This is a genomic window from Dawidia soli (genome assembly GCF_018598185.1).
Taxonomy (GTDB): domain Bacteria; phylum Bacteroidota; class Bacteroidia; order Cytophagales; family Cyclobacteriaceae; genus Ohtaekwangia; species Ohtaekwangia soli.
Genome location: NZ_JAHESC010000002.1, coordinates 1 through 57,671, shown reverse-complemented (window position 1 = coordinate 57,671; position 57,671 = coordinate 1). Strand labels below are relative to the sequence as shown.

Annotated in this window: 49 protein-coding genes and 2 tRNA genes (1 of these 51 running past the window's edge); 26 read left to right on the top strand and 25 right to left on the bottom strand. The window is 51.5% G+C overall.

What is annotated here, in order from left to right; genetic code table 11:
- The 3 genes from KK078_RS01590 to KK078_RS01580 form a co-directional block, all read left to right on the top strand.
- Positions 1 to 1,437 carry the 3' portion of a patatin-like phospholipase family protein gene (locus KK078_RS01590; RefSeq protein WP_254088480.1) on the top strand. The gene continues 867 nt to the left of window position 1, outside the view, so only the last 1,437 of its 2,304 coding nucleotides appear in the window; the start codon falls outside the window, past its left edge; the stop codon is at positions 1,435 to 1,437.
- A gap of 80 nt (positions 1,438 to 1,517) precedes the next feature.
- Positions 1,518 to 3,551 (top strand): OmpA family protein, encoded by a 2,034-nt coding sequence (locus KK078_RS01585; protein ID WP_254088479.1) that lies wholly within the window; start codon positions 1,518 to 1,520, stop codon positions 3,549 to 3,551.
- Positions 3,552 to 3,561: 10 nt separating this feature from the next.
- On the top strand, positions 3,562 to 4,269 hold the full coding sequence (locus KK078_RS01580) for an OmpA family protein (protein ID WP_254088478.1): 708 nt from the start codon (positions 3,562 to 3,564) through the stop codon (positions 4,267 to 4,269).
- Positions 4,270 to 4,280: 11 nt separating this feature from the next.
- On the opposite strand, the gene KK078_RS01575 is transcribed toward KK078_RS01580, so the two are convergent.
- The 3 genes from KK078_RS01575 to KK078_RS01565 all read right to left on the bottom strand — a co-directional run bounded on the left by KK078_RS01575 (position 4,281) and on the right by KK078_RS01565 (position 9,212).
- On the bottom strand, positions 4,281 to 5,114 hold the full coding sequence (locus KK078_RS01575) for a hypothetical protein (RefSeq protein ID WP_254088477.1): 834 nt from the start codon (positions 5,112 to 5,114) through the stop codon (positions 4,281 to 4,283).
- A 235-nt stretch (positions 5,115 to 5,349) separates the two neighbouring features.
- Complete coding sequence (locus tag KK078_RS01570) at positions 5,350 to 7,263, bottom strand: DUF3857 domain-containing transglutaminase family protein (protein WP_254088476.1); 1,914 nt, start codon at positions 7,261 to 7,263, stop codon at positions 5,350 to 5,352.
- Positions 7,264 to 7,268: 5 nt separating this feature from the next.
- Positions 7,269 to 9,212, bottom strand: coding sequence for a DUF3857 domain-containing protein (locus KK078_RS01565; protein ID WP_254088475.1), 1,944 nt, complete (start codon positions 9,210 to 9,212; stop codon positions 7,269 to 7,271).
- Between the two features lie 110 nt (positions 9,213 to 9,322).
- Between KK078_RS01565 and radA the strand changes: the two genes are divergently transcribed.
- A complete protein-coding gene (gene radA / locus KK078_RS01560; protein WP_254088474.1) occupies positions 9,323 to 10,696 on the top strand; it encodes a DNA repair protein RadA in 1,374 nt (457 codons plus the stop codon).
- 17 nt (positions 10,697 to 10,713) lie between these two features.
- Positions 10,714 to 11,619 (top strand): UbiA family prenyltransferase, encoded by a 906-nt coding sequence (locus tag KK078_RS01555; RefSeq protein ID WP_254088473.1) that lies wholly within the window; start codon positions 10,714 to 10,716, stop codon positions 11,617 to 11,619.
- Positions 11,620 to 11,623: 4 nt separating this feature from the next.
- On the opposite strand, the gene KK078_RS01550 is transcribed toward KK078_RS01555, so the two are convergent.
- A complete protein-coding gene (locus KK078_RS01550) occupies positions 11,624 to 12,646 on the bottom strand; it encodes a sugar phosphate isomerase/epimerase family protein (RefSeq protein ID WP_394370541.1) in 1,023 nt (340 codons plus the stop codon).
- A 63-nt stretch (positions 12,647 to 12,709) separates the two neighbouring features.
- On the bottom strand, positions 12,710 to 13,831 hold the full coding sequence (locus KK078_RS01545; RefSeq protein ID WP_254088472.1) for an NAD(P)/FAD-dependent oxidoreductase: 1,122 nt from the start codon (positions 13,829 to 13,831) through the stop codon (positions 12,710 to 12,712).
- 120 nt (positions 13,832 to 13,951) lie between these two features.
- On the opposite strand from KK078_RS01545, the gene KK078_RS01540 reads away from it, so the two are divergent.
- Positions 13,952 to 14,416: a hypothetical protein gene (locus KK078_RS01540; RefSeq protein WP_254088471.1), complete on the top strand. Its 465-nt coding sequence runs from the start codon at positions 13,952 to 13,954 to the stop codon at positions 14,414 to 14,416.
- A gap of 28 nt (positions 14,417 to 14,444) precedes the next feature.
- Here KK078_RS01540 and KK078_RS01535 read toward each other — a convergent pair whose 3' ends face one another.
- The 3 genes from KK078_RS01535 to KK078_RS30355 are packed head-to-tail and all read right to left on the bottom strand — an operon-like array spanning position 14,445 to position 16,424.
- Positions 14,445 to 15,677 (bottom strand): aspartyl protease family protein, encoded by a 1,233-nt coding sequence (locus KK078_RS01535; RefSeq protein WP_254088470.1) that lies wholly within the window; start codon positions 15,675 to 15,677, stop codon positions 14,445 to 14,447.
- A 54-nt stretch (positions 15,678 to 15,731) separates the two neighbouring features.
- The gene (locus tag KK078_RS01530) at positions 15,732 to 16,274 is read right to left on the bottom strand and encodes an LOG family protein (RefSeq protein ID WP_254088469.1); all 543 of its coding nucleotides are present in this window, start codon (positions 16,272 to 16,274) and stop codon (positions 15,732 to 15,734) included.
- A 27-nt stretch (positions 16,275 to 16,301) separates the two neighbouring features.
- On the bottom strand, positions 16,302 to 16,424 hold the full coding sequence (locus tag KK078_RS30355) for a hypothetical protein (RefSeq protein WP_262898565.1): 123 nt from the start codon (positions 16,422 to 16,424) through the stop codon (positions 16,302 to 16,304).
- Between the two features lie 113 nt (positions 16,425 to 16,537).
- On the opposite strand from KK078_RS30355, the gene KK078_RS01525 reads away from it, so the two are divergent.
- Entirely contained in the window at positions 16,538 to 17,092 is a 555-nt protein-coding gene (locus KK078_RS01525; protein ID WP_254088468.1) for a DUF2911 domain-containing protein, read from the top strand.
- 15 nt (positions 17,093 to 17,107) lie between these two features.
- Here KK078_RS01525 and KK078_RS01520 read toward each other — a convergent pair whose 3' ends face one another.
- Complete coding sequence (locus tag KK078_RS01520; protein ID WP_254088467.1) at positions 17,108 to 18,694, bottom strand: hypothetical protein; 1,587 nt, start codon at positions 18,692 to 18,694, stop codon at positions 17,108 to 17,110.
- Positions 18,695 to 18,866: 172 nt separating this feature from the next.
- On the opposite strand from KK078_RS01520, the gene KK078_RS01515 reads away from it, so the two are divergent.
- Together KK078_RS01515 and KK078_RS01510 are read left to right on the top strand one after the other, a co-directional pair.
- Positions 18,867 to 19,610: a 1-(5-phosphoribosyl)-5-[(5-phosphoribosylamino)methylideneamino]imidazole-4-carboxamide isomerase gene (locus KK078_RS01515; protein ID WP_254088466.1), complete on the top strand. Its 744-nt coding sequence runs from the start codon at positions 18,867 to 18,869 to the stop codon at positions 19,608 to 19,610.
- Positions 19,611 to 19,635: 25 nt separating this feature from the next.
- Positions 19,636 to 20,799, top strand: coding sequence for an AIR synthase related protein (locus tag KK078_RS01510; protein ID WP_254088465.1), 1,164 nt, complete (start codon positions 19,636 to 19,638; stop codon positions 20,797 to 20,799).
- A 505-nt stretch (positions 20,800 to 21,304) separates the two neighbouring features.
- Here KK078_RS01510 and KK078_RS01505 read toward each other — a convergent pair.
- Positions 21,305 to 21,973 (bottom strand): DedA family protein, encoded by a 669-nt coding sequence (locus KK078_RS01505; protein ID WP_254088464.1) that lies wholly within the window; start codon positions 21,971 to 21,973, stop codon positions 21,305 to 21,307.
- Between the two features lie 268 nt (positions 21,974 to 22,241).
- On the opposite strand from KK078_RS01505, the gene KK078_RS01500 reads away from it, so the two are divergent.
- The 4 genes from KK078_RS01500 to KK078_RS01485 all read left to right on the top strand — a co-directional run bounded on the left by KK078_RS01500 (position 22,242) and on the right by KK078_RS01485 (position 25,868).
- Positions 22,242 to 23,528, top strand: a complete 1,287-nt coding sequence (locus tag KK078_RS01500; RefSeq protein WP_254088463.1) for a flavin monoamine oxidase family protein — start codon at positions 22,242 to 22,244, stop codon at positions 23,526 to 23,528.
- Between the two features lie 81 nt (positions 23,529 to 23,609).
- Positions 23,610 to 24,167: an RNA polymerase sigma-70 factor gene (locus tag KK078_RS01495; protein WP_254088462.1), complete on the top strand. Its 558-nt coding sequence runs from the start codon at positions 23,610 to 23,612 to the stop codon at positions 24,165 to 24,167.
- A gap of 236 nt (positions 24,168 to 24,403) precedes the next feature.
- The gene (locus tag KK078_RS01490; protein ID WP_254088461.1) at positions 24,404 to 25,501 is read left to right on the top strand and encodes a FecR domain-containing protein; all 1,098 of its coding nucleotides are present in this window, start codon (positions 24,404 to 24,406) and stop codon (positions 25,499 to 25,501) included.
- 1 nt (position 25,502) lies between these two features.
- Complete coding sequence (locus KK078_RS01485; protein ID WP_254088460.1) at positions 25,503 to 25,868, top strand: hypothetical protein; 366 nt, start codon at positions 25,503 to 25,505, stop codon at positions 25,866 to 25,868.
- 511 nt (positions 25,869 to 26,379) lie between these two features.
- Here KK078_RS01485 and KK078_RS01480 read toward each other — a convergent pair.
- The 11 genes from KK078_RS01480 to KK078_RS01430 all read right to left on the bottom strand — a co-directional run bounded on the left by KK078_RS01480 (position 26,380) and on the right by KK078_RS01430 (position 38,550).
- A complete protein-coding gene (locus KK078_RS01480; RefSeq protein ID WP_254088459.1) occupies positions 26,380 to 26,760 on the bottom strand; it encodes a Panacea domain-containing protein in 381 nt (126 codons plus the stop codon).
- A 248-nt stretch (positions 26,761 to 27,008) separates the two neighbouring features.
- Positions 27,009 to 27,491: a YdeI/OmpD-associated family protein gene (locus KK078_RS01475; protein WP_254088458.1), complete on the bottom strand. Its 483-nt coding sequence runs from the start codon at positions 27,489 to 27,491 to the stop codon at positions 27,009 to 27,011.
- A 93-nt stretch (positions 27,492 to 27,584) separates the two neighbouring features.
- Positions 27,585 to 29,612 (bottom strand): ATP-dependent metallopeptidase FtsH/Yme1/Tma family protein, encoded by a 2,028-nt coding sequence (locus KK078_RS01470; protein ID WP_254088457.1) that lies wholly within the window; start codon positions 29,610 to 29,612, stop codon positions 27,585 to 27,587.
- A 479-nt stretch (positions 29,613 to 30,091) separates the two neighbouring features.
- On the bottom strand, positions 30,092 to 30,544 hold the full coding sequence (locus KK078_RS01465; protein WP_254088456.1) for a hypothetical protein: 453 nt from the start codon (positions 30,542 to 30,544) through the stop codon (positions 30,092 to 30,094).
- Positions 30,545 to 30,602: 58 nt separating this feature from the next.
- Positions 30,603 to 31,955 (bottom strand): exosortase N, encoded by a 1,353-nt coding sequence (gene xrtN / locus KK078_RS01460; protein WP_254088455.1) that lies wholly within the window; start codon positions 31,953 to 31,955, stop codon positions 30,603 to 30,605.
- The gene (locus KK078_RS01455; RefSeq protein WP_254088454.1) at positions 31,952 to 34,552 is read right to left on the bottom strand and encodes an XrtN system VIT domain-containing protein; all 2,601 of its coding nucleotides are present in this window, start codon (positions 34,550 to 34,552) and stop codon (positions 31,952 to 31,954) included. The genes xrtN and KK078_RS01455 overlap by 4 nt, the downstream gene beginning before the upstream one ends.
- Before the next feature lie 164 nt (positions 34,553 to 34,716).
- Positions 34,717 to 35,856 carry a hypothetical protein gene (locus tag KK078_RS01450; RefSeq protein WP_254088453.1) on the bottom strand — a complete coding sequence of 380 codons (1,140 nt, stop codon included), beginning with the start codon at positions 35,854 to 35,856 and terminating at the stop codon, positions 34,717 to 34,719.
- Between the two features lie 356 nt (positions 35,857 to 36,212).
- Complete coding sequence (locus KK078_RS01445; protein ID WP_254088452.1) at positions 36,213 to 36,995, bottom strand: phytanoyl-CoA dioxygenase family protein; 783 nt, start codon at positions 36,993 to 36,995, stop codon at positions 36,213 to 36,215.
- 260 nt (positions 36,996 to 37,255) lie between these two features.
- A tRNA-Leu gene (locus KK078_RS01440) sits at positions 37,256 to 37,341 on the bottom strand.
- A gap of 108 nt (positions 37,342 to 37,449) precedes the next feature.
- Positions 37,450 to 37,522 (bottom strand) — tRNA-Gly (locus KK078_RS01435).
- 89 nt (positions 37,523 to 37,611) lie between these two features.
- Positions 37,612 to 38,550 carry an acyl-CoA desaturase gene (locus tag KK078_RS01430; RefSeq protein WP_254088451.1) on the bottom strand — a complete coding sequence of 313 codons (939 nt, stop codon included), beginning with the start codon at positions 38,548 to 38,550 and terminating at the stop codon, positions 37,612 to 37,614.
- Positions 38,551 to 38,814: 264 nt separating this feature from the next.
- On the opposite strand from KK078_RS01430, the gene KK078_RS01425 reads away from it, so the two are divergent.
- Positions 38,815 to 39,429 carry a sigma-70 family RNA polymerase sigma factor gene (locus KK078_RS01425; RefSeq protein ID WP_254088450.1) on the top strand — a complete coding sequence of 205 codons (615 nt, stop codon included), beginning with the start codon at positions 38,815 to 38,817 and terminating at the stop codon, positions 39,427 to 39,429.
- Positions 39,430 to 39,491: 62 nt separating this feature from the next.
- Here the strand turns inward: KK078_RS01425 and recG are convergent, their stop codons facing one another.
- Positions 39,492 to 41,585 carry an ATP-dependent DNA helicase RecG gene (recG, locus tag KK078_RS01420; RefSeq protein WP_254088449.1) on the bottom strand — a complete coding sequence of 698 codons (2,094 nt, stop codon included), beginning with the start codon at positions 41,583 to 41,585 and terminating at the stop codon, positions 39,492 to 39,494.
- Positions 41,586 to 41,748: 163 nt separating this feature from the next.
- Here recG and KK078_RS01415 point away from each other — a divergent pair, with 163 nt between their 5' ends.
- Positions 41,749 to 42,036 (top strand): hypothetical protein, encoded by a 288-nt coding sequence (locus KK078_RS01415; protein ID WP_254088448.1) that lies wholly within the window; start codon positions 41,749 to 41,751, stop codon positions 42,034 to 42,036.
- Positions 42,037 to 42,039: 3 nt separating this feature from the next.
- Here the strand turns inward: KK078_RS01415 and KK078_RS01410 are convergent, their stop codons facing one another.
- Complete coding sequence (locus KK078_RS01410; RefSeq protein ID WP_254088447.1) at positions 42,040 to 42,978, bottom strand: NAD(P)H-dependent flavin oxidoreductase; 939 nt, start codon at positions 42,976 to 42,978, stop codon at positions 42,040 to 42,042.
- A gap of 369 nt (positions 42,979 to 43,347) precedes the next feature.
- Between KK078_RS01410 and KK078_RS01405 the strand changes: the two genes are divergently transcribed.
- Both KK078_RS01405 and KK078_RS01400 read left to right on the top strand, forming a co-directional pair.
- Positions 43,348 to 43,818 carry a TlpA family protein disulfide reductase gene (locus KK078_RS01405; protein ID WP_254088446.1) on the top strand — a complete coding sequence of 157 codons (471 nt, stop codon included), beginning with the start codon at positions 43,348 to 43,350 and terminating at the stop codon, positions 43,816 to 43,818.
- 40 nt (positions 43,819 to 43,858) lie between these two features.
- Entirely contained in the window at positions 43,859 to 44,473 is a 615-nt protein-coding gene (locus KK078_RS01400; protein ID WP_254088445.1) for a thioredoxin family protein, read from the top strand.
- A gap of 79 nt (positions 44,474 to 44,552) precedes the next feature.
- Here the strand turns inward: KK078_RS01400 and KK078_RS01395 are convergent, their stop codons facing one another.
- On the bottom strand, positions 44,553 to 45,251 hold the full coding sequence (locus KK078_RS01395; protein WP_254088444.1) for a ComF family protein: 699 nt from the start codon (positions 45,249 to 45,251) through the stop codon (positions 44,553 to 44,555).
- A gap of 64 nt (positions 45,252 to 45,315) precedes the next feature.
- On the opposite strand from KK078_RS01395, the gene KK078_RS01390 reads away from it, so the two are divergent.
- The 9 genes from KK078_RS01390 (at position 45,316) to KK078_RS01350 (ending at position 57,236) form a co-directional block, all read left to right on the top strand.
- Positions 45,316 to 45,657, top strand: coding sequence for a carboxymuconolactone decarboxylase family protein (locus KK078_RS01390; RefSeq protein ID WP_254088443.1), 342 nt, complete (start codon positions 45,316 to 45,318; stop codon positions 45,655 to 45,657).
- The gene (locus tag KK078_RS01385) at positions 45,650 to 46,021 is read left to right on the top strand and encodes a hypothetical protein (protein WP_254088442.1); all 372 of its coding nucleotides are present in this window, start codon (positions 45,650 to 45,652) and stop codon (positions 46,019 to 46,021) included. The genes KK078_RS01390 and KK078_RS01385 overlap by 8 nt, the downstream gene beginning before the upstream one ends.
- An 88-nt stretch (positions 46,022 to 46,109) precedes the next feature.
- A complete protein-coding gene (locus tag KK078_RS01380; protein WP_254088441.1) occupies positions 46,110 to 49,538 on the top strand; it encodes a DUF4175 family protein in 3,429 nt (1,142 codons plus the stop codon).
- Between the two features lie 16 nt (positions 49,539 to 49,554).
- A complete protein-coding gene (locus tag KK078_RS01375; protein ID WP_254088440.1) occupies positions 49,555 to 49,959 on the top strand; it encodes an ATP-binding protein in 405 nt (134 codons plus the stop codon).
- The gene (ybeY, locus tag KK078_RS01370; protein WP_254088439.1) at positions 49,959 to 50,384 is read left to right on the top strand and encodes an rRNA maturation RNase YbeY; all 426 of its coding nucleotides are present in this window, start codon (positions 49,959 to 49,961) and stop codon (positions 50,382 to 50,384) included. The genes KK078_RS01375 and ybeY overlap by 1 nt, the downstream gene beginning before the upstream one ends.
- A 252-nt stretch (positions 50,385 to 50,636) precedes the next feature.
- Positions 50,637 to 52,499, top strand: coding sequence for a tRNA uridine-5-carboxymethylaminomethyl(34) synthesis enzyme MnmG (gene mnmG, locus KK078_RS01365; protein WP_254088674.1), 1,863 nt, complete (start codon positions 50,637 to 50,639; stop codon positions 52,497 to 52,499).
- Complete coding sequence (locus KK078_RS01360; RefSeq protein ID WP_254088438.1) at positions 52,496 to 53,380, top strand: class I SAM-dependent methyltransferase; 885 nt, start codon at positions 52,496 to 52,498, stop codon at positions 53,378 to 53,380. Before mnmG ends, KK078_RS01360 begins: the two co-directional genes overlap by 4 nt.
- On the top strand, positions 53,377 to 55,077 hold the full coding sequence (locus KK078_RS01355; protein WP_254088437.1) for an Ig-like domain-containing protein: 1,701 nt from the start codon (positions 53,377 to 53,379) through the stop codon (positions 55,075 to 55,077). Before KK078_RS01360 ends, KK078_RS01355 begins: the two co-directional genes overlap by 4 nt.
- Before the next feature lie 344 nt (positions 55,078 to 55,421).
- Positions 55,422 to 57,236 carry a tetratricopeptide repeat protein gene (locus KK078_RS01350; protein WP_254088436.1) on the top strand — a complete coding sequence of 605 codons (1,815 nt, stop codon included), beginning with the start codon at positions 55,422 to 55,424 and terminating at the stop codon, positions 57,234 to 57,236.
- Here the strand turns inward: KK078_RS01350 and KK078_RS01345 are convergent.
- Positions 57,231 to 57,671: MOSC domain-containing protein (locus tag KK078_RS01345; RefSeq protein WP_254088435.1), on the bottom strand; the 441-nt coding region annotated here is incomplete at its 5' end. The genes KK078_RS01350 and KK078_RS01345 overlap by 6 nt on opposite strands.

Genomic DNA, 57,671 nt, shown 5'->3' with positions numbered 1-57,671 from the left:
AGCCTGATCGATAGCGGCTACCGGCAAACCCTGCGGCAACTGGAAGAGATCAAAGGCAAGATCGCCCGCCGCGTACCGTGCGATACGGTGGCGGCAAAGCGCAACGCCTTTAACGACAAAAACCCGCCCATGCTGTTTGATGGACTGGTGTTTAAAAGTTATAATTCCAAGCGCCGGAAATACATCCGCCGCCTCTTTAACATGCGGCTGGGCGAAGAACGGCTTTATCCCTACAGCGATGTCAAACGCGGATACTTCCGGCTCGTAGCCGAGGATTTTTTCTCCAACGCACACCCCACCATCCTGTATGACAGCACGCGACGAACGTTCTCCTTGCAGCTTTCACGTCGGCCGCAGCATAACTTCCAGGTAGATTTCGGTGGCGTCATTGCCTCGCGCGACATCAGCAATGTATTCGTAGGGCTTAACTTCTATCACTTCAGCAACACGCTGCAGCATTATTACCTGTCTTTCCAAACCGGCAGCTTCTATAAATCGGGCGTCGCCAAAGTGCGCATAGACTTTCCCACGCCGCTCTTTCTCGAACCGTACGTGGGTTTCGACAGCTGGGACTACTTTGAGAACAATGACCTGTTTGAAGAGTTTTCGCGCAACCATCCCACGGTGCTGACGCGTATCAACCGCAAGATCGGCTTTAATCTCGGCGTACCCGTGCACGAGCAGTTCCGGGGCAGCCTTCACATCGAGTCGTTCAACAACGACGACCGCTATATCAACGGCGACTCCTTCATCAGCACCGACACCCTCGACGACCTCCACATCCGCGGCTTCAAAACAGGCTTTAATTTTTCGGCCAGCAGCCTGAACCGAAAACAATATGCCTCCCAGGGCAAAGCCTACTCCCTTACAGGCGACTACTTTCAGGTATCGGCCACACACACCCCGGGCAACACCTCGATCTTGTCGCGGGAATCCAAACAACGGCATAACTGGTTCCGCATCCGCGGCAGCGCCGAACAGTTCTTTCGCCTCAGCCGTACGTTCACGCTGGGGTATGCTGCCGAAGGTGTATTCTCGAACCAGCCCTTCTTTCAGAATTACTTCGGCACGATCATCAATACACCCGCCTTCACACCACTGCAGGACAGCCGCACCCTGGTGTTACAGAACTTCCGGTCGCCAAACTATGTGGCCGCCGGCGGCCGCGCCGTGCTGGCGTTGCACCCCAAGATCGACTACCGGTTGGAAGGCTACGTCTTTAAGCCATTCGACTACCTCGAAGAAAACGCCCGACAAGAGGCACACATCAGCCGGGACATCGAATCGATCTTTCTGGCCGCCGCGACAAGCATCGTATACCACGCACCCATCGGACCCATCAGCCTCAGCCTGAACTATTACGACGACGACGAGAATCAGCTGGGAGCATTATTCCACATCGGCTTCCTGCTGTATAACAAACACTCCCTCGAATAACATACGAATAATCCCGCGACGTTTACCGTGTTCACAATTTTAACTAAGTTTATCTTTTGAATTTTTAACTGTGTTCCTGCATGAAAAGACTCTTACTGACTACCCTTTTGCTCACCGGCTTTTCCCTGCTGTCAAAAGCCCAGGTTGTACAATGGGCCTCCTCCGTTATAGAGTTTTCATCTGAGCTTACACCCATTCAGTATTCGGCCAAGCAAGCACTCGGCAAGCCGAACGTATTACCGGCCGGCGGCCAAAGCCCCAACGCCTGGGCACCTGACAAACCCAAACGCAAAGAGTTTCTCAAGCTGGGTTTTGCCAACCCCCTCAGCATCCGGCAGATTGCCATTGCCGAGTCGCATAACCCCAGCGCTATCTACCGCGTGCTCGCCTACGATCCCGCCGGAAAAGAATACGTTATTAATACACTTAACCCCATGGCCATCCCGCTCAAGGGACGGATGCTGAACATCTTTGTCGAGCAAACACCCTATAAGGTAGCAGCCGTCAAGATCGAATTTGACGGTGCGGCGTTGCCCGACTATTTCAGCATCGATGCCGTGGCGATCTCCGACTCCAACTATCCCATCATTGCCGACATTCCGCAGATGCAAATGCTGGCCTCCGGTATCCTCATCGAAGCCCTCGACAAAAACGTCAACAGCGAATACAAAGAATTGAACCCACTGCTGTCGCCCGATGGTAAGACCCTTTACTTCAGCCGCAGCAACCACCCCGAGAACATCGGCGGCGTAAACGACAAAGAAGACATCTGGTATTCCGAACTGGACTCTACCGGCCGCTGGCAACTCGCCAAGAACATGGGCCCCCAGTTCAACAACAAAGGCCCCAACTTTGTCAACACCATTCGCTCGATCACCCCCGACGGCAAAGCCGCCATCATGGTGCTCGGCAACCGCTACGACAACCAGGGCAAGATGTCGGCCGGAGTATCCATCACATCAAACGTAAGCGGCGTGTGGAGCGCACCGAAAGTGCTCAACATCAGGAACGACTATAACTTTAACGAGAAGGCCAATTACTTCCTGGCCGACAACCGCAAAACGCTGCTCATGTCGGTTCAGCGCTCCGACTCACACGGCGACCGCGACCTGTACGTCACCTTCATGAGTGCCGACAGCGCGTGGAGCGAACCCCTCAACCTCGGCGACGTGGTAAACACCGCCGCCGAAGAGTCGGGCCCCTTCCTCGCCTCTGACGACAAAACATTATACTTTTCATCAAAAGGTTTCAGCGGCTACGGCGGCAACGACATTTACGTTTCCCGCCGCCTGGACGATACTTGGACAAACTGGTCAGAGCCCGAGAACCTGGGCCCCGAGATCAACTCACCCCTCGAAGACCTGTTCTTTAACATCCCGTCCTCCAGCGACTACGCATACTACTCCCGCGGCGTGACCGAGACCAACACAGATATCTTCCGCGTGAAGCTGCCGATCGTAAAAAGCCCCGAGCCGTGGATCACCGTACGCGGCAAAGTGATCGACAAAACAACCGGCAAGCCCGTAGGAGCAAAGATCATTTACGAAGAACTGCCCAGCGGCAGAGAGCTGGGCGTAGCCCAATCAAATCCTCAAACGGGTGAATACGAAATTCGCCTGCCCGCAGGCCGGCTTTACGGCATTCGAACCGAGGCAGAAGGGAAGATCTCCGAAAGCCAGAACCTCGACCTGCGCGGTATTACGGCCGACAAAGTGATCGATCATAAAGACTTCGACCTGAGCCCGCTCCTGGTAACTTCGCCAACGCCCGAAGCAGTGATCGTGTTGAACAACGTCTTCTTTGATTTTGACAAGGCAACGCTTAAACCCGAGTCATATCCGGAATTGAACCGTCTCGTAACATTCCTGAACAACAACGCAGGCGTACACGTACAGATCGCGGGTCATACCGATTCGGTCGGCCCGGAGCCCTATAATTTAGACCTTTCCAAACGCCGCGCCAACAGCGTAGCGGAATACCTCTACGACAAAGGCATTACGAAAGAAAAGGTAAAGACTGTATTCTTTGGTGAGACCAAACCGGTCGACACCAATGCGACCAAAGAAGGAAGAAAGAAAAACCGTCGCGTAGAATTTAAGATCGTGAACCTCTAATGGACACATCATGGCATCCTTGCACATAAAACTCTTCCTGATCGTTTACTGTATCGCGATCATGACCTTCGGTCAGACGGCCGACAGCGTCATCCGGGCGGAGGGGAAGATCTATAATGCCGAGACAAAGGAGCCCGTCAACGCCCGCATCTCGTATCAAAGCCTGCCCTACGGCAGCCGGCTGGGAACACTGAACGGCACCAGCTTCTCGTTTCCGATGTTCGACAACGAGAAGTATGCTGTTACCGTAGAGGCTCCCGGCTTTGCCATCGCTAAATATATGCTCGACCCTGCGCAGGTCAACGCTGATCGGAAAGTACTGCAAGACGTGCCGCTCATCCCGGGCAACGGCGCCGCCGCCAAACATTCTGTAGGCCAGGTTATGCGCTTGAACAACCTTATCTTCCAGGTGGGTAAATCCAGGATAGACCCCGAATCATATCCCGAACTGGACCTGGTGGTGAACATGATGAAAGAGAATACGGCAATGATCATCCAGCTGGAAGGCCACACCGACTACCAGGGCAATGCCAACGACAACATGCGCCTGTCCCAACTGCGCGTAGCGGCCGTAAAGAATTATATCGTATCGAAGAAGATCGCCAAGAGCCGCATCAAGACAAAAGCCTTTGGTGGAACACAACCCCTGTCGCGCGATGACACACCCGAAGCCCACCGCCTCAACCGGCGTGTAGAGCTGCGGATATTAGAGAACTGAACGAGGGATTCCTAATGCACGGAAGCGTGCGCAACTACGTCCACCTGGCGCTTGCGAATAGCCTGCAGCTTACGGACGTAGTTTTCTTTTATTGCCTTGTCCAGGTTGCTTTCCAGCACCGACAACAGTACGATCCGCGAAAACTCCTCCACCCGCGCCGAGTGATATAATGTCACCGCTTTGTCCAGGTTCGAGATCGTGCGGACCAGTTCTTGCTTGTTATACGCCACAACAGCGTAGTTGTAATACAAAAGGCCTAACACCTGGTCGAGCGTTACTTCGTTGTAGAGGTCGAAGTTGAAGTCGTAGTAGCTTTTGCTGGCCACCGGCCGTTGTAAGATGTTCTCGCGGTAAGTCGCTATGCGCTTCTGGATCTCGGTATCATTGTCGACAAAACCGTTTGCCGGGTCCGTGGCTTCCAGCAGAACAGAGCCCTGCTGGGTTTCGGCAATCACGAAGATGTGATAGTTGGTTTCGATAATGCGGTACTCGATGTTGAAGTGATTCAGCAACAACGCATACAGGGCCGTGCCCGTCAGGCAATTGTAGGTGCCGTCATTCAACAGATCAGAAAATGAACAATACGAGGTGTAATGTCTGAGATACTTCTGGTGGGTTTTCGTAAAAAGGTAGCTCACAAAAGACTTCTCACGCTTAAAATTTTCGCGCTTGGATTCCAGCTTGCCGATAAAGGCAGGAAGTTCAGCAGGCGACGTGATTACCTGTTGGTCGGCGGCACTATAAAGGTTTACATAGTGCATCACATCTTTTTGCCCCGGCGCGACTCCGGGCCCCTGGGCGAGTGCCAATACCGGCACGAAGAAAAACAACACAAATCCCCTCATATTACGCCAGTGTTAAATCTCTGTTAACAAATTTAACAGAATAGTAACACTATGCAAGCAGTCGTTAGGTCGGGCGTAAGGTTTATCCGCGCATTACAAATTCTTCCGGGGCAATAGAAAAACTGCCTAATAACGCTGAATTAGCTGTTTCGTTTAGAAAAAGACCTGGAACACAAAAAAAATGCAGCCCTCCCGACGGGAAGGCTGCATTACAGATCCGAGGGATAAAGAAATATCAGGTTTTAGATAGTAACACTATCTTAACATTGTCGGCCTTGTTAACGCCTTTATAAAAGTCTGCAAACTCCTTATAGGACTCCGCCGGAAACTGTCCTTTCACCTGTTTCAACCGGCGCACGTACAGCAGGCCCTTGTCATCCAGGATGCAACGGGACTCATACTCACCAAAACGGGACGTGATCTTGACTGGCTCGGGCAGGAACTCCGGGTAGACCCCATCCGGCAAATGATACCGTATCGTATCGAGATCCGTAAAGCCCGATTCCAAAACCACCGGCATCTTACGCGCATCCACCTTCTCGGCCACAAACGTTGAGCGGTTCATCAGGTTGGGCGTGAGGAAAATGCGTTTGCCATTGACGGAAGCAAAACGACTCAGGCGAAGATCCAGTAATACTTGTGCAGACGGCATTTTATCCTTGTGATTCACCAGTGAAAAAGAATTCACGTCAAAGCTCGGTATGGCCGTGTGGTTCTGAACCCATTTACGCTGATCGTCATATTGCAGGTTTACCGCAGCATGTACATAGTTGGTCTCATACTGAAGCCCGCGATACGTAGTAGTTACTTTAGCCTGGGCATCACCCGTAGCCGCCACATATACATCGGCCGTGCGCGACTGGACGTTCTGATCTGCCGGGTACCGTTTGGTGTTGACCACCTTCGCCCCCTTGTCGGTAATAACAAGAGCTTTACGGTCGCCGGTAAATGTACCGATATAGCCAAACGGATTGGTCTGGCTCGTGCACTCCAACCACAGCGTATCACCCTTGTTCGGTACCGATACGATCGCATGGTTGAATTGAGAGCTGGGAAAATCCGTATCCATCGGCGATGCGTCATCACCCGCGCGGATCAACACGTAGTGCGCCGGAATCCCCACCTCCTTCAGCATCGACACCATGTAGTTGGACAAAGCCTTACAATCACCATACCCCGTCTGATCCACAACCGACGCCTCAAACGGCTGGAAGCCGCCGATGCCCAGCTGAATACTGACGTATCGCGTTTTGCTTTGCATATACTCGTACAGGATCTTGATCTTCTCCTCGTCGGTTTTAGCCTGCGCGGTCAGTGCACGGATCTTTTGCTTGGTAGCCTCCGGCAGCACGTTACGCCCACTGTTCAGTGTGCCGATCCACTGCCCGAACTGATCCCACGTATCCATCGTGCCAACATACCCTTCGTACTCGAACTGCGTCGGCGCGCCGTCAATGTGCGGCAGCACATATTGCAGGTCCGGTCCCATGGGGTCCAGCTTGATGGGCAGGATGTTCTCGAACGTCCACGAGAGAGATTCCAGTCCGTCAGCCGGTTGTGACACCGGCTTCACATCGATATTGTAGCTCCGGTACCGCGGCGCCAGCTCTTTCGGAAATACATACTTGCAGACACTGTGCTGCACCGAGACGTTCTCACGGGTGACAACATAAAAGTCTGGTATGAAGAAGAGATATCTAAACTCGATGTCGTACTCGAACTCCACCGTATAGGGATATGTGCTTTGCGAAAGATCGATCCGCTTGATGCGGTTGTCGTTGTACAGGCTGTAACCATCGTACGCACTTTGATCATAGATCTCGCTGGACTTCAGTCGCTTGATCAGCATACCTTCGGCATCGTACACCGCCGCCTTTAACGACGTCACCTTGCTAAGCTTATCATAGCCGACCGTCTCCTGTGCAAAGCGCTTACCGTTTGCATTAAAGATAGTAATGGCCTGGTAAACGTGATAGGTCGCCCGGCTCTTGGAGTGGATCGTAAACACCATCTGGTCTTCCCGCATCACTACGTGCACATCCTTCCGCAACGCCTCGGGGATTGCACTCACCGGAAACTTCGGGCTATCCTTCGCCACCGACGACATCCACAAAAGCACGCCGCAAATAACCGCTGAAATTCTCTTCATATAGATTACAGTTTCTTCAACACGATCTGCTCTGCCTGCTTCGCCACAATTTGATTGTAGAATTCGCGCAGGTTAGGATATTCGTCCATCACAAACATGCTTTTGTTGATCTGTAACATGCTTACAATGTTCACCATGTTGCCCGTTTGAGACACGCTGTAGGTATACCGGCCGGCGTTGTTCGGCAACATCATCACCTTGGGCTTGGGTAGCTCCTCCACGGCATATCCGTCGGGTATGGTCAGGCGGCACAGATACGTTTTTTCCTCCGGTTTGCCAAAGTCAACGGGGTACTCGCGCGTCTCCAACTTGAAAACATTCTCCTTGGTCTGACCCACCACAAACGGATTCATATAGATCATGCCGCCGGCCACCGTAACGTGCTCGTTGATCAGAAGAGCATGAACCTGGTTTACACTTTGCGTGATCTCTGTCTGGTTCTGAAATTCACTGCTCTCGATATCCCACGCCTTGTCGGCCAGAAAGCCTTTCATGTATTCCTGTTCGCCCTTGGCAAAATAGGCCTGACGGAACTCGCGGGCGGCATATCCCTCGTGGGTATATTTTACTTTGCCTTTTAATTCGCCGGTGGGGTTAAGCACCAGTTCGGTGTTGATCACCGTGCGCGCTTTGGCGTTGGGCTTGAGGTCGATCCAACCGTGTTTTGTTTTGGAGATCACCAGGCCCCTGCCGTTCAAACAGCGCTCCGGCAAAATGCCCATGGGCAGGAACCGGTCGGTAGCATCCAGCAACAACGTTTTGTCGCCCAGGGTAACGATACAGATCGCATAGTTAAACTGACTCGACATCGGGTACTGCTCGCGCACAAAGCCGTGGTCACGCGTGCTCAGCAATACCATGTCTACCGGTATATCTATCTTTTCAAGCATCGAGGCGAGTGCCACGTTAATGTCGGCAGCCGTTCCTTTTTTATTCTCAAAAATAGTCTTGAGGTTATCCGCGTAGATATCCTTGGTGCCATTCCACTCCAATGACTTTTGCACATAAGCAAAAATAGCCGCCACCTTCTGTTGCGGGTCCGTCATGCCCGTGGTAAGCTCTTCCGCTTTCTTTTTCAAAAAGCCCGAACCCGTTACAGTCTTGCCAAAACCTTCGCTTTCCAACAGGTTCGTGTTAAGCTTCTGCCAGGTACCCATGATCTCCCGCACAGGCTGACCGGGAATCGTGATGTGCGAAAGCGCCAGGTTTATTTTAGAAACGTAGTCGTTCTTGCAGGTTATGAATGGCTCGTCTTTAAAGGCCGGAACATCCTTCATCACCCAGTGGTGAGCATCGATGCGGAAGTCCGTACTGTTCTTGGGCTTTACCTCGTATATCGCCGGGGGCAGATAACCCTGCATATATTTCTGGAAGGCGAAATACTCGGGGAACAACGCCCAATATTCGCTCCAGCGAACCGGCACGTCGTATTGAAACTGCCAATCGGGAAAGTTGGTGAAGAACTCCGACACCAGCGTGTAGGAATACTCCAGCACCGAGCCCTCTTTTACATTCGGGAAGGTGAACTTTTGCAGATTGATATTCCGGTTGAATTTCTCCTTGAAGATGCCGTCCTTGGAAAGATCGGTCTCCACCACTTTACCATTTTCCAGGTTGTAGGTCGTAGCTTTCAATTTCGTGATACGCTCCTCTTCAGAGCCTTCGCGGTAAAGCGGTATTTCAACATCCGCCTGATCAAAGCCGTCTTTTTTCAGGATCTTGATGCGCACGTGTCGTTCAAAGCTCAACGTAATGTTCACAGCGGTGACCGTAACGTACGCCTCGCCGTAATCCGATAAGATTACCGCCGACGCCGATGAGTCCTTGTCATAGATCTTCATCGTCATGTCGACCATCGGAATCTCGCCAAACTTAACAGGTGATTTTTGGGCTACCGCGCATAGCGGCGCCAACAGGGCCAGGTGAAGCCCGAAGATTAATGCCTTCATACAACTACTACAGGTTAGATTAGACTTTTGGTGATGTAAGTTTACTGAAATCGAGCAACTTTATCGCTACTTTTGTGGTGGTGTAATCCTATAATCATAATTAAATCACATTGGCTAAAGCAAAAACCGTATTCTATTGTCAGAACTGTGGGTATGAATCAGCAAAGTGGCTTGGCAAATGTCCGTCGTGTAACGAGTGGAATACTTTTGCCGAAGAAGTTGTAACCAAAGAAGACAACAATAAAAATGATTGGCGCCAGGACAACGGCCGCCAGAAGACGGTAAAGGCAAAAGCGTTGCACGAAGTAGAATCTTCGCGCGAAATACGTGTAAGCGCCGGCGACCAGGAACTGAACCGGGTGCTGGGCAACGGTATCGTCCCCGGATCTCTTGTACTAATCGGCGGTGAGCCCGGAATCGGTAAATCCACACTTATGCTGCAGGTAGGGCTGGGCATGAAATCCCTGCGGGTACTGTACGTGTCGGGGGAGGAAAGCGAACAGCAGATAAAAATGCGCGCCGACCGCATCGGCCATAGCTCGCAAAGCTTCTTTGTACTGACCGAAACCAACACCAGGAATATATTCCTGGCCATCGAATCCGTCCAGCCGCAACTCGTTATCATCGATTCCATTCAGACGTTATACTCATCCGTCATGGACTCTGCCGCGGGCAGCATCGGCCAGGTGCGGCAGTGTGCCGGCGAGATGATGAAGTTCGCCAAGGAAACCAATATACCCGTCTTCCTCATCGGCCACATCACCAAAGACGGCATGCTGGCCGGACCGAAGGTACTGGAGCACATGGTCGACACCGTGCTGCAATTTGAGGGCGACCGCCACCTGGCCTATCGCATATTGCGCACGACAAAAAACCGCTTCGGTTCCACCGCCGAGATCGGCATTTACGAAATGCTCGGCACCGGCCTGCGCGAAGTATCAAACCCGTCTGAGATCCTGATCTCCCAAAAGGAAGGACAGCTCAGCGGCGTTACCATCGGCGCCACCATAGAAGGCAACCGGCCCCTGTTGATCGAAATTCAGTCGCTGGTCAGCCCCGCTTCCTACGGCACGCCCCAACGCACCCCTACCGGCTACGACCAGAAACGTCTCAACATGCTGCTGGCCGTACTGGAAAAACGCTGCGGGTTCCGCATGGGCACACAAGACGTCTTCCTCAACATGGCCGGGGGTATAAAAGTAGAAGATCCCGCCATCGACCTGGCCGTCTGCATTTCCATCATCTCTTCCATGGAAGAGATCCCCGTATCCGACAAGATCTGCTTTGCCGCCGAGATCGGCCTGGGCGGAGAACTCCGCACCGTCAACAAGATCGACCAGCGCATCTCGGAAGCCGAGAAGCTGGGCTTTGAAGAGATCTATGTTTCCAAGTTTAGTCAGAAGGCCCTCGACCTGAATAAAACCCGCATCCGCGTAAAGGCCTTTGCCAAATTAACGGATGTATTCCAGGATCTTTTTGGATGATCATACCCACACAACGCATGATACGTTCCCTGTTTTCACGATCCGCCTGGCTGCACCTGCGCATACCCTTCTCATACTACCTGTTGCCTGTATTCTTATTCAGCCTTGCCGTTTCGCCCAACATCAGCCCCAATCCGGTGCTGTGGACGTTCGTGATCGTACACCTCTTTTTATACCCCGCCAGCAACGGGTACAACAGTTACTTCGACAAAGACGAAAAAAGTATCGGCGGGCTGAAGAATCCACCCAAAGTGAATCTGGGCTTGTATTATTTGTCATTGCTCTTTGACGCCGTTGCCGTGATACTGGCCGTGGTCAAGGTCGGCATCGCCTTTGCCATCCTGATCTTCATCTACGGGCTCATCTCAAAAGCGTATAGCCACCCAGCTGTGCGGCTGAAGAAATATCCCGTCGCCAGTTGGCTCGTAGTCGGGCTGTTCCAGGGACTCTTTACGTTCGCGATGTGCTACATCGGCATTAACCGGTTTCCGCTGGAAAATGTATTAAAACCAACGGTACTGATACCGGGTATGCTCAGCACGGCCCAACTGCTCGGCACCTATCCCATTACACAGGTATATCAGCACGAAGAAGACGGCAAACGCGGCGACAACACCTTTAGCCGGATGTTGGGTATACGCGGTACGTTCTGGTTTGTCGGCGGGATCTTTACGGTCGTTACCGCAGGATTTATGACATATTTCTATTCCTTCTATCCCGATCGCGGCTACGAGTTTATATTCCTGGCGGCACTGTCGCCCGTAGTGTTGTTTTTCCTCGTGTGGTTCTGGCGGGTATGGCACGATGAATCGCGGGCCAACCATGCATCGACCATGTGGCTGAATTTTATTTCAGCCACATGTCTAAATGCATTCTTTATATACCTGTTGCTGGATTCAACCCAGCTTATTCAACTTTTCTAACAGGCTACGCAATCGTAGCACCCACACGCTCCAGCAAGGCCTTCGTAGCACGAATACCTTCTTCCGGCGACAGCTTGGTGCCTTCGTATTCAATACCTACATAACCGGTATAGCCGGCGGCCTTAACGATCTGCAGCATCTTGGTGTAGTCGGTCTCCACACAGTTGCCTTGCTCGTCAAAGTCGTGTGTCTTCGCGCTTACACCTTTTGCAAATGGCATCAGCTCCTGCGTTCCCTTGTAACGATCGTATTCTTCCAGACACTTGGTTTTCATCCATGCTTCCATCGTGTTGGCCTCGGGCTTCGTACGATTAACGCAGAAATTGCCGAAGTCAGGCAACGTGCCGCAGTTGTCCATGCCCGTGCCGGAAATTACACCACTCAGCCATTGGCCGTCAGACGAGAAACCACCGTGGTTCTCCACGATCACACCGATGTTGTGCGGCTTGGCAAACTCCGACAGTTGGCGTAACCCATCCGTGGCAGATTTGGCCACCTCCTCGCGCTTGCCTTCGCCGGCAGCATTCACACGGATGGAGTGGCAGCCCAGGAACTTGGCAGCCTCTACCCACTTATAGTGGTTCTCTACAGCTTGCTTGCGTTTTTTTGCATCGGTGTCGCCCAGCTCACCCTCACCGTCACACATGATCAAAACACTGGTCACCCCCAGGTCGTCACAGCGCTTCTTGAGGTCGGCCAGGTACGCCTGATCTTTTGCCTTATCTTTAAAGAATTGGTTGACATACTCCACAGCCGAAATGCCAAAATCGTTCTTGGCTTTGGCCGGAAAATCAAGGTTGTTTAGTTGCCCACCGAAGAGCGCCGGGTGCAGCGACCACTGCGCCAATGAGATCTTGAAAAATAGTTCCTTTGGTTTTTCCATAGTAGTAGCGGTAGTGTCTGCAGGCTTAGTCTCCGAGGTGGGTTTACCTGTACAAGAGGCCAGGAAAGAAGGCGCCACCGTTACCCCGGCGGTAATAAGCCCGAGTGAACGGATAAAATTTCTTCGGTTGGTTTCGTTATGCATGGTTGTAAGAATTTTATGTGATGGAATATAAGAACTTCTTAACATATATCCACAGGCATAACGTCAGGCAAACACGTCACCGTGGGTGCTCCGCACAATAGCCTTCGCCAACGGCCGTACATTCAGCACAAGACCGATCGCCAGGCGCGACGCCGTCTCACTGCCAAACAACCGCTGGATCTGCCGGCCGCGCCACAAACGTGCTGCGAACTGCGCACGCCATTGCGCGGTATATCGTTTCTCCAGCACGGCCCGGTCAGGTATCGCGCTGCGGTAGTAGGGAATCAACAAGTCCGTCAGGATCTTCGCCGAGTGAATCGCCATGGCCATGCCGTTGCCACACAACGGTGTGATCATGCCCGCCGCATCGCCTGCCATGAGTATATGATCCTCCACCGGCTGTTTGGTCTCAAACGATATCTCGTTGATCGTCTCCGGCTTGACAGACAAAAACTCCGCCCCCATAAAGATGTCGCGCAGCAACGGATTTTGATACAACACCGCCTGCTCCATGGCGCGAAGGTCGCCGTACGCTTTTACATTGTCACGGTGCGTGAGGTAGCAGAGATTTACTTTGCCGTCCTCCACATGACTCATGCCGCAGTAGCCGCCGGGGAAATTATGCAGCGCGATCAGGTCAAGCGGATGCTCTGCACGCACATGATACTTCACACCGACATACGGCGATCGCTTTTGTACGAACGATCTTTTCAACTGCACATCCAACCGCGACCGCTTGCCGAAGGCGCCAATCACCACACGCGCTTCGAACGACCGGTCTGCCGTCTCTACTTCAAAACGATCGTTGGCAAAACGCACCGCGTGCGCCTCCGTGTCGAGCAGGAATTCCACACCCACCGCACGCGCCCGCGTATACAAAAAGTTGTCGAACGCATAGCGGCTCACACCAAAGCCGCCCAGTTCGAGGGGAAGCAACGCCGACCGGCCCGCTATGGACGAAAGCTGAAAACGGCTGATTTGCGCAGGATGTAAACTTTCCGGATACACATGCAACGACCGTAAAAACGGGGTCACCTCGTGCGAGATGTATTCACCACATACACGATGTTGTGGATAGGTGCGTTTCTCCATAACAATCGATGGAATGCCCGCTTCCGCTAACCGCAACGACGCGATTAGTCCGCCCAGGCCTCCACCAATGATGATGATCTTATCTTCTGCCACCCCTTAAAATAATACGAAAAGGGGAAAACCAGACAGCCCAAAAAATATTTCCTGCGGAATAGAATCCTTTTGGGCAACTTTTTCCGTTAGATACTGTTACGACCCACAGTTAGCATCTCTATGGAAACTATACCGGCTCAATCTACCCAATCACTCAACGTATTGTTGATCGGCAACAATCCAATCGAGCTCAGCTCTGTATTGGAAAAGCTGCAACAGGTACGCGACAAAAAGATCATCACCGAAATAGCGTTCGATCTGAAAAGCATTCTCGAACGACTGATGCGTTTTGATCCAAACTTTATCTTTATTGACGACAACCTCGGCAACTCACAACTGCGCGAGACGGTCAGCACGTTGTCGCACAACCGCAAGACAAAGGACATTCCCATCACCGTCCTGAAAAACTCCAATTACCACGAAGCCATCGGCTCCGGCGCCGCCCTGGACTACTTGCTCAAACAAAACCTGTCGGCCGACGCACTGTACAACACCGTGAAGAACTCGCTGAAGTTTCGCCGCACACAACTGTACCTGTACCAGGCGTATCAAAAGCGCAAAAAGCAGATTGGTAAACTAGTATAAAAATGGGGCCGGCAACGACCTTTCATTTTTAAATCTGATCTTCCAGCGTAAAATCTTTCCGCATCCGCTCACCCCGGCGATTAATCTCCAGCCGGATCTTTCTACGCGGCTTGCTGTTAAAAAAACCGTTGACATGGTTCAGGCTGAGGTACTGCGTCATCACACCGTTGATACTGACGATGACATCGCCCGGCAACAGCCCGGCCTTGTCCGCAGCCGACTCTTTACGCACCTCCGAAATTTCAAAGACATTTAACTGCGAGCCCCGTGCCTTCAGGATCAAGCCGCTCAGGTTGTAGTGAAATCCTTTTTTGAACGATGCATTTTTGCGCAGGTATATTTCTTCCTTGGGAAAATTGAAGATAATGCTGAAGCGGCTCATGATCTCGCCGCCCACGGCGCCGTTCCGAAAAATGTTGCCCGTCTTTAATGTATCGGTATAGCTATTGGGATCGGGAAAATTAGCAATGGCATTTAACAGTTTATACGACCCGATCTCGATCGAACGGATGCGGCCTACCTTGCCGATGATCTCTCCCCCCAGTCCGCGGCCGATCACGCTGCTGATCACATGTGACGGCGGCTGAATACGTTTGTCTGTCATAGGGTCCAGCAACAAACCATGGCTGGCGCCCGAGTCCATCAGCAGCTTGGCGTTAAACGTCGTGCCGTCCTGCAACACGACCGGCGTAATGATATAGGGCTTGGTGTCTTCTATCTTCATCGGCAGCGTTTGGTACCTGCGCGGCTTGCGGAAATTCTCCGGAGGGGTCAGCGTCAGTATTTTCTTCTCGTAGTCCACTTGCACAATAAACCGGCTGAAAAGCTCGTACCCTAAAATGCCGTGCACGTCAGTACCCATGTAGTTGCGCAGCTGCAGGTAATCCTCCTCCAACACCAGCATGGCATGCCCCCGTCCTTGAATGCCGGGCAGCTCGATCGACACATTGTTGGTCACAAAAGCATCGACCAGTTTTTCGCCGCCAGGACCGGAAATGGTATAGCGACGCGAATAAGGCAGGTTCAGAATATCCGAAAAGGTCTTTTGGGTAAGAATAGCTGTGCGTACACCCGTGTCGAGAATAAATTTCAGGGGCAATGTTCCATTCAACACAACCGGTAGCACTACCAGGTTGTTATAGATCTCGATAGGCATCTGCACCCTCCGTTGGCCGTTGACAATGGAAAACCCTAAGTTCTGTGCGGCCGCCGGAAAAATGCCATAGCAAAACAAAACAGAAACCAGAAAATTCCTGATCATAACGTGTCTGGCCAGAAGGTTTACTGGTAAGATAAGGGAATTACACGAATGTCACTACCGTATCGCGGTGCGGAGGGCAGATAAAAGTGTTTCGGGTGTGTTTTCGCGGATGAGTAGCGCCAGCTGGTCGGGCGCCAGAAAGTCCTCGTCTACCATGCGCTGCATTTGTTCCAACAACGGGTCGAAGAATTGGCGAGTGTTTAGCAGACCTACCGGTTGCGAAATCAGGCCGAGTTGTTTCCAGGTAAGGATCTCCGCAAGCTCGTCTAACGTACCCCAGCCGCCCGGCATGGCAATAAAAGCATCCGACAGGTCGGCCATGCGTTTTTTTCGCGTATGCATCGTGTCCACTACCTCCAGGGTGGTAACATTTCGATGCCCCACCTCACGCTGCAATAAAAAATCGGGGATGACGCCAATGACCTTACCGCCCTCGGCTAAAACAGCATCGGCCACGACCCCCATCAACCCGACGTTACCGCCGCCGTATACCAGAGTGTGGCCTTCTCGTGCCAGCAAGCTACCCAGTGTTTTCGCCGCAGCTTCGTACGCCACAGAATTGCCATGACGCGAGCCGCAGAAAACACAGATGTTCATAAGGATAAGAAAATCCCGGTGGAGGGATTAGAACTTGTTGTCGTGCTTGTTCTTGCTCACCATTTTATTGGGGAAGATCCAGGGAGACACGATCGCCAGGATAAAAAGTGCGATCACAACATAAAAAGGCCACCAAGATGCGAATTCCATAACTTTATTAATTTTAGGCTCGTAAAAATAGGGTGTGTCCCAGTATTTTGCATCAGAACGGGTAAAAAATGTTTCCTGTCGCAATAATTGGGTCAGAACCCTTGTCTTTTCGTATGAAAAAGTTTCTGATCATCTCTGGAGTGGCCGTTGCCATCCTTATTATGTTAGTGTTTGCCGTCATGTATTTCATGAAAAAGCAAACCAAAATGGCGAGTCCAGAAGAATCGGTCGTTTTTAGCCAGGACAAGCTCACCATTAACGTCTTCTATAACCGGCCCTATAAAAAAGGCCGTGTGATCTACGGCGGATTGGTGCCCTACGGCAAGGTATGGCGCACCGGCGCCAACGAAGCTACGACCTTCAAAACCTCCCAGGACCTCAAATTCGAAGGAAAAACCCTTCGCAAAGGCACATATTCTCTCTGGACTATTCCCGGCGAAGACACCTGGACCATCATCTTTAACAGCGAATACGGCCAATGGGGCGTCAGCTCCGACGGCGAAGCGAACCGCTCCCCCGACCGCGACGTGCTGCAGGTGCAGGTACACCCCGTCCTGCAAGACCGCGAGTTCGAGCAGTTTACCATCGCCTTTGAAAAGCTGGGCGAAGAAGTGGAAATGGTACTGATGTGGGACAAGACCCTCGTCGCAGTACCTTTTACCTACTGATCCCCGCCCGGCAATTCACGATCCTTTTCTGACCACCGCCTTCACGGTAAGCTTTTTATTCTCCGGCATCGTCGCGGGAATTGCATTGACGAAATAGGTAAGGCTCCCTTGCGAGGCTCCCTGCGCCACCAGGTAGTCGATGATCGCCTGAGCCTGCGCCGGCGTGCGGTCGTTGTGAAAAAGCTTCTTGACCATGATCGTGTCGCGCTTGTAAAGCTGGCCCAACGAGTCGATATCATCGTATTTGGTATGGATCGAATCGATCGACACCTCCGTCAGGTCGGCCGACGACCTGGCGGCGTCCTCCACATAGCCGCTCAGCAATACCTGGATCTCGAACTTAAATCCCGGGTTCGCTTTTATGAAACGTGCTAATTGCTTCAGTGCGTTGTCCGACGAGGGTTGCAGCGTGCTGGAGGTCGCCTTGAACTGCACGGCATCCAGCACGATCTCATCGCCGATAGCCGGTTGTTTCAGCACCACATTTATTTTCTCTTTTTGTGGCACCTTGTCACCCGTCAGGTCCAGCTGCCGCGAGAAATAGGATACCTGGCTTTGCTCCGGATCAACCGACAGCTCATAGCGCGTGCCCTCCGGCAGGTAGATATAATAAGAGCCGTCGTTCGCCGGGCGGCTACTATAGATGCGTTTACCCGTCGACATATCCGACACGGAAATATAGGCCGGCACGACAGCACCCGAAGCATCCGATACCTTGCCTTCCAGTTTCATGATCCCTTTCGGCCGAAGATTGTCGGGGATCAAAAATTCCGTGATCTCCCGATTGTTACGTGCGCCCGACGCTTCTTTCAACAGATAACGGCCCAGCGCGGCCACGCTGATATATTGATCGTCCTCCGCGGTATTGACAAAATCCAGCGGCACCGGCGCAGACCAGCTGCCATTCCGGAGGCGCGACATATATAAGTCCATGCCGCCTTTACCACCGGCCTTGTCAGACGAAAAGATCAGTGTCTCGCCGTCGGCCATAATGCGTGGGGTCTGAGCGTTGCCTGTGTTGATCGACTCGGGCAGCGCCACGGGTTCTTCCCACTGGCCGTTTGATTTTTTTACCGTGCGAAAGATCTGGCAGCTCCCGGCCTTGCGCTGGTCCATTTTGTCGCACCGCATGAAGTACAAGGTATTACCGTCCGGCGTAAACGATGGGCAGCCGTCGTTGGACCTGGAGTTGATCGGGGCCGACAAATTTTCCGGCGTGCTCCACGCGGTACCCTTTAGCTCCGAAACAAAAATATCATAGCCCCCCACCACGGGCGATTTAGCGCAGGTAAAGTATAGCTTCCTGCCATCGGCGCTCAGCGCATAGCCCTGAAAAAAATTAAGACGTGTGCTCAGGTGCTTGGGTAGCTCCACCGGTGTGGACCAGTCCGTTTCACGCGCCGTATACATCACTGTCAACGCACCGTCCTGACCGCTGTTCGAGACAAAAAGCAGTGCGTTGCCGTCATGGCTGATATAGGGCGACGACACATCGAGCGACGGGTGGTTGATAATGCTGGGCAGCCTGCGCACCTTCGATTGGGCACAGACTGGCAACGCCGTCACGCCGAGCAGCAGGAAGAGAAGGGAAGTTTTTGTCATAGGGTGGATACCAATGGAAACAGGAAAAAATAGAATGGAATAGCTAAAATTACGCAATTCCGTCCGGCCGGAAAGCAATTTTCAAGGGGGTGAATTATTTCCAGATTTTCAGTTGCCGTTCGGGGTTTTTCGGCTTTGCATCGTAACTTCGCTGCCAGAAAAACCGTGTAAAATGATCCAGGTCATTCCATCCATTGCCATTCGCAAAGGGACCGTCGTCAAGATGCGAAAAGGCGACCCCAACAGTGAAAAGGCATACAATGAAAACCCGCTGGACCTTGCCAAGCGGTTTGAAGATCATGGGATCGACGTTGTGCACCTGGTCGATCTCGACGGTGCCGAAAAAGGCAGCCCCGTAAACTGGCACGTGCTGGAGACCATCGCCGGCCACACCGACCTCAAAGTCGACTTCACCGGTGGCATCTCCACCGACGGCGACATCAGCAAAGCCTACGAATATGGTGCCGAATATATCACCGCCGCCAGCATTGCCGTAACCAACCCCGAGCTCTTTGCCTCGTGGATCATATCCTACGGCCGTGAAAAGATCACCCTCGGCGCCGACGTGGTAGACCGCACCACCAAGGAGATGCTCTTCCGCGGCTGGCAACGCCGCACACAACAGACACTCATGGAGCACCTGGATTATTTCCACTCACGCGGCCTGAAGTATGTTAAGTCCACCGATGTATCGCACGACGGTACCCTCGAAGGCCCCGCCTTTGAATTTTACCAGGACATCCTCGATACATTCCCCGACATCTGCGTGCTCGCCAGCGGCGGCGTGCGTGGCGTAGACGACATCAAACGGCTCAACGACATGGGCATCTTTGCCGTCATCTTCGGCAAGGCATACTATGAAGGCCTCCTCAACCTCAAAGACCTGGAACAATTCCTCGTCAAAAAGGAACTATAACTCGCTTTTGCAAACAGTCTTTCCATTGAATTCCGATCGCTATAATCAACGCGGCGTTTCAGCCTCCAAAGAAGATGTCCACCAGGCCATCCGTAAGTTAGACAAGGGGCTTTTCCCCAAGGCCTTCTGTAAAGTCGTGCCCGACTACCTCGGTCATGACAACGCCTACTGCACCATTATGCACGCCGACGGCGCCGGCACAAAATCGTCGCTGGCATATCTATACTGGAAAGAGACCGGCGATCTGTCCGTATGGAAGGGCATTGCGCAAGACGCCATCATCATGAACATCGATGACCTGCTGTGCGTCGGTGCCATCGACAATATCCTGCTGTCGTCCACCATCGGCCGCAACAAACACCTCATTCCGGGCGAAGTGATCGCGGCGGTCATCGAAGGCACGGAAGAGGTACTGGCCATGCTGCGCAGCCACGGCCTGAACATCATCAGTACCGGTGGTGAGACCGCCGACCTGGGTGACCTGGTAAAAACGATCGTCGTCGACAGCACCGTCGTCAGCCGCATGAAGCGCAGTGACGTGATCGACAACCAAAACGTCCAGGCGGGCGATGTCATCGTCGGCTTCGCATCCGCCGGTCAGACCTCGTACGAAGACGAGTACAACGGCGGCATGGGCAGCAACGGCCTGACGTCGGCGCGCCATGACGTCTTTCACAAAGACTACGCAATAAAATACCCCGAGTCCTACGACGGCAACGTCACCGCGGGCCTTGTCTATACCGGCAAATGCCGCTTGACCGACGCCGTACCCGGCGCACCCATCAACGCCGGCAAGCTGGTGCTTTCCCCTACACGCACCTATGCGCCCGTCATCATCGAAGTGCTCAAACAACTGCGCAGCCACATCCACGGCATGGTGCATTGCAGCGGCGGCGCGCAAACCAAAGTGCTCCACTTCGTCGACGACGTACACATCATCAAAGACAACCTGTTCGAGATCCCGCCGCTCTTTAAGCTCATACATGACCAGAGCGGCACCGACTGGAAAGAGATGTATAAAGTCTTTAACATGGGCCATCGCATGGAGATCTACCTGCCGCAAGCACATGCACAGACTGTCATCGACATTGCCAGGTCGTTCAACCTCGACGCACAGATCGTCGGCCGCGTAGAAGGCGGTAAAAAGCAGGTAAGCCTCCGCACACCGTTCGGAGAGTTTACCTACTGATCCAGAATTATTTCTTGCTTATCACAAACGGCTCTTGATTACGAATGAGCCTCGGCTTCCGCTCGCGGTTCGCGATTGCCCCGAAACCTCGACATCAGCGACTGCCTTGTTTCCAACAAGCGATGTGACGTCAGATAGTGAATTACTTTTTCTTCGAGGTAATGGTGCAATGGCAACAGAACAGAGATCAACCCGATCTTGATTAACATAATCTTCCACGGCTCGCCGTGCGTGGCATGATGAATCTGATTATCTGCAATCAGAATGATAAACTCGAACAGGAAGATAAACGCAAAGAAGCCCAGGATCTTGATCGTACCTCTGTGAATGTTGTTCGATGATGCCCAGGTATCCGTTTGCCCGCAACATATTCAGGTGAATGGAGTCCGCGAGCGAGAATACCTTTTCATAATATTCGAAAAAACAGGATGACAGACAAAAGGCTTCTCGTATTCATGCGGGTACATTGAATACTAAAGGTAAAAAGCGGAAGAACTAAAGAAAGTCAGCTTTTGCTTGCGCCCTCGGGTTTTGATTTCAGCTTTTCACGGATCACCTCAATGATCGGCGGCAAAATGGATATCAAAATGATGGCGAAGATGATATAGGTGAAGTTGTTCTTCACAATCGGTGTATTTCCTGCGAAGTAGCCTACGAACAAAAATCCCGTAACCCAGGCTACCGCTCCCACAACGTTGAACATGGCAAATTTCCCATACGACATCGTCCCGATACCGGCGACAAAAGGAGCAAACGTTCGAACGATCGGCACAAACCGGGCATAAATGATCGTCTTGCCGCCGTGCTTATAATAGAACTGCTGGGTTTTTTCCAGGTATTCCAACTTTAGAAATCTGATTTTGCCGCTAAATGCCTTCGGCCCGATGTATTTACCCACGTGGTAATTAACCATGTCGCCCAATATCGCAGCGATAATCAACAGGATTAACATCAAACCGATATTCAACCCGGCCTCCGGTCTGGCAGCGATGATCGCGCCGGTAGCAAATAGTAGCGAATCCCCCGGCAAAAACGGCGTTACTACCAGGCCTGTCTCAGCAAAAATGATCAGAAAGAGAATAAGATAGGTCCATACCGTGTAATCCTGAACGATATCAGCCAGGTGGTGATCGATGTGCAGAATAAAGTCAATGAGGGATTTTATAAGCTCCATAACAGATTAAAGTCAAGACGCTGCGAAAATAACAAAAGCTTTACCCTCCACCCAACTTTCCGGCAACGAAAGCCGTACCGGACATTGCTGATAGGAGCAGGTATTACATTTGCGTTAATCCGATCGTTTTGACGAAGGCAGCCTTTATCGACATAATGCTGCTGAAAGCCTTGTACTTCCGGCAATTCAGGCATGGCGCCTGACGTTAAAAAAATATGCCTCGTATATTCGTGCCTGGTGGGCTTGAATTTTTAATATGACTTCAACTATGGTCGACATTCTTATAATAGGGGCAGGGGCGGCAGGACTCACGGCGGCCCGTGCCTTAAGTGGGGGCGGACGATCCGTAACCGTATTGGAAGCGCGCGAGCGTATCGGCGGCCGCATTCATACACTTCGCACGAACTTTACCGTACCGGTGGCCGAAGGCGGCGCCGAGTTCATGCACGGCAACCTGCCCCTTACAACGGCGCTCATGCAGGAAGCCGGTATGCCCTTCTACGAAGGCGACGGTGCCACCTGGAATGTGCAACATCAGCGGCTGCAAAAAGGCGATATCATGCCCGACGGTTGGGATGAGCTCAACAACAAACTCCGGGCTCTTAAACAAGACATGAGCATCGGCGCTTTTCTCCGCCAGTACGTTGGCGACGAAGCCCACCGTGCGCTGCGCGAAAACATCACACGCCTCGTAGAGGGCTACGACGCAGCCGACGTCGACAAGGCCAGCGCCTTCGCCCTGCGCGAAGAGTGGGCTGCAGAAGAAAACCTGACCGGCTACCGGCCCAAACAAGGCTACGGGCCACTCATGGAGTTCCTCCAACACAAGTGCACCGAGCTCGGTGTAGTGTTTCACTTAAAAAATAACGTAACGCACATACGCTACACACCGGATTATGTCGAAGTTGCCACCGCCGACGGCGAACGGTACATCGGCCGCAAACTGGTCGTCACGGTGCCGGTAGCCGTGCTCAACGCCGGGACGATAACCTTCTCGCCCGAGCCGGTCCAGCACCTGCACGCCTTGCGTCGCATCGAGACCGGCGGGGTGATCAAATTCCTGATCGAATTTACAGGCAAGTTTTGGGAACGGCCGCAACCAACAGAAGGCTACGTCATGCCAGACCTGCACTTTCTGTTTTCCGATGCGTATGTTCCTACGTGGTGGACGCAAAATCCCGCCCAATCTACGCTGTTATCGGGGTGGCTATCCGGACCGGTCACCAAACACCTGCGCAAAGGCGACCACGAGCTTTTACAAGAAGCTTTCCGCTCGCTGGCGTACATTTTTAATTGTACCGAAGTATACTTACGACAACACATTCGCAATGCCAAAGTGTTTAACTGGGTCACCGACCCGTTTGCCCGTGGCGCATATGCCTATAAAAGCGTCGGCAACGACGAAGCGCTCAAAACGATCGCCGTGCCCGTAGACGATAAACTTTATTTCGCCGGCGAAGCGTACTATAACGGTCCGGAAATGGGCACCGTCGAAGCAGCCCTGGCCAGTGGTAACGCAACTGCTGAAAAAATCCTGAAGGAAAAACACCTGTAAGATTAAAGATTACATCGTCTATATTTCGAGTATATAAGCTCCGGAAAAACCCGCATCTTGGGCCCGACGATGGAAAGCGCTTTGCCAACCGATTTTGCGAGCCTCTTCAGGCAACACCACAAAGGCCTCTGCGACCTGGCCTATAATATTGTGTGCGATCGCGATGCCGCAAAGGATATCGTACAAGAAGTTTTTGTTAAGCTTTGGAACAACCGGTCGCACGTCATTTTTGGCGACCAGATCAAACACTATCTTTTTAAAGCTACCGTACACACAGCCTATAATTATGTGCGCTCGCACAAACGGCTATTTTCATTAGACGACTACAAAGGCCTGGACCTGTTGCGTGCCTTCCCCGAAACCGAGGGCATTGAATTTCGCGAGCTCGAGCTCCGCACCCGGCAGGCTATCGACCGGCTGCCCGCCAAGTGCAAAAGCATTTACCTCCTCAGCCGCCAGGAAGGCCTGAAATACCAGGAAATAGCCGACACGCTGGGCATATCCCTCAAAACCGTTGAAAATCAGATGGGTATAGCCCTCGAAAAGCTCCGTCAGGAGCTAAAACCGTTCCTTTCCCTGGAAATGGTCTCCTGGCTGGCCGCTGTCGGATTGGCGCTCTACAGGCTCATTTTTGCATAAAAGCAGAATTTTTAAAAATCTTTCGGGAGTCTTTGGGGGTAAGGCACTCCTTTTGTGCTATAAGCGTATGTCTAATTAAACAATACGCATATGAAACGTCTGCTTGGCTTGATCCTGATCACCTCTGCCGTGCTGTTTTCAGCATGTTCGCAGTATACCTGTGCTACTTATGTTAAAAATACTCCGCCGGTAACAAAAAAGACCCAGCGGCTATAATTCCAGTCTAAACTCACCCGATGAACGCAGATACACCAACCCCACGATGGAATAAAATATCCGCATACCTGTCGGGTGAGCTGGAACCTGCTGAACGTTTGGCTTTTGAATCCTGGTTACAGGACTCCGAAGAAAACCAGCATGTCTTCGAAGAAGCGAAAAAGATCTGGACGAGCAGCCGGCTCAAGCTGACGTCGGCCGACTATGGCACCGACACCGAGCTGACCCGGCTCATGGAACGCCTGCAACACGACAGACGCAGCGAGAATGTACGGTTTTTACAAAGCCCCTGGCTGCGTGTGGCCGCGGCCGTTATATTCCTGGTCGTGGGAGCGTGGTTCTATACACAGTTCCAGGGCACATCAATCCCTTCGTCGGATTTTATACATGCCGCAGGCGACAAAGTGGCCACGCTATACCTGCCCGACAGCAGCCGCGTATGGCTCAACACCGGTAGCCGCATCAGCTACAGCAAAGACTTTAATGTGACGGAACGCCGGATCTACCTCGAAGGCGAAGGATACTTCGAAGTACGATCCGACTCCACGCGGCCCTTCCGCGTGTTGACGAAGACGACGATCACCCGTGTAGTTGGTACTGAATTTAATGTGAAAGAGACCGATACACTTACGACCTTAACGGTGAAGGAGGGAAAGGTTAACTTTTCGCGCATGGACAATACCCGCGGTGAGGTTCTACGGGTCGTGCATGGTGAACAGGCAACCTTTCACCACCCGCACCAAATCTTTAAAAAATCTGTCATCACGAATTACGCGTATGCAGGATGGCGCCGGACAAACAACCCAGCCTTCGAAAAGGAAAAACAAGATCCGGTCGCTTTCCTGACTACGCGCTACGCCTGGCGAAAAGACCGCGCGCACCAATCGGAAGTATACGGCCAGGTATGGAACCATGCCGAGCTGGCGACCTATAAGAATGTCATTCTCAAGGTCACCTATGCCGCCGCGGGTGGCAAGCCCAAGACCATGCGCATCAAAACAGAGCAGGTCATTTACCCGGGGCAGCCCATCGACTTCCGCAAAAAACTGCGTGACCTTTCCGCGGCAACGAGTTATCTCAAGGTCGAAGTAGAATCGGCCGAACTTATTTCAGGATAGTATGGTAACGACGAACGACAACACCGGCAGCGAAGTAACAACGTACACGCTGCCGCAACAAGCCGAGGCCCTGATCAAGCTGGCCGAGAAGATCATCGAGCAGCACAGCAATGCCGGCCCGCAAAGCCCCGTAAAGCCGCACCTGATCGCCGACCTCAACTCGCGCATCAGCCCGGCACGCGCCCGCCACGAACAAGGCCTGCGCTACGCCCGCATGGCCGAAGATGCCTTTGCCGAACGCGACGAATTGCTGGGCAAAATTCCCGGCCGCAAAAGCGAGCTCGACGTACGCAACCTCGTAGAGATCGTCGTTCAACTGGTAAAAGAGCATTACCCCGAGTCGGTTCATAAATGGGGTTTTGAATAATCCAACCAACAAGGGCCGGAGCTAACGCTGATGTTACACGCTTGTGGGAGAGCCCGTATGCATTACCTACATCATTCACGCTAAGAGGAGCTTTTACTCTCAAAATGGCCCCGCAACACGATAAACGATAAGCCAAGTACATTGAGGGTCGTAGTCCCGAGCAATGTCATAATCACGGCATCACTTAGCCCTAGATTGCGATTGATAATAAGGATGAGCAAGACAAAAGCCAACCAGACAGATACCACACCCGTTGCCCATTCCGCTAACCACTTTCGATCATTTGTGTCAGATTTATAGCGGTCGGCTTTCAGTTGAGCTAGTCGCGTTGACTGAGCGCGCAAGCCATCGGAGTCGATATCGACATCGTAAATATTTTTAGCAGGAGGAGAGCCTTCACCGTTTACGACCACCCCGTATGTCTCGATGGGAGACGATAAGATAGCATTCTTCAGCTCCTTTTTTATTTCCGATTATATCCCAGGCTAACACAACGATTGAATAAATTACACTACACAACCTTATACGTTGAAAAGTAATCGCTTATCAATTCATCGGGAATCTCCCGACTCCATTTAAAATTCTTTTGCTCGGTCGTCTTTTTCCATGGGCTTCCATCCAAATGAGACCAATTTGACAATTGACTTGCAGTGATACCGGCATAATTCTCAACGACCTTTTCAAGTACACGTTTTAATTCCGAATCCTGCGATATTCCGACAAGCTCCGGGTCATCCAACCGGAGGATCTGCGTGTAGTCAACATTTTTATGAACGCGGGCAAACACAGGACCAAATGGCCATGCCTGCGGTTGCTCATTGATGATCTTGTGCTGGAAGGTCGAGAGATAGTAGCCGTAAACAATATACATCAACTTTTGAAGCTTTGTCATATTCAAAGCCTGATACTTGCTGTGCGCTACTGATAGCAGGAATTTAGCCAGCAATGTACTATCGTATGTCCTCATAGATTGTATCACCATCCATTAACCTCAAACGGCAACCCAAGATACACAAACAAACTTGGCCCTTTACACCGTTCGCAATTTTTTTCCCACCGCAGATCCCAATCGCCTCTTTCTAAAATATACTTTTCCCAAAAACTCTAGTCCAATTATCATTTTCTAGATAAATGCCGCCGCTACGGCCGATCTCTTCCCATAAACCGTTCCTTCCCATGAAGGAAATTGATCGCCCGTACAATGTTCCGATCCAGGCTCTCCTTCGTCTTCAGAGAAGCCAGGTAACGCATGATCTCATTTTGCCGGGAGGGACTCAAAGCATCGAACACCTGCCTGGCATCTTTATCCTTCTTTAAGACTTTCAGAAACTCCGGTGAAACCGGCACCTCCCTGCCTTCGCTATCAAACTCCACCGTAAGCTCGATCTTCTCACCAATCCGTTTGGGCGAATCTTTCAGCATAATGGTGTTGATATACAACCGCCACTCACCGCTGTATTTTACCAGGGTCTGTTTGTAGGCTTCTCCATTCACCGTTCCCTTGATGCGAATGTGACCTTTATCCTTGCCCGCCTGCTCGAATATCTTTTTCAGGATCCGCTCGGGCACCGATACGTATGGGTTTATACCAATGATCTTGATGTGGTCTTTAAATTTCAGCATTCAGCACAAGTTAAATATCTACCACGATTTTACGCCACCAAAAGAATAAAAAAGAGCGCAGGTCACCCCACGCTCTTTGTCGATCCCTTTCATCTATCGGGACAAGATAGCCTTTGCTTCCGAGACCAGACCTTCAATATCGGCTTGCGCCGCTTCGAGCTCCAGGCTCTTCAGTTGCTTTTGAAGCGTTTCGTTAAAGCGGTAGTATTGGTCACGCTTGATAAAGCCGTCCCGCGCAATCCACTCTTCTTTACCATAACGGGCCACGTACTCTTCGATCGTCTCCTGTTCCATGCGAGAGGTCGTCGTCAGATACTCCGCCATCTTTAGCAGCAACAGCTTGTTCCGGTTCAACAGTCGCTCCGCTTCAGCCTCACACGCTTTGATGATCGCGATCGACTCACCGGCGTATCGTTCCGACAGGAAGAATGCATCGGCTTCGCCGGATGAGTCCACAGCCAGGTGTATCGGGTCGGAGCCCATGGCATACCGACGTACAGCCCGGTTCGCCAGACGCGAAGCCTCCTCGATGTCGATCGACACGCCCGAGGAAGTGAACTGATCACCGAATACCAGGCGTTCGGCCACATAACCCCCCAAGGTGATTATAATATCCTTCTGCAGCGTTTCCCGTGTCATAGGACCTTCGGGAAAATCCACCAGGCAAAAACCCTCGGCATCCGACGCCGTGCGCGACACCACTACCGTGGGAATGATGCGCAACGTCAGGGCTGCCAGCACGGCATGTCCCGCCTCGTGCACCGCTACGTGTGCCTGCAGTTCAGGGTCGATGCTTTTGCGCAGACTGTCGAGTTTCAACGTGGCCTTGTCCGAAGTGGTCAACAATACGGTGCCGCTTGCATCCCGGAGCGTATAGGTAAAGGTTTCACCTTCAAACCGCCAGTCAATGGAGGCGACGGGCAGTTGATACTCCAGTACCGAAACAGCCAGGCTGCCGACCCGCGACTCGATAAGGTTCTTGACCGTTGTAAATACCGGGCGCGTGCCCTGTGCCGGGAATACACCTTCCGAATACACCACGTCTACGATCGAGTCGTCAAACGAAGTTGTCCAGCCAAACTGCGCTTGTGCGAAGGCACCGATGCGTTTTAACTCTCGTCCGATCAGCTCGCGGAAATGCGCCGTATGGAAAGAGGTGTAGATCACGTGGTTGTTTCCCAGGCGTGCGATCTGTTCCGACCGGAACCGCTTGCGCAATGCACGCTTGATATCGGCCAGGTTGATCTTTGTCGTTTGCTCGTAAAAATCGTCCGCACTGATGTCCGGATTCAGGCTTCCGCTCATGGTATACGCTTCGTCCAGGTTACCCAACACAAAGATCAGCGCACCAGACAAATCCAACGTCTGGGTCAGCGGTTGTGAGCGCTGGGCCTCGTTTACCAACCGCATCAGGCCGTGCAGGTCCGAATCCGCAATGCGTTGCTGCAAGACTTCGTGCGTGATGTCGTCGTCGTTAAACAGGTTTCTCAGAACACCGGTAAAATCCCGCGACAGGAAGTAATCCGCCTCGGGAATCTTATTCCGGTTTTCATACTCGAGGTAGAATCCGTCGAAGACCGCCTTAAACTCGTCCAATCCCGCTGCATCTACCTGACCGCGCGTGATCGTCACGCCGAGACGCGACGCTTTTTCCAACCTGCGCAAGCACTTCTCTGCGTTGTAGGTTGCCGTTGTATAGTGTCCGGGTACATGGTTGATCTTTCCCGAATCCAGCAAATCCCAAATTACCCGCAATTTGTCCTTGCCCAATTCCCGGCGGTCGGCATCCACCGTACGCGCAAATTGAAATTCGTCCAGGCAAAAGATCGCTGGTTTTCCATGGAAAAATGCCAGGTCGTCGGTCAGGATGTTCTTCATCCACGAGGCCGAGTCCGATTCGAACTCGCCCATGTCCATGTGCGTATATAACTTTTGGTATTGCAGGTATTCTATGATCGCCTGCACCAAAGCCGTCTTACCCGAGCCTGTCAGGCCCCACAGGTTAATGACCGTGGGTCGTTGCTGCGCCCCGGGAAAAAGATACCAGGGTATCATCAGCGATGTAACCTCGTCGATCACGGCATCCAGGCCCAGAAATTTTTCTTTCAGGGATACTGCCATAGCCTGCAACATTGCTTTGCGTTCAATTAATGATGCATGTATATTCTTTGCTTCCATTGGTTCATCTTGGTTCATCCCACAAACAGGGAAGTGATTTATAAATACATAGCGCTGCCGTCGCGCCATTCAATGCGAATGGCCGATTGTACGGGGAATGGATCCCAGCTGTGCTTTAAAACCTAAAAGGCGCAAAAAGCATATCGACACCGTAGCACGATGCGACAACCTTGTCGGCTTTCAAAAAAACTGGCAGGATTAAAAACAGCCGAAACGTTCCGGTAAGAAATCTACCGTGGCGGCTACTTGAAGATATGTAAACTCAAAACCAACATACTTTCCTCTATTTAAAAGTGAACATTAGAGTGAAATGCTACTACAACATACGGGAAATGTTGCGTACGGTTACGGGCCGTAATAAAAAAAATACTTCATACGGCCGGTTGCTACAAACCAGCAGTGTATGAATACACTGTCGCGATTTATCGCGTTGTCGCAGCCGCCTTTTCCAATCGTGCAATTTTCCGCCTGCACACCCACAGCAACAATAACCCAAAGACGCCAAACGAACAATCAATCAACTGCCAGAACAACGGTATACCCCGCACCGGCCCTGCGATAAAGGCCAGGGGTAAGATCGCCACACACGCGATCATGCCGAACTCCACCACCCAAACATTTCGCACGGGGTCGCGCCACGGACCCACAAACGCCACGGCAATCACCAGGTGTGCAAACGCCAGCCAGTCTGTGCCATAGGCGATGAACGGATAACGGCTATACGTTTCATGCACACCCATATACACGCGTTCCAGCCATTGAGCCACCCCGTTGTTCCAGCCATGCTCTACTACCCATGCATGCGCGAGGCTCAATTGCCATTCGATCGGAAAGGCTGTCAGGCCGCTGATGACCAGACTAATCATAAATATCATCAACAACGTTTTTACCTGACGCAACACGCGGGGTTGCGAAATCATGGGTACTGTATCGCTATTTCTCATAATGAACCAAAAGACTATTGTTCTGAAATGTATTCTCTACCTGGCGCAGCAAGGCCGCTTCATCCGGCGCAGTAATGTTGATGAGGCAGAATTTATCCTCCCCGCGAAACATCCGCATGCGCCAATCCAGCTGGCTGATGGTCACAACTTCTCCGTTGCTATACCACCAGGCCGTATGCAGTATATCGTTGCCTTTTACCAGCTGACCGCGGTAGATCGTCCTGCCCGCCACAACGTGCTCTTGTATGAACGAGAAGGTATAGCCGCTGCCACGCCAGCAAAACAAGGGACTGTGCTCCGCGACGAAAAATTCGGGAATGGGTTTAACATAGAGCAGAAATTCATCGGTGGCAATGCGGGTGACGCCCGTGGGTAAATTTTCAGCCGGCAGTCCCTGGTAGGCTACGGTTGCATAAGAAGCTGTGCCCGCCTTCAACTCCCGGCCAAGGGTGATGCCGGTGATCAGCATGGCGGCGGCGAAAAGGTATTGCAACAGCTCCACTCGCGGGCTGACAGGCCTCGCTGCCGGTATCGGCTCGACATCTTTCCCGCAACGCCGCACGAGAAAACCCGCCAGGAAATATACGGGTATGACCACGTACGACACCAGGCATGCCAGCCCCATGGCACCGTGCGTCGCCTGCTCGGGACCGATACGGAACATCACCAACACGATGATGCGAAACAGATTTGCAAGGATGTTCAATATGAACACCGTCGTAAAGAAGAGCGCGAGATAGCCAAATGACAGTTGCTTCCGCTCGATGCGAAATCGATGCGCGAGAATAAATACACCCATCAGCAGCGAGATCGCCAGCATGTTCAACCCCATGCAGGCGTCGTCTACCGAAAACACGGCGCCTTCCAGCACCATGACATTTCCCTGCACCTGGATATCCGCCCCCGCGGCCTGCAACAACCAGCCCGTCCAGGCACTCAGTTGCAGCCTTATGGGAAAACCCAGGATACCCGAGATCTGCAAAAACGCCGGCGACATACATACGACAAGCACCAGCATCAACGGATGACACCGCCCGACCATAAGCTCCACCAACCAAAGGCCGTAAAACGCCAACGCAAAAAAGTAGAATAGCTTCACTCCATACAGCAAAGACAACCCACCCATGGTCAGCGACAACAGCAGATAGCCATAGTTCTTTCTGGTCTCACCTGTTACGAGGCAGGCGAAGGGCAGCAAACAGAGCCCGATCCATACATTGGTATTCGAAACATACGACAGCGGAAACGCCGCCACCCCCCCGACGATCCCTGCCAGGGCCAGTATCACCAAGGGGTGTCTGGCACTGGCCGAGAGTCTGGAAGACAAAACCGTTGTCATCATACACGCGAAGCGGTTACAGTTTTCAGGCGGTACTGTCGCACTACGTTGAACAGCACAAACAAGAGGAACACAACGATCAGCGCCCATTCATGCGGCTCCGGCACAGCGCCCGAGTCGTTGTGGGTGGCATTCCCCAGACTATTTTCGATGTCTTTAATACCAAAGCGGTCATAATCTTTTTGGGTCTCCAGCACAATCAGGCTCGACACCGGCGACACCACGTACGCCCGCGCCGCTTCGTTCACCAACGGCTCGTTTATAAAATCTTCGCTGAAGAAATGCGTGCCGACCTGGCGCATGATGTTGTTATAGGCAAACAAACGGACCAGGTGATCGGGAGCGGTGTCTTCACCCTCGGCCGCGGGTTTTCGCTCCAGCACCATGCCCGCGTCGTGCAATACGAGGTGGCTTTCATCTTCGACCGCGACCGGAAATTGATTGTGTTCTAACAAACCCGCCAGGATCGTAGCGTCGCCTGTCGCAAAGTTGAAAGCCCGCAGTTCGCGCAGGGAGCGAATGTAGGTAGACGCACCACCGGTCAGATTAAAGACGTTCACCTTTTTATTGTCGGCAAAATACCGGCTCACACTCCCGGCAAACGTACTCTCTTTCATATCGCGCAGGAAAGGCGTGAGCGGCTTGCCTTTGGTCACGACCAGCGAATGTTCGGTGTCTTTCACATGATGAAACGGGAACAGCGAGAAGTTCCGCTGACGTAATTTGTTGGTCACCTCATACCAGTTATCTTCATCCAGGCGGATAAACTCGTTGTCGGAAAAGGCATAGACATTGCATTTGGTCAATACCGCATAGGCTGCGTCTACCTCCCCGGCCTCCCACGTGTTGTTAAGGTCCAGGAACAAATAGCTGAGGTGCAACGGCCTCAACGTTGGTGTATGGGGTTTCAATGAATAGGTTGAGCCGTTGAAAGTATACTGGTTCGTTTCGATGGGATCCGCCTTCCAGGAAATAGAAAAGTCAGGATCGTAGGGACGCTCGGCGATGTATTCTCCTTTTTCGTTCTTGTCGAAGCCCCGCGGCATCGTCGCGTCATGAATCATACCACCTATAAATCGGAAGCGGAGGGTTTCGGTTGCGTCATGTGCATGGGGACCGCGAAACGTTGCCTGACGATATACGATACGGCCACGTTCCTCGGGCAGGGGTGACGTGATACCGATCTTAAACTTTCGCTCCTCCTCCCGGGTGCACGGAAAAACGCGTACCGTTACCGTGTTGCCTTCCTGCCAATGTACGACCGAGGGGTCACGCGCTTCCTTACCCACGATCGTTTCATACGCGTCTTTCGCTTTTTGTCTGGACGTAAGTATAGCCTTCTCTTCTTTGCCATTCACCCACAAGGACAGGGATGTCACCACCGAGCCTTCCGGTAATTGAAAAGTATACAGTGCCTCCTCACGCAAACCGCTCCAGCCCGACAGGCTGTTGTTGCGAATATTCATGTATTGCTCCGTATAGGCCAGGCGCAGCTGCGGATAGATGTCAATGTCAGTCACGATGTAGGATGTCGTCAGGTCGTCGCCGCGCCAGAGACGTTCCTCCGTACGGTGACGGTTGTCGGTGATCGCGCGAAGGATCTTTGTGCGGTCATCGTAAGAAAGAGACGACTTACGCCAGAGCGTGGCCATGTATACCAACGGATCGTGTGTACGCATCGCCCAGCCGGAGCGCATGGATACGAAACTGAATTCATCTTCACGATCGTCGGGCATCGTATAGACAAAATCTGATTTTAAGATGCGCTCGGTGACCCAATCCAGCTTTACGGATTGACCGATCTTAACCCATACCGGCAATTCGGTGTCGGCATAGATCACCGACTGGTTGGCCAAACGCTCGATGGTACGCACACGCGCGTCCCACTCTATAATAAATATGAGGGCAAACGTCACCGTTACCGATGCCCCGGCAATGATCCAATTTGTCGATACACGATTGATCTCCTGCGTATAGCGGATCAGTGCCGCCGAACCGATGAGCAGGAGCATCGGCACAAATGCTAACATGCCGACACCGAGCACCAGGATCGCCAGAGTGGCCGGAAGATACACCAGGCCGATGTACAGGGCCAGGTATGTGTAGAGCACCAACGCGGCACCCAATAGAAAATGCTGTATTTTATTGACAACCCGGGGCAGGTATGTATAATACCGGTAACTAAAGGTGACCAGGGAGCTTACAACCAGGTGTACACACAGCCAGAGGACAGAATCTTCAAAGACCGGTACCAACCGGTTCAAGGCATACGCGCTGACCAGGAAGAGATTGAGCAGCACCATGGTATAATGGATGTTTTCCCGTCGCCAGCTTTTTACGATACCATAGGCCCTGTTCGCCAATAGCGCGATGACATAGGCGATCGCCAGCAGGTAATGTGCGATAAACGCCGGAAAAGCGTCCTGATCCAAAAAATTACTCCCCCGTCGCGGCAACACGACATAAAGCAAGGTCGACACAACCAGCAGTAAATAGCCGGTCAAAAGAATTTTGTCGGGATGGGCTGTATCGCGGGTTTCTGAAACCGGCGCGGCAGTCTCTATTTCGTCCTGGTGAACCTTATCGTTGTTCGTAAACATAAAAGCACTTTTAATTTCAAAGTTAAATACGAAAGCAAACTCAAAAGGTTTGGAGCCACACCTAACTTTTCAGGGGAAATAGAGATCCGGCTGATCGCATAGCAGGCTGGTTAACCCGCATGGCGATCAGTATCACTCACCGAAGGGGGTGATTTCTTCCGAAATCAGGCCGGAACGTAAACTATCCGGCTGGCTGCAGCAAGGGTCATGGTGCAATAGTAGCCATAGGGACCGGAAGGGGCTTCCTGCCGCTCCTTATATATAGGAGTCTTTTCGACCGTGGGCTTCCGGGTTGACGACCGGGAAGCTCTTTTCTTTTTCGGCTGGTCCATCGCCAACGGTACAGCGTAGTGGCTATTGGCCAAAGGTGGTAAAACCGACTCTTTACCCCAGGCAATTTCTGCGTGCGCGGATGTTTGTTTTGTCGCTATCGACATAGGAATGTTTTCCATAGTGGGTGCGTTGCCTTTTTTACCCGAGTCAGCATTTCCAGAGGCGTGGCCACTTTGTACGAGCAGGATCTTCGCGGCGCCATCCCGTTTTACCTCCTCGATCACGCCGCCTTCCGTCAGTGAGCCGAAACGAACGCCAACCGATAACACAAAACTATAATCCGCTTCGGGCGGAAGATTTTTCAACGCAACGTCTAGCGCCGTTGCAGGCGACTCGTCAAGCGACGGGTACCACGGCGTGTGGACGATAACGGGTTGAAAACTGTTATTGTACCAGGCGGGTGCTTCGTACTGACCGGTTTGCGGGTTAAAGGTAAAATCCGGTGCGACGCCCAACGTTACCTCGATACGGAACATGGCGTGGCGATTCGGCGGAAAGAAATTGATCTCGCGCATCAACGGAGGGATCTCCAGGTGCGCACGGCCTGTTTCCCGATCGATGACGCCGCTCACCGGCGAACGAAGAATGGAATCGAGCGTATATTTCTGATTGAGCGAAAAGCCTTCCATCAATTTAGGATGTTTTGACAGCCGGATCGCCCGTCTCCCCAGGTGGCTTACGCCATCTTGTTTCTGGATCACTTTCATGATCTTGTTGATGGGGCCGCTGATGTTGTAGTTGGCCAGGCCTTTTAATTGGATCATCGACAGGCGCACATGTTTGCCCATGCGCGAGCATCCGCCGAACTCCGTCATGTATAACCGCGCCGTGGCGAAGTTGGGAGCGTTTCGAATCTGCTCTTTGCTTGCGCCGCCTTTTTTCCGAATAACGATTTTGCCTGAGCCGCGCATGCGATACGCGCTGAAATCACCGAGTGTGCCGGTAAAGGTCAATCCTTCCAGAAGTGCCATAGTGTACTTGGGTTTAAGATAACTAATTGATTTATGTCAACTGCTGCGAGGGTAACAACGGTCGTCTGGCGAATATAGTGAATACTGGAATTCGGTACATATAAATTATTCATAGAATATTTTATAGCTATAGATAACCTAGTCCTTTAAAAGGACTAGCTCATGACTGTACAGATTGTGGTTATACACTAGGTTATCTCTTGCGTATTTCCGTTGAAGTGCCGGTGATGACCGTTGTTTGAACTGATTCTGCCGATATAATTCCAGCATATCGTGACAAGTATATACCGAAGCCCCGGACAGGGCTTCGGCAATACGAAAAAAGTATACCCCGGAGAAATCCGGTATACCCGTTGTTATTCTTGCAACGCGATGTGTATCGCCTGCTCTACCGGAGTATACTTTCCATCGTCACGATCTAAATTCAACTCTTCGCGCAGTAGTAGCGGCGGTTGCGCCAGGAACCTCGGCTCGGTGCCGTGATGCGGTTGCGCCGCATGCGCGGTAAAGGGATGACAGAGGTATACCGTGCCGGCAGGACCGGTGGCGAAGACTTCTTCGCGTGCCGGGAGTTTATCCAGCTTGTCGGCCAGCTCCATGAACGAAAGCCCCGCGTCGCCGGCAGGTTTTAAGAGTCGGGCCACGTCGCGGTGGGAACCTACACGAAGGCGGGTGGGTGCATCGGCGGGGGCCACATCCGAGAACAGGAATAACATGAGCAGCGCCCGGCCGCGCGACCGCACGTTCACACGCGCTTCAAAATAATTGCCGGGGTCGGCGCCGGGAAAACTTGCGTCTACGTGCCAGCCGGTGTCGCCCGGGTCGAGGGGGGAGGGAAAGCGGACGGGAAAGCTGCCCATGCTGCCGCAGGGCATCCAGCGGCCGGGGCCGATGAGTTGGTCGAAGGCATTGTGGAGAACCGCGGTGTTGGCGGCGGCGACAAAGGGTGGCTGGGTGTACATGCCCAGTCGGATCACCGGGCGCGTCCAGGTGGTGGGGTCGGACGGGTCGCAGCCGGTGTCCTTCCACAAGATGGCGCGCGCCTCGGCGGCGAGGGCGGGGGAGAAGGCATTTTCGAGACGGATATAGCCGTCGTTGATAAACTGATCGATTTCGAGTGTATGGAGGTACGTTGACATTTTTGTTCTTCTTTATAGTTTGAAAAATTATTGTCCGGGCATGAGGCGTCGGCCTATGCTGAAAGTCGCCATTGACCATTGGGTCCGGCGATGGTTGTCAGTACATGAACAATAAGGAACAGCCAGCCCGGGTTAAAGGCTGTCTTGTCTTTCAGACGAGAAAGAAGTGATTACAATGTAGGAGTCATCCGCATGATCAAAAATAAAAAAAACAGCGTGAATGTGTTCGCTCTTCGCGCTCACAGTCACGCTGTTTTCTGTACCCAGAGCGGGAATCGAACCCGCACGACTATTACTAGCCACAGGATTTTAAGTCCTGCGTGTCTACCAGTTCCACCATCCGGGCAGGGATGTTGTTTCAGGTGCTTTGGTAAGGCTCTAAAACGCAAAAAGTGCGAGATAAACCCACACTTTTTATTCTTTGTTTCTCAACGGCGGCTGCCGGTAAGACTTGAGCGGGAAACGAGACTCGAACTCGCGACCCCGACCTTGGCAAGGTCGTGCTCTACCAACTGAGCTACTCCCGCGGGATCTCCCCTAGCTCTTTCGCTAAGGGAGTGCAAATTTAGTGAGGGTTTCTAATATTCCAATACTCCCCCAAATTTTTTTGAAAAAGTTATGCCGATTTCTTCAGTTCCTGCTCGTACTCCTTCTTCAGCTGGGCGGCGTGGGCTCTGTTCTTCGAAAGGAGGATATGTTTGGGTACCGCTTTCAGGTCCCAGATAAGCCCGACGGCCTGGAAGCCCCGGAGTATATAGTACGTTATGTCGATCTCCCACCAGAAGAAACCCTGACGCGCGGCCACTTCATAATAGTGGTGGTTGTTGTGCCAGCCTTCACCCATGGTGAGGAGGGCCAGCCAGATGCTGTTACGGCTCTCGTCGTTCGACTCGTACCGCTGCGTACCGAACTTGTGCATGATCGAGTTGATCGAGAAGGTGGCGTGATACAAGATAACCGTGCTCAGGAAGAAGCCGATGAACAGCGACGAGAAGCCGGCCGTGGTAAACATATCCTGGATACCCTCTCCGTTGACGATACCGCCGAGGGCCATGACGACCAGCGCGAGGATGGTAGGGGGTACGAGGTAGTGTTTGTTGAGCCACATGAGCTCAGGGTATTTGGCGTAGTCGCCGATGGTTTTGTAGTCGGTCTCTTTAAAGTCGGGACCGACGATCCAACCGATGTGCGAGTACCAGAACCCGTAGATCTTCATGGAGTGTGGGTCAGCCGGCGTGTCGCTGTGGCGGTGGTGGTGACGGTGGTGTGCTGCCCACCAGAGTACACCTTTCTGCGCGGTGGTCTCCGACATAAATGCGATGACGAATTGGAACCAGCGGGAGGTGCTGTACGATCGGTGTGCAAAGTAACGATGGTAGCCGCCCGTTACCCAGAACATGCGGGTAAAGTATAGTACGGCACACACCGTCCAGTCGAACCAGGTGGCACCTGTGTACAAAGCGGCCAACGGCGTCAGGTGCACAGCGAAGAACGCTATTTCCTGAACCAGGATCGGCTTACTTCTTACTTCCGGTGTTACTGATGTATTTGCCATTATGTTTATTAGGGTTGTTTACGTGTTTAATCGGGCGGCGGCGGCCCGCTCTTTTATGTTGCGCCTCCAGACCGAACACAAAGGTAACGCATTCAGTTCAAAGGCGTTTGGGGATGTAATATTCTTGCCAAACCGCCTGCATATACGCCAAAAAAGTTCACTTCGACACTGACAAGCGTCAGTTCAGTGAAAGGCCGTTCTACCCGCCGGAGGGTAGTCAATTGTTTGAACGAATTAGCGTATCTTTGCAGGGTATTTGACTCTATGAGCCACGCACAAACCATATCCCAGTATCAGCCGATGCTGCATACGATTGCCTACAACCTGGTACGCTGTAAACAGGATGCGGAAGATATCGTACAGGAAACGTTCGTGCGCTGGCTTAGTATCGATCAACAGAACATCGACAACACCAAGGCGTACCTCATTCGCGCCGTGACGAACAACTGTTTGAATCATCTCAACTCGCTGCGCAAGAAAAAAGAAGAGTGCCTCGACAACATGGCCGAGATCATCAAACACTTTAAGGAAACCAACCTTGCGCACCTCGATCTCGACATCGACCTGGCGGCGGCTTTTAAAGTGCTGCATACCAAACTCGAACCATTGGAGCGCGCCGTATACCTGCTGAAAGAAGTTTTCGATTTCGACTACGAAGACCTGCAGGAAACGCTCGACAAGAAAAAAGAACACTGCCGCCAGCTGCTTTGCCGGGCCAAGAAAAAATTGAGCGAAGAAACTTCACGTATCAATTTCGAGCTGCCCGATACTTCCAAGCTGATGGAAAGCTTTCGCAATGCCTGCCACTTTGGTAACGCCAGCGACCTGGTGCACGAGCTGAAGAAAGACATCGCCGCCGCGATCAGTAAGAAATTCTAATCAGCACGGGCATTCCGCCGGCCTGCTCTTCCACCGTTTTTTGTTACGTCGAGATGACGGGGTCAGCTGATGCGGCTCCAGTTAACGACCGTTTTTCGCATGGAGTCGATCTGCGTGCGGATGAGCTTGTTTTCGGGCTTGTCCAGCTCGGGGTCGTCCCGCAGGATTTCTTTGGCAAGCTCGCGGGCTTCCTGGAGGATGGCGCCGTCTTTGGCGAGGTCGGCTACGAGCAGGTCGAGGGCGCCGCTTTGTTGGGTGCCCATCAGGTCGCCGGGGCCACGCAACTTCAGATCGGTTTCGGCAATGTCAAAACCGTTGGTGGTGCGCACCATGGTTTCGATCCGTGTTTTGGAGTCTGCGCCCAGTTTGCTGTTGGTCATCAGGATGCAATACGATTGTTCGGCACCGCGGCCCACCCGGCCGCGCAATTGGTGCAACTGCGAAAGGCCAAAGCGCTCGGCGTTTTCGATCACCATGACGGATGCGTTTGGAACGTCTACGCCTACTTCGATCACCGTGGTCGCCACCATGATCTTGGTTTCGTTTTTTATAAAACGGGCCATTTCGAAGTCTTTGGCCTCGGGCTTCATTCTGCCGTGCACAATACTGACCGCAACCTCGGGAAACGCCCGGCACACGCTTTCGTAGCCATCCTCGAGATGCTTGAGATCCAGCTTTTCAGATTCTTCAATGAGCGGGTAGACCATATACACCTGGCGTCCTTTGGCGATCTCCTTACGCAAGAATTCGTTCACCTGCAACCGATGGGCATCAAATTTGTGTAACGTTTTTATAGGTTTCCGGCCGGCAGGGAGCTGGTCGATGGTCGAAATATCGAGGTCTCCGTAAAGTGTCATCGCCAGCGTTCTGGGGATGGGTGTCGCCGTCATGACTAAAATATGGGGATATATATCCACATTCTTTTGCCATAATTTTGAACGCTGGGCAACCCCGAAACGATGTTGTTCGTCAATGATCGAGAGGCCCAGGTTGTTGAATTGCACCTCTTCTTCCAGCAGGGCATGGGTGCCGATGAGAATCTTCAACTCACCCGATAGCAGTCCTTCGTGAATAACTTTTCGTTCGGACTTTTTGGTGGACCCGGTGAGCAACGCAATGGGTAACTGCATGCTGTCGGCGTAGCGCTTCAGGTTCTTGTAATGTTGCTGTGCCAGGATCTCCGTCGGCGCCATGAACGCTGCCTGTGCATTGCCGGCCGCGACAACGAGCATGCAGATAAAGGCCACGATGGTTTTGCCGCTGCCCACATCGCCCTGCACGAGCCGGTTCATCTGCTTGCCAGACTTCAGATCGGTATATATCTCGCGGATCACTTTCTTCTGGGCGTCGGTCAGGGCAAACGGCAGGTGGTCATTGTAAAAGGCGGTGAGCAAGCGGGTGTCCTGGAACACCTGGCCCCGGAACTTTTCCTGCCGCACGACTTTCATTTTCAAGAGCCTGAGCTGTATGTAGAAAAGTTCTTCGAACTTGAGCCGCTGTTGGGCCTGGGCCAGCTGTTCGATCGTTTGCGGAAAATGTATATGCTGAAGTGCCTCCTTTTTAGAGATCAACTTGAACTTGTCGGTGGCACTGCGCGGTAACGTTTCGCGTATGTGGTCGGCGGCTTTGGCCAGGAGCTCTTGCATGAGCTTGGCGATGGCCTTACTGTCGACATGCTTGCCCTTTAACTTTTCGGTTAGCGAATATACCGGATACAGGGTACCTCCCTTCTCGTTCTTGGGGGTGAGCAGCTCTATCTCCGGGTGAGCTATATTGAACTTGCTTCCATAGCGGGTGGGTTTGCCAAACACAACGTACTGTACACCGGTCTTGATCTTATCCTGGATCCAAGCTATACCTTGAAACCATACAAGTTCGAGTTCGTCGGTTCCATCACTGATACTGGCCACCAGTCTTTTTTTAAATCCGGTACCTATAATTTCTTTGCGAAGCAGTGTACCTTTGACCTGCACATAGGGCATCTCGTCATAAATGTCGTTTATGGCATAGAATTTTACACGATCCTCGTGCCGAAACGGGTAGTACTGGATCAAGTCGCCAAATGTAAAAATGTTTAATTCTTTGTTAAGGAGCGATGAACGTTGAGGGCCTACGCCTTTTAAATATTCGATGGGTGTTTCAAAAAATGAGGCCATTCTGGGAATTGCTCGTGAAAACGTTTCAAAATAACAATTTATAAACAACGTATAATCTTTTTCTGCGTTAGAGGGCTTTGTAACACTTACTTGGTTACAAAACGATGTTTAGTTTAATTCAAGAGTCGCGAGAGAGGGAATACGAAAAAGCGAAGAGGGATTTATGAAAATTGATTCGAAAATCTTTAAGGGTATTCAGTACGTCGAGGTCAATCAGCTTCCGTCTGAACAGTCCAACAGTATTCTGAAAACGTTTGATGAGGATGCTTTTATCAAGATCCTGATGGACGGAAAAATTCTCAGCGGTTGCATTCAGTATAAAGATTACGAGGCCTGGTATCACACGGTATATTGTCCGGGCACACAGCCGCCTGTGGAGAAGACCACGAAGGTAAAACACACCGTGAAGGTCGAGGCGGACATACCGGTGGCGGTTCAAGAAAACGAATGACTGTTAGGCGTATAAGTGTTTACGCAACTTCTGATACTCCTGCCACATTTCGTGTACTATAGTACCCGCCGGCTGAACCCGCCGCAGGGCAGCCGCCACCTGGCCGATCTCTAATTCACCGGCGTCGAGGTCTCCTTCAAATATACCCAGGCGCGCGCGGCGCTTGCCCAGCAAGGTGTCAAGTTCCTGCACACTGGCACCCCGGCGCTCGGCGGCTAATACTTCCTCTGAAAATTTATTGCGGATCAGGCGCACCGGCGCCAATTGTTTTAATGTGAGCACGGTTTCACCTTCCGCGGATGTGGTGACGCGTTGCTTGAAACGTTCATGCGCGGAAGATTCTTCACTTACGGCAAAGCGGCTGCCGACCTGAAAGCCATCCGCCCCCAGCACTTCGCAGGCTAACATCGCACGGCCACTGGCAATACCACCGGCCGCCATCAACGGTACCGTGATGGCATCGCGCACCATGGGAATCAACACCAACGTAGTAGTTTCTTCACGGCCGTTGTGCCCACCGGCCTCGAAGCCTTCGGCCACCACCGCATCGACACCTGCCTGCACGGCCTTTTGGGCAAACCTGACACTTGACACGACATGCACGACCGTGATGCCGGCTTGTTTCAGAAAGCCCGTCCACGTAGCGGGGTTGCCGGCGGAGGTAAAGACAACCGGCACCTGCTCTTCGACGATGATCTTCATGAGCGCATCGATCTCCGGATATAACAGCGGCACGTTGACGCCGAACGGTTTCGTAGTAGCCGCCTTACATTTTTGAATATGCTCACGCAATACCTGTGGGTACATGGAGCCGGCACCGATCAGGCCCAGGCCGCCGGCATTGCTCACGGCCGAAGCCAGCCGCCAGCCACTGCACCACACCATACCGGCCTGGACAATCGGGATCTCGATGTTAAAAAGATGTTGAATTCGCTGGTTCATACTAGCTGAAAAAATAGTTAATCCGGTTCACTTTCTGTCCCCAGTTTGTGCAAAGATTTATGCACCTTTTTTTACCTGTTTTTGGGCGCCGGAAAAAGGGGCTTTTTCCGGCCTCTAAAGTTGTCCACAAATTTGAGACGGTCGGATTTAGTCGCAAGTATTTGATTATCAGAATAATAACAGGAAACATAATGGTAATGTGGATAAAAGGCTCGAATTGTGGATTTCTTTTGTTGCTTTTTTCAGAGCCATTATAACTACCTGAATTTTAAGGTTTTTCGGGGCCTTAAATTCAATCTTTTCATCAGGTTCTATAAACATTTTGGCCAGGGTTTTGAACATCCCGGATTTCCAAACGTTTTTTACACCATGAAAAAAATATTCTGCTTTTTACTGCTTTCGGCGTCTTATAGTTGGGCACATGCGCAAACCGCCACGGTCGTAAAGTTTGACCGCATTGAAAAGATCATGAAGACTCAAACAGACGAAGTGCAGGTAATTAACTTTTGGGCGACCTGGTGTGCTCCCTGCGTAAAAGAGCTGCCGTTGTTTGAAAAGCTGGGTGCCGAAACTCCCGGGGTAAAAGTGACGTTGGTAAACCTGGACTTTGCCGATAAGGTTGAAAAGGTGAACGCCTTTATGGCGCGCAAGAATATTAAGTCTGAAACGGTGCTGCTGGATGAGATCGACTACAACACCTGGATCGACAAAGTAGATGCTTCCTGGCAAGGGGCGATTCCGGCGACATTGATCGTCAACACACGCACCGGCACCCGGAAATTCGTGGAACGCGAGCTGGCGGATGGTGAACTTCAGCAGCTCGTCGCCTCGGTCAAATGATCTTACACCATGGATAACAACTTGTAATAATCTCTCCCTTATGAAAATACACAGTATTGCATCGACACTGGCGGCATTCTCCCTGCTGATATTTTTCGCAGGCCGCCCCCCGGGCTATCAGATAGGAGATACGGTGGCTACATTCAAACTCCGGAATGTAGATGGCAAGATGGTATCGTTATCAGACTACCAGTCGGGTAAGGGTTTAATTGTTGTGTTTGACTGCAACACGTGCCCGTTTTCAAAAGCATACAACGACCGGATCCAGGCGCTGAATAAAAAATATGAGCCACAGGGTTTTCCGCTGGTGGCGATCAACGCCAACAGTCCCGACTTGTCTCCCGGCGACTCGTTTGATAATATGGTGGCGCAGGCCAAGCGCGAGAAATACGATTTTCCGTATCTGGTTGACGAATCGCAGGATGTGGCCCGGGCTTTTGGCGCTTCGAACACACCGCATGTGTTTGTGCTGAAAAAGGCGGGCAACGATTTTAAAGTTGCTTATATCGGGGCCATCGACAACAACAGCCGCGACGCCGACGCTGCCGATAAAAGATATGTAGAAGATGCCATCCAGGCTTTATTGGCAAACAAGCCTGTAACGACGGAACGAACCAAAGCCATTGGCTGCGGCATCAAGTGGAAGAATGTTTAGTAATCATACCTTGGGTAAAAAAGGCCTCCCGGTTTGCTAACGTCGGGAGGCTGTTTTTTTGTACCCGCCTCGTACTTCGTCATGCAGCGGCAATGCAGGCAATGTGTATTGCGCCGCAGCCGGCATCGGTCAGGGCACGTACGCACGCTTCGAGCGTGGCCCCGGTGGTGACGACATCGTCCACCAGCAACAGATCCTTGCCGGCGATTTCACGTGAAACTTTTACACGAAATACATTTTGCATGTTTTCCCAACGTTCCAGCCGGTTTTTGCGGGTCTGGGTTATCGTTTTGACTGTACGCTCGACCAGGTTTTCCGCGCAGGGTATGTTTAACGTCGAGGCCATGCCCGCGGCAAAACAAGCACTTTGGTTGTAGCCGCGCTTTCGCTGCCGGCTCGGGTGAAGCGGTATGGGCACGACCAGGTCGGGCTTCGTGGTCATCCCGGTGGAAGAAAGCCGCGCGCCGTACAATTCGCCGAGAAAATTTCCGACGTCGGGTTGGTGGCCGTACTTCAGGGCATAGAGTAGTCGCTGTACACGGCTGTCTTTGGAGAATTTCAAGAACGCCTGCGCAGTGTGAACCGGCGTAAAAGCCGAAAGGCGCTGATACAGCAAGTTTTGCGGGTCGATGTGGTGGTCTGTGTAAGGCAATTCCAGCAGGCAGGCCGAGCAAATGATGGGTTCGCCTTTCATCCGCGGCTGGGTGCAGGCCGCACAAAGACGGGGAAAGAAGAGTGAAACAAAATCGGAAAAGACAGACTCGAGAGAATTCGCCATTTTTAGAAATATATTTGCCGACAACAGTGTTGTAAAATAAAAAAAATAATCAACAAAATTACTTATGGGACTTGTCGAGGATTTCAACTCGTACCGCAGCAAAATGAATGAGAAGATCATGGACTCGGACAGCCTGATCATCAAGAGAATTTTTAACCTCGATACCAATGCGTATGCGGAAGGCCACCTGGACGTGAAGTCAAAAGAACTGATCGGTTTGACCTGTTCATTGGTGCTGCGCTGCGATGATTGCGTGAAATATCACCTGGGTAAATGCAAGGAAGTTGGCTTCACCACATCGGAAGTTCATGAGGCCATGGGCGTGGCGACGTTGGTGGGTGGAACGATTGTGATCCCGCACCTGCGGCGCGCCTTTGAATTCTGGGAGGAGCTGCAACATGTTTAAGCGCGACCTGGAGCTGGAGCGGACCTGGGCATCGCTGCTTGGGGCCGTTGAACAGATGATCGGCAAAAAGCCCAAGGATCTGAACAGTGTGCTGTTTTTAATCGGCGTTCAGGAGCTGGGCCGTGGGCAGGCTACTTTCAGCAAGGAAGAAAAACAGGACCTGATGCACATCGGCATTTGCAAAGTATTGAGCTATGCCGGCTATTATGTGCTCGAAGGATTGGACAAAGACGGCTGGCCACATTGGAAACTGATCAAAAAGCTGCCGCACTTCGACCTGCTGGAGCAGGAGAAACTCCTGAAAATGCTTGTGATAGAATACTTTGAAAAGGAGTTTGAGTGGGTTGCCCCGCCGGCCAGTTGATTGACTTTGTAGAAGTGAAGCCCGTATCTTAGACCTTTCTCAACTTTGGAATACGTTACTGCGTTTGTTTATATAATCAAGCATCGAGATGGGACCAGGTATTGAGCAGATCCACGAAAAGATTAAGTCCTTCAAAAGGAAGTACTATCTCAACATTTTTCTCCGCGGGGCAATCCTCTCGCTGGCGATCCTGTTTTCGTATTTCCTGTTGGCGGCAGTGGTGGAGTATATGTTCTGGCTGGGGCCCTGGGCCCGGTTCGTTATTTTCTTCACCTTTCTGGGCGTAGCCGGTTATTGTGTTTTCAGGTTCCTGAAAGATCCGCTGCGGTGGTGGATCGTCCGCAAAGGTCTCGATGAAGAGCAAAGCGCGCGCCTGATCGGCAATTATCTGCCGAGCGAAAAAGATCGGTTAGTAAACCTCATTCAACTTTCTGCACTCGAGAACAGTTCGGCGCTGGCTGCCGCGAGTATCCGTCAGCGCTCGCAGGACCTGGCGCCTGTACAGTTTGATCACTTTATCGATCTGCGCGAGAACCGTAAATACCTGCGGTATTTGTTTATCCCGGTGTTTGTGATCCTGGCCATCGCCATTTTTAATCACAGCATTCTTACCCACAGCACCGACCGGATCGTTCACTTCAATCGCCATTACTCGCCGGAGGTGCCGTTTCAATTTGTGATCGACGCGAAGTCGCTTCAGGCGTATTACAACGAATCGTTCACCCTTCAGCTGCAGCTGCGTGGCCAGGCTGTGCCACAAGACGCATACCTGGTGCTTGGCAAAAACCGACTCAAGTTTGAAAACCTGGGCAGCGGGAATTTTGCCTATACCTTTGAAAGCGTACAGGAGGCGATGGATTTTCAAGTGGAAGCTGCCGGTTTCTTTTCGGATATGTTTCACGTGGCACTGATCAGCCGGCCAGAACTCACACAATTTTCCGTGGCGCTGGAGTACCCGCGCTATCTGCAACGGCAAAATGAAAAGCTGGTAAATACCGGCAACCTGGAGATACCCGAGGGCACGCGCGTGCGGTGGGAGCTGCAAGCCGCGAATACAACCAAAGCAAGTATTGTATTTGCTTCCGACAAAACACCGCAGGATATACAACATTCTGACAATCAGATATTTAAATATCAAAAAGAATTCCGCAATCCCGATGGCTATGAAATCTCGCTGAACAACGCCGAGAGCCGGAACAAAGAAAAGATCTCGTACCGGGTGGATGTTATCAAAGATCAGTACCCGCAGATCACGGTCAACAATTTTAAAGATTCTGTGCTATACCAACGCGTGGTGTTGGGCGGCACCATTTCCGACGACTATGGGCTGAGCCAACTAGTGTTGACATTCCGCGTGCGAAATGAAAATCAGAAAGAAGTGTTGTCGCGTACGATCAATATTCCGATCACGCGCAATCAATCGCAGCAAAGCTTCTTTTACAACTGGCCGGTTGATTCGCTGAAGTTACATCCGGGTGAGCAGCTGGAGTATTATTTGCAAGTGTGGGACAATGACGGTGTGAATGGGCGTAAGTCCACGAAGTCGGCGATGTATTCGTTCTCGCTTCCGTCGCAAGAGAATCTTGCCAACGACATTGTGCGCTCACAAAATCAGACCGAGCGTCAGCTTTCACAGAGCAGCACCAAGGCGCAGAAACTTCAGGATCAGATCGAGCAGGCCAACCAGAAGCTGAAAGGCAAACAGAACCTGGATTGGCAGGACAAGAAAATGTTGGAAGACATTGTGCAGCAAAAGCAGAGCCTCGACAATATGCTGGAGGAGCTCAAAGAACAGAACAAACTGCTGGAGCAAAAGAAGGATGCATTCACGGAACAAGATGAACGGATCCGCGAGAAGGCACAGCAGATCCAGAAGCTGATGGAAGAGCTGTTGGACGAAGAAACTAAAAAGCTGTTTGAGGAGCTGCAGAAACTTCTGAAGGAAAACTCAGATGCCACGCAGCTGCAGAAGCTGATGGACAAACTCAACCAGAAGACCGACAATCTGGAGAAGGAGCTGGAGCGCACGCTGGAGCTCTTCAAGCAATTGCAGTTTGATTACAAGCTGGATCAGTCCATTGAGGACATAAAAAAGCAGATTGAAAAACAGGAGGGGCTCTTAGAGAAGACGGAGTCGTTGGAAAAGAACAAAGACAACAAGAAAGGCGACAACAAAGACTCGAAGGGAGACAAGGACAAGAAGGGGGACAACAAAGACGGCAAGCAAGATCAGCAGGGTAAGAACCCTGACGAAAAAGAAAAGGACGGTCAACAGGCCGGCGATGATCAGAAGAGCGAGAACCAGAAGTTAGCCGAGGAGCAACAGAAGCTTCAGGAAGATTTTCAGAAGTCTTCTGAGAAGATGGAAGAGCTCAAAAAGCTGGGAGAGGAATTGGACAAAGGCGACAAGCTGCCCTCTAAAGAGGATGCTGACAAAGTTGAGCAGGAACAGGAGCAAAGCCAGGAGATGTTGAAGCAGAACCAGCCTTCTAAGTCCAAGCCGATGCAGCAGAAGTCCATTCAGCAAATGAAGCAGATGCAACAGCAGATGGAAGGAGCCCAAAGTTCGATGGAGATGGAAATGGACATGCAGAACATCGAGTCGCTGCGCCAGATCATTCACGGGTTGGTAAAGTTGTCGTTTGACCAGGAAAACCTCATGAAGAACTTCCATGAGCTGAATCAAAGCGACCCCCGCTTTAACGGCCTGGCACAGCAGCAGATGAAGCTGAAGGATGATGCCAGGGTGTTGGAGGATAGCCTGCTGGCCATTGGCAAGCGCGATGCCTTTATGGGTTCCATTGTTACCAAAGAGATTGGCGAGCTGAACGACCACCTGGACAAGGTCATTACAGCAAACCGGGAGCGTAAGCGGCCTCAGGCGGCCAGCGAGATGCAGCAAAGCATGACCTCGATCAATAATCTGGCATTGATGTTGGATTCCCACTTCGATATGATGATGCAGATGATGGCCAATGCAAAACCATCGTCAAAGCCGTCGAATAAAAAAGGACAGAAGCCGAACCTCAGTCAAATGCAGCAGCAGCTGAATCAAAAGATCCAGGAGTTGAAAGGAAGCGGCAAATCGGGTCGTCAGCTTTCAGAAGAGCTGGCGGAGATGGCAGCAGAACAGGAACGGATCAGAAAGGCCTTGCAGGAAATGCAAGAGAAGATGAAGGAGGGGGGCAAGATGCCGGGGGGTGATCTTCCGGCAAAAATGGAGCAGACGGAGATGGATCTGGTGAACAAGCAGTTGACGGACCAGATGATCAAACGCCAGCAGGAAATCCTTACACGTTTGCTGGAAACAGAGAAGTCTGCGCGTGAGCAGGACATGGAGGAAGAGCGGAAAGGGGAGACTGCCAAGGATTACGACAAAGAAATTCCCAAGGCATTTGAAGAATATTTGCGTCTCAAGGAAAAAGAGGTAGAATTGCTGAAAACAGTTCCACCGAAGCTTTACCCTTACTATAAGAAAGAAGTAAACGAATACTTTAAAAGAATCGGAAACCAATAACAAGGCTATAGAGCACATGAACACCATTAGTATCCAGGTCCCGTCTATCGTAGAGAACATCCGCATGATTGAGAGCTTCATTGACAATGCCAAGGAGCGCTTTCACCTCGACGATGATATTTATGGTAATATCATGATTGCCGTAACGGAGGCGGTGAACAATGCCATTAAGCATGGCAATGCCAGTGACAAAACGAAGAATGTGCATTTGAGCCTTTCTTTGGACGAGAGCATGATCCGGTTTGTAGTAAAGGACGAAGGAATGGGGTTTGACTACCAGAATCTGCCTGACCCGACTGCACCGGAGAACCTGGAGAAGCCAGGGGGCCGTGGCATCTTCCTGATGAAGCACTTGTCGGACGAAGTGGACTTCAAGGAAGAGGGAAGAATCGTTGAATTGAGCTTTTACATGAATTCCTGATGGCCTCTATCCGCTTCTTCTCTGAAGAAACAGAATTTAAGCTTCCGCATCCCCGCAAAACATCCACCTGGATCAAATCCGCCCTAAGGAAGGAAAAAAAGACCCTGGGCGATCTGAACTTCATCTTTTGCACGGACGAGTACCTGTTACAGATAAACATGGAGTACTTGGACCATCACACCTACACCGATATCATCACCTTTGATAGCAGCGCGACACCGGGAACTATTGAAGGTGATATTTTCATTAGCATAGAGCGGATCCATGAGAATGCCGGGAAGTTTGGGCGTCCCTTCGACGAAGAATTGCACAGAGTCATTATTCACGGCGTTTTGCACCTGGTGGGTTATGGTGATAAGACGAAGACAGCCAAAGCCCAGATGACCAAGAAAGAAGATACCTATCTGGCCTTGCGGAACAATTAAATGTTCCACGTGGAACATAAAGAACCATAGCGCAGAAAAGGGGCAATGTTCCACGTGGAACATTTGCCATAGCACCGTGGAATTAGAAACCTGCACGATCATAGTGTTCCACGTGGAACATTAGTGGCTCAACCATTAAAGAGAGACAGATAAATGTTCCACGTGGAACGCAAATGTGGAAATGTGGAAAGATTTTGTGGGCAACTTTAGTGTTCCACGTGGAACGTAGCTTAAACAAGTAAATAATAGATGATGTTTCCAGAATATGATGTCATAGTAGTAGGAGCAGGGCATGCCGGTTGTGAAGCTTCGCATGCCGCGGCCATGATGGGCTCGAAGGTACTGCTAGTGACAATGAACATGAACACCATCGCCCAGATGTCCTGTAATCCGGCCATGGGTGGTGTAGCGAAAGGCCAAATTGTGCGAGAGATCGACGCCCTGGGAGGCATGTCGGGTATTATCTCAGATAAGTCCGCTATTCAATTCCGAATGCTGAACCGTTCCAAAGGTCCTGCTATGTGGAGCCCCCGTACACAAAACGACCGCATGAAATTCTCCGAAGAATGGCGCCTGGCCCTCGAAAGAACTCCCAACCTGGACTTCTGGCAAGAAACCGTTAAGGAAATACTCGTTAAGGACGGCAGAGCAGTAGGTGTGAAGACTTCTCTCGGCCTGGAGATCAAATCAAAGGCGGTCGTCCTCACCAACGGCACCTTCTTAAATGGATTGATCCACATCGGCGAAAAGAACTTCGGCGGAGGGCGTGCAGCCGAAAAGGCGGCCACCGGACTGACCGAACAGCTCCTAACCCTTGGATTCGAGGCTGGCCGTATGAAAACCGGCACGCCTCCGCGTATCGATGGCAGAAGCCTGGACTATTCAAAGATGGAAGAACAGCCGGGGGACGAAAAGCCCGGCAAATTCTCCTATTCAGATACAACGCCATTGGACAAACAAGTCAGCTGCTGGATCACGTACACAAATGAAGATGTTCACCAGGAACTGCAGAAAGGATTTGATAAGTCTCCGATGTTCCAAGGTCGCATTAAAGGATTAGGTCCCCGCTACTGTCCTTCCATAGAAGATAAGATCAACCGTTTCGCTGAACGAGACCGCCATCAGATCTTTGTCGAGCCTGAAGGGTGGAACACAGTAGAGATCTATGTAAACGGCTTTTCTACTTCGCTACCAGAGGATATACAATACCAGGCATTGCGTAAGATCCCCGGATTTGAAAACGCTAAGATGTTCCGTCCTGGATATGCGATAGAATATGACTTCTTTCCCCCGACCCAGCTCAAACTAAGCCTCGAAACGCACCTCGTCACCGGACTATTCTTTGCCGGCCAGATCAATGGCACGACTGGTTATGAAGAAGCGGCCTGCCAGGGTCTGATGGCTGGTATCAACGCTCATCATACTGCACATGAAAAAGAACCTTTGATCTTAAAAAGATCAGAAGCCTATATCGGTGTACTGATTGACGATCTGGTAAACAAGGGCACACAGGAGCCGTACCGGATGTTCACCTCGCGTGCCGAGTATCGCATTCTACTCCGCCAGGACAATGCCGACCTGCGCCTGACCGAAACAGGTTACAAGATTGGTCTTGCCACACAAGAACGTTATGATTCCTTCCTTCAAAAAAAGACGTCCATTGATCAATTACTGAAAGAGCTCAGCAGCATCAAAGCCGACCCCGAAACGGTAAATGCCGGCCTGGAAAGCATTCAAACATCTGCCATCCGTGAAAAGGTGGTTGTCGCTCACTTGCTGCGTCGTCCACAGATCGGTATGCCCGAGTTGCGCCAATTAAGCCCCGATCTAAAAGCGCTCCTGGATAAGTACAGCCCGGAAGTACAAGAAGAAGCTGAGATCGACATCAAATACGAGAGCTACATCGAACGCGAGCAAAAGCTTGCAGAAAAGATCGGAAGCCTGGAAGAATTCAAGATCAAACCCGACTTTGATTATGACCGGGTGAAGGCACTCTCTTCTGAAGCGCGTGAAAAGCTTAAACGCATAAAACCCGAAACTCTCGGACAGGCCACACGCATCAGCGGCGTATCGCCTTCCGACATTTCTGTACTAACCATATACATGGGCAAATGATCGACATAAAGATATGTCCCGTATGCGGCGGAGAAGATCTGCAGCTTCTCCTCACGAGCAAGGACAACACTGTATCACAACAAGTATTTGAACTCCGGCAGTGCCAAACCTGCAAGCTTGCGATCACCACGCCACGGCCCGCCGATGAGGACTTACATCAATACTATCTTTCGGAAGACTACATCTCCCACTCCAACAAGGGAAAAACGCTGGTAGATAAAGTCTATCTCATCGCGCGGAGCTTTACGCTCAAATGGAAACTCCGCATCGTTCAACAAGGTGGCACGACACCAGGAAAGATCCTGGACTATGGCTGTGGCACCGGCGAATTCCTATCCACCTGCAAAGCTGCCGGCTGGACTACCGTGGGCGTCGAGCCTTCACCGGCGGCGAGAGAACAAGCTAAGACACTCACAGCATCACCGGTATATGAGTCACTTCAATCTGCAACTGATGCCAACTTTACGGTCATAACGCTATGGCACGTCCTTGAGCACGTGAGCAATCTTGATCAAACACTTTCACTGCTCAAAAGCAAGCTTGCCGAAAATGGCACAATCTTTATTGCTGTACCCAATCACAGCAGCTGGGATGGGCAGCACTATAAAGAACACTGGGCAGGCTATGATACTCCCAGACATCTTTGGCATTTTTCACGTGAAACAATGAGGACACTGATCACTAAAAACGGAATGAATGTAACGGGAACAATCCCTATGAAACTTGATTCCTTTTACATCAGCCTGCTCAGCGAGAAATACAAAAACAGCAAGTCATCTGTAACAGGTATGCTGAAGGCCACCTTAAACGGCCTTACTTCAAACGTAAAGGCCTCTAAATCAGGTGATTACTCGAGTCTTATCTATATCGTCAAGAAATGATCCTCAGAAAAGCATTACCCTGGTTTGTATATTCTCTTTTTATCCTGTCATGTGCGCGCCAAACCGCCCCGACGGGGGGGCCTAAAGACACCATTCCTCCGGTACTTGTCAAAGCGGTGCCTTATATCAACCAGACCAACTTCAAAGACAAAGAGCTCACGCTTACGTTTGATGAGGCCTTACTCCTGAACAATCCCAAGGAACAGATCATCGTCACTCCGGATATCCAAAAGAAGTACGACATCAACGTCAAGAAGAACGTCGTGCATATGACGTTAGACACGGAGCTGAAAGACAGCACTACCTATACCTTCAACTTCCGGGACGCGATACAAGACATCACTGAAAAGAATCCGGCGAAGAATATAAAACTCGCGATCAGCACGGGGCCGTATGTCGACTCCCTCATCATTCAGGGACTTATCTACGATCCGCTACGACCTGTCCCCGTAAAAGAAGCAACTGTTGCGCTGTTCGAAAGCGACACGTTCAACATCTTTCAACACACGCCTGCCTACATTACAAAGACCAATGAGACGGGACTATATGCGCTTGAGAATCTCAAACCCGGAACCTACTACGTCTTCGCCATCGACGACAGGAACAGAAACCTGATCGCAGACAGCAAAACCGAGCAATACGGCTTCATCGGCACACCGATCGAGCTCAAACGGAATCAGAAACAAATCGATATACCGATCATCAAACTCGACACCCGGCAGCTCAAGCTCACCAACTCCAGGCCGTACAACACCTACTTCAATATCAAGCTTTCCAAGAACCTAGCTACCTACAAACTCACTTCCGACAGCAGTGAATGGCTCTTCTCAGCTTTCGGCGAAGACCCGGCCAACATCCGCGTGTACAACACCTTTGACAACACCGACAGCACAGCCATCAGGCTCACGGCACGAGACAGTATCTATAACCGAATCGATACAGTCATTTACGCCAAGTTCACGGACCGCGAAGTAAAACCAGAAGCTTTCTCTTCCAAGACCGACGGTTTCAAAGTATTTGCCCGAAAAGGCTTCATCACAGGCCAGGTACAATTCAGCAAACCACTGCTTGAGATCAACTACGACAGCATTCTCTACCAGATCGACTCCGCCAAAGTTGTCACCTTTTCTAAAGGCGATATCCAATGGGACTCGCTCCATAACCGGATCACGATCCAAAAGACCTTTGACGCAAAACTCCTGATTGAGCCCGAGCCCGTAAAAGATACGCCAAAGCCAAAACCTGTTACGACAGAAAAAGGTCAATCTAAACAGCAACCCAAGAAAGTCATCAAGAACAGATTCTACCTTGGCAATGCTGCATTCATCAGCATCGAGCGGGACAGCTCGAAGGCTTCCGAAGAAACATTGCGACCTATCACGCTGGAGGAAACCGGCGTGATCTCCACGCAGATCCAAACAAAAGAAGCGCATTTTATTGTACAGCTGCTCGACAAGTCCAATAACGTTGTCAAGGTTATCCACGACAAAAAGAACGCCGTCTTTGAAGACGTTATTCCAGCCGAGTACCAAATCAGACTGATAATCGACTACGACGGCAACGGCGAATGGTCGCCCGGAAACTTCTTTCGTAAAGTAGAACCGGAGCCAACCATCTATTATCTGAACGAAAAAGACAACCCCATCATCAATCTCAAAGCAAATTGGGAGATCGGACCCTTGTTGATAACCTATTGATAACACGCGGACATCTTGTGGATAAACTGAGCGCTCTACCGGGAAAACCTGCAAAAACCCAACAAACGGAACACGGCGAACGTTGTCCGTGGATAAAACAACATCTACCCACAACCATCCACAAGCCGTCTTATGCACACATCACTTATCTACACACTATCTCAATGTTAATAACTATATTAAGTACCTGAATCAGAGAAGTTTACTATCCAATAGATATCTACATCCTATAAACAGCCCAAAAACTCAAAACTTGTACACATTTGAACACCCCTAATTATAAATACTATATATATTATTTAATAAATACAGTAAGGGAGAAACTGATCTGGACAACCGCGTTCATGCTTTTTAGCCTCTTATCCATCGGACAGAACCAATCTGAAATTCAGTTAGCAAACGAGTACCTTCTCAAAGGCGACAAAAAAAAAGCGGCCGAGCTGTACCGGGACCTGGCCAGGCAGGATTTCAACACGCCGTTTGTTTATAACAATTATCTGACCGTGCTGCTGGACCTGGGTGCGTACGACGAGGCGGGGGGATATCTGAAAAGGTTGTCGAAAAGGGATCCGGAAAATCTGCAATACAAACTGGATGTCGGGCTGATCTATGTGAAGTCGGGTGACTTGAACAAGGCGGACCGTTATTTCCGTGAGCTGATCAGCGAGAACAAAACCGTGGTGCCGCGCGCCAAAATGATGGCAGAATATTTTTCGTCACGCTCGCTCGCCGACTACGGCATCGTGACCCTAACCGAGAGCCGCGACGCCCTGGGGAACCCCAGTCTCTTCAGCCTGGACCTGGCGATGCTGTATCGCTTAAAAGGCAACCGCGACAAAATGGTGACGGAATACCTGAACTACGTCACGCAGAATTCCGCCAACATTCAATACGTAAAAAATATCATGCAGGCGCTGCTGACAGAGCCCGACGAGTTGGTGAGCCTCGAAAATCTTTTGTACGACCGCGTCCAAAAATTTCCGGACGTCGAAGTTTACTCCGATCTTCTGATCTGGGTGACGATCCAGCAAAAAAATTTTTACGCCGCCTTCGTCCAGGCTCGTGCCTATGACAAGCGTTACAAACGGGACGGCGAGAAGTGCATCGAGGTGGCGCGGGTTGCTGTGGACAACGAAGACTTTGAAAACGCTGCGAAGATCTATCGCTACGTGGCGCGTGAATATCCGCGCACATCCAATTACCTGATCGCGACGTTGGGCCTGATCCGCACGCGCGAAGCAAAACTAAAAAAGATCTATCCTGTGAGCGTCGATTCGGTCCGGACGCTGATCACGGATTACAAAAAATTTATAAAACAATATCCCGACAACGCCAACGCGCTGGAGGCTACGCGGAGTCAGGCCTTGCTCTATGCCAACTACCTTGACCAAAAAGATTCGGCGGTTCATGTGTTGACGACCTTGATCAACAACCCGAGGACGTCGCTGTACCTGAAGTCGAAAGCGAAGCTCGACCTTGGTGATATTTATTTGTTGAAGGGCGAGCCCTGGGAGTCCAGCCTGTTGTATTCGCAAGTGGAGAAAACGCAAAAAGAAAATCCCGTGGGCTACGAGGCGAAATTGAGGAACGCGAAGCTCTCGTACTACAAGGGAAATTTTAAACTCGCCCAGGAGCATCTCGATATTTTGAAAGAAGCGACGACGCGTGAGATCGCCAACGACGCCCTGGACCTGAGTATGCGCATAAAAGAAAATATTGCTTTCGACTCGGCGGGTGAGGCGCTGAAAGAATATGCGTCGATCGAGCTGCTGCTGTATCAAAATAAAACGAACGACGCGTTGAGCCGTCTCGCGAAATTGAAACAGGGAGTCACTGCTTCAGGCGCTGCTTTTTCAAATCAGGGAATACTCGACGACGTTTATTGGCTGGAGGCAAACATCCGCATGCAGATGGGTGAGTTTGAACCGGCGCTGGCGTTGCTTCAGAAAATTCGCGAGGAGTTCGGCGACGACATTCTTGCCGATGATGCTTATTTTCTGGAAGGCGACATTTATGAGCGCCAGCTAAAAAATAAAGAAAAGGCGATGGAGATCTATCGTGATTTCCTCAACAGGTATCCGGGCAGCGTATATGCCGCCGAAGCGCGGAAGCGTTTCCGTACGTTGCGTGGCGACTTCGCCGAGCAGCCGCAGCTATGAGGCATCACCGTGTGTCGTGTCTTTTTTCGGAAGCACGGACACGGCATCACCGATCCGGATCGGTCCGCCGCGGATAATTTTTGCTGTGATACCGCCGTGACCACGCATGGCGTTGTAGCCGCCCGGCCCCAGATTCTCTTCCATGCGTGAGCAGGGATGACATTCGCCCGAATATTCCAGCACGGCCTGGCCGATCTGAAACTGCTGGCCTTTTAACGCCAAAAGGTTTATGCCCCGGACGACAATGTTGCGGCGGGTGAGTTTGGGGTCGATCGGATCCTGGCCAAGGTAAGAGCCGATGGCCTGCAGGTGCTCGGCCTGGATGAGGGTCGCCTGGCGGCGGGCGGCGCGGGGGCGGTGACCGTTGGGTTTGACCCACACCCCGCCCCCCCGGCGGGTTGGGATCGGGGGTGGGCGGGTGGGGGGGGGGAGAAA

Bases quoted from the DNA above. Each gene is read 5' to 3' on its own strand.
- KK078_RS01585 (WP_254088479.1), top strand. From the start codon at position 1,518: ATGAAAAGACTCTTACTGACTACCCTTTTGCTCACCGGCTTTTCCCTG.
- KK078_RS01580 (WP_254088478.1), top strand. From the start codon at position 3,562: ATGGCATCCTTGCACATAAAACTCTTCCTGATCGTTTACTGTATCGCG.
- KK078_RS01575 (WP_254088477.1), bottom strand. From the start codon at position 5,114: ATGAGGGGATTTGTGTTGTTTTTCTTCGTGCCGGTATTGGCACTCGCC.
- KK078_RS01570 (WP_254088476.1), bottom strand. From the start codon at position 7,263: ATGAAGAGAATTTCAGCGGTTATTTGCGGCGTGCTTTTGTGGATGTCG.
- KK078_RS01565 (WP_254088475.1), bottom strand. From the start codon at position 9,212: ATGAAGGCATTAATCTTCGGGCTTCACCTGGCCCTGTTGGCGCCGCTA.
- KK078_RS01555 (WP_254088473.1), top strand. From the start codon at position 10,714: ATGATACGTTCCCTGTTTTCACGATCCGCCTGGCTGCACCTGCGCATA.
- KK078_RS01550 (WP_394370541.1), bottom strand. From the start codon at position 12,646: ATGCATAACGAAACCAACCGAAGAAATTTTATCCGTTCACTCGGGCTT.
- KK078_RS01540 (WP_254088471.1), top strand. From the start codon at position 13,952: ATGGAAACTATACCGGCTCAATCTACCCAATCACTCAACGTATTGTTG.
- KK078_RS01535 (WP_254088470.1), bottom strand. From the start codon at position 15,677: ATGATCAGGAATTTTCTGGTTTCTGTTTTGTTTTGCTATGGCATTTTT.
- KK078_RS01530 (WP_254088469.1), bottom strand. From the start codon at position 16,274: ATGAACATCTGTGTTTTCTGCGGCTCGCGTCATGGCAATTCTGTGGCG.
- KK078_RS30355 (WP_262898565.1), bottom strand. From the start codon at position 16,424: ATGGAATTCGCATCTTGGTGGCCTTTTTATGTTGTGATCGCACTTTTT.
- KK078_RS01525 (WP_254088468.1), top strand. From the start codon at position 16,538: ATGAAAAAGTTTCTGATCATCTCTGGAGTGGCCGTTGCCATCCTTATT.
- KK078_RS01520 (WP_254088467.1), bottom strand. From the start codon at position 18,694: ATGACAAAAACTTCCCTTCTCTTCCTGCTGCTCGGCGTGACGGCGTTG.
- KK078_RS01515 (WP_254088466.1), top strand. From the start codon at position 18,867: ATGATCCAGGTCATTCCATCCATTGCCATTCGCAAAGGGACCGTCGTC.
- KK078_RS01505 (WP_254088464.1), bottom strand. From the start codon at position 21,973: ATGGAGCTTATAAAATCCCTCATTGACTTTATTCTGCACATCGATCAC.
- KK078_RS01500 (WP_254088463.1), top strand. From the start codon at position 22,242: ATGGTCGACATTCTTATAATAGGGGCAGGGGCGGCAGGACTCACGGCG.
- KK078_RS01490 (WP_254088461.1), top strand. From the start codon at position 24,404: ATGAACGCAGATACACCAACCCCACGATGGAATAAAATATCCGCATAC.
- KK078_RS01485 (WP_254088460.1), top strand. From the start codon at position 25,503: ATGGTAACGACGAACGACAACACCGGCAGCGAAGTAACAACGTACACG.
- KK078_RS01480 (WP_254088459.1), bottom strand. From the start codon at position 26,760: ATGACAAAGCTTCAAAAGTTGATGTATATTGTTTACGGCTACTATCTC.
- KK078_RS01475 (WP_254088458.1), bottom strand. From the start codon at position 27,491: ATGCTGAAATTTAAAGACCACATCAAGATCATTGGTATAAACCCATAC.
- KK078_RS01470 (WP_254088457.1), bottom strand. From the start codon at position 29,612: ATGGCAGTATCCCTGAAAGAAAAATTTCTGGGCCTGGATGCCGTGATC.
- KK078_RS01465 (WP_254088456.1), bottom strand. From the start codon at position 30,544: ATGATATTTATGATTAGTCTGGTCATCAGCGGCCTGACAGCCTTTCCG.
- xrtN (WP_254088455.1), bottom strand. From the start codon at position 31,955: ATGATGACAACGGTTTTGTCTTCCAGACTCTCGGCCAGTGCCAGACAC.
- KK078_RS01455 (WP_254088454.1), bottom strand. From the start codon at position 34,552: ATGTTTACGAACAACGATAAGGTTCACCAGGACGAAATAGAGACTGCC.
- KK078_RS01450 (WP_254088453.1), bottom strand. From the start codon at position 35,856: ATGGCACTTCTGGAAGGATTGACCTTTACCGGCACACTCGGTGATTTC.
- KK078_RS01445 (WP_254088452.1), bottom strand. From the start codon at position 36,995: ATGTCAACGTACCTCCATACACTCGAAATCGATCAGTTTATCAACGAC.
- KK078_RS01430 (WP_254088451.1), bottom strand. From the start codon at position 38,550: ATGGCAAATACATCAGTAACACCGGAAGTAAGAAGTAAGCCGATCCTG.
- KK078_RS01425 (WP_254088450.1), top strand. From the start codon at position 38,815: ATGAGCCACGCACAAACCATATCCCAGTATCAGCCGATGCTGCATACG.
- recG (WP_254088449.1), bottom strand. From the start codon at position 41,585: ATGGCCTCATTTTTTGAAACACCCATCGAATATTTAAAAGGCGTAGGC.
- KK078_RS01415 (WP_254088448.1), top strand. From the start codon at position 41,749: ATGAAAATTGATTCGAAAATCTTTAAGGGTATTCAGTACGTCGAGGTC.
- KK078_RS01410 (WP_254088447.1), bottom strand. From the start codon at position 42,978: ATGAACCAGCGAATTCAACATCTTTTTAACATCGAGATCCCGATTGTC.
- KK078_RS01405 (WP_254088446.1), top strand. From the start codon at position 43,348: ATGAAAAAAATATTCTGCTTTTTACTGCTTTCGGCGTCTTATAGTTGG.
- KK078_RS01400 (WP_254088445.1), top strand. From the start codon at position 43,859: ATGAAAATACACAGTATTGCATCGACACTGGCGGCATTCTCCCTGCTG.
- KK078_RS01395 (WP_254088444.1), bottom strand. From the start codon at position 45,251: ATGGCGAATTCTCTCGAGTCTGTCTTTTCCGATTTTGTTTCACTCTTC.
- KK078_RS01390 (WP_254088443.1), top strand. From the start codon at position 45,316: ATGGGACTTGTCGAGGATTTCAACTCGTACCGCAGCAAAATGAATGAG.
- KK078_RS01385 (WP_254088442.1), top strand. From the start codon at position 45,650: ATGTTTAAGCGCGACCTGGAGCTGGAGCGGACCTGGGCATCGCTGCTT.
- KK078_RS01380 (WP_254088441.1), top strand. From the start codon at position 46,110: ATGGGACCAGGTATTGAGCAGATCCACGAAAAGATTAAGTCCTTCAAA.
- KK078_RS01375 (WP_254088440.1), top strand. From the start codon at position 49,555: ATGAACACCATTAGTATCCAGGTCCCGTCTATCGTAGAGAACATCCGC.
- ybeY (WP_254088439.1), top strand. From the start codon at position 49,959: ATGGCCTCTATCCGCTTCTTCTCTGAAGAAACAGAATTTAAGCTTCCG.
- mnmG (WP_254088674.1), top strand. From the start codon at position 50,637: ATGTTTCCAGAATATGATGTCATAGTAGTAGGAGCAGGGCATGCCGGT.
- KK078_RS01360 (WP_254088438.1), top strand. From the start codon at position 52,496: ATGATCGACATAAAGATATGTCCCGTATGCGGCGGAGAAGATCTGCAG.
- KK078_RS01355 (WP_254088437.1), top strand. From the start codon at position 53,377: ATGATCCTCAGAAAAGCATTACCCTGGTTTGTATATTCTCTTTTTATC.
- KK078_RS01350 (WP_254088436.1), top strand. From the start codon at position 55,422: ATGCTTTTTAGCCTCTTATCCATCGGACAGAACCAATCTGAAATTCAG.